This window comes from Kribbella sp. CWNU-51, from assembly GCF_054073265.1.
Map to the genome: position 1 here is coordinate 1 of NZ_JBSXMZ010000002.1, position 57,449 is coordinate 57,449.

A 57,449-nucleotide genomic window follows, 5' to 3' on the forward strand; every position below is an offset into this window, starting at 1 on the left:
GACAGGACTCAAACAGTCCAGGAGGTATCAGTGCTCACCCACCAGCGGCTACCAGCCACCGAGTCTGTCACCAACCGACCCGATAACACCCATTAGGAGGTAGTGCCCCTCCGCCGCCCGTGGACCGGCCCGCTCAGGCTCACGATCCACCGGGCCGCCCGACTACGTCCTGTCGTTAAGGACCACTTCGGTGCGTTGTGTGCCGGCACCGGGAAAATTCCTGTAGTGGTGGGAAAAGTCGCGGCCGCCGGGCTCTGGACTGATGAAAACCGTTTTCATATACTCGGGGAATGACGGCCGCCCAAGCGAAGACTCCGTTGTCCCTGCTCGCCGGGCTCTCCACGACGCTCCGCGAGCCGGTGCTCGACGCCATGACGGACGCGAGCACAGTGACCGTGGTCGTGGAGCAGGACGAGCTACTCGGGCGGGGTGTGCTGACGTGGCGAGTGCAGGATGCGTCCGGTCCGATGGACGCCGGCGAGTTCGCGGTCGGCGACGACTGCGGCGCCTGCCAGCTGATCGAGTCGCTGGTGCCGCTGCTCGAGACCCTGGTCGCGAGCCGGCATTGGGATCACGTCGTACTGGCGGCTCCCCCGGCGATGGAGGCACGGCCGCTCGTGACCGCGCTGGTGACGGCACTGCCCGAGCTCGTGGTCGACACGGTCACCTGTGTGGTCGACGCAGTACTGCTGGTCGAGCAACTGTCCGGTGACGAATTGCTGGCCGAGCGAGGACTCGCGCTGGGTATGCCGGACCGGCGCAACGTCGCCGAGCTGACCGCACGACAGATCGAGTACGCCGACGTCTGCGTACTCGCGAACGCTCATCGCGGCGCGGCACCCGAGCGGCTCCACAACCTGCTGCTGCATCTGAACCCGCGCACCACGGTCGTCGCCGCCAACCACGAGGGTGCGCCGACCGGACCGGTGGCGCGGACTGGGCTGTTCGACTTCGACGCGGCCGAGGCATGGGCCGGCGAGCTCGCGTCATCGGATCGGGTCCAGCCCAGTGGAGACGGTGTGACGACGGTGCTGTGGAGGTCGACCCGGCCACTGCATCCGGCGCGGCTGAACGACGCACTCGAGGACATCGTGGACGGCGTGGTCCGGAGCCGCGGCGTGGTCTGGCTGGCGAACCGGCCGACGCAGCGGGTCCGCTGGGAGTCGGCCGGGTACAGCGCGTCGCTCGGCATGCTCGGCGAGTGGTCCGAGAGCGAGCACCTCGCGGAATGCACGGTCGTCGCGACCGGGATGGGACTCGATCCGGCCCGCCTGCAGTCGATTCTCGACGCGTGCCTGCTGACCGAGTCCGAGCTCGCCGGCCTGGACTGGCAGGACCTCGACGACCCGTTCGCCGGAGTGCTCTAGCTGAGCAGCGGCAGCCGGTCCGCGTGCGGGCCGAGCATGTCCACGTCGTCCTCGTCGAGCGGCAGCCGGCCGGTTGCCTTCAGGACGTACGTCGTGGTGTCCCAGCCGATCACGTCCCACGCCGCCGGGCCGAACAGACCGTCCAGCGTCCGGGCCGTCACCTGCAGCGCCTCCGGATCCGGTTCGGGCGCGTCGGGAAGGCCGACGATCAGGTCGAGATGGTGAACCGTTGACTCGAGCACCAAAGTCGCGACGAAGTCCTTCGCGTTCAGCACATGGCCCTGTGTCTCGATCCGATGACCCTTCACGGCCAGTCCGACCGCCGCGGCCCGCACCGCCGCCTCGGACACCTCACGCCAGTCCTGGACCAGCAGGCCAGGCTTCCGGTACGCCGCCGCGACGCCACGGACGAATTTCATATCCGGCTCCGCATCACTCTCGGACCGGGGTGGGAAGTCCTGCCAGTAGGTGACGAAATCCCGATCCGGGTCGGCGGTGGCCGGGCTGGCGAATGCGATCAACGCCCGCTGAGCGTCGTACAGGAGATGGACCAGCAGCGGACCGACCGGCATGCCGGCGCATCTGGTCTCCCGCTGGAAGTCCGCGTCGGTCAAACCCTGCACGGTCTCGGTCAGCCGCCCATAGGTCCGCCCCAGCGTCGCCGCCAGCCCCAACGGCAGTGCCCCTCGCTCGGGTGCCTTCATCCAGGCCCTCCTCGGTCCGTCCTCTCCGAACCTAACCCGCAAAGGCGCCTGTGTGTTCCTAGGACCGAGCAGTGTCCAGGTGGGCGGCAGCGATGCCTTCGAGGTGGTTGAGGTCGGAGGAGACGGTGGCGAAGGAGTAGCCCTGGGCCAGCCGGCGTTTCGCGGAGTCGCCGTCGAAGGTGTGGATGCCGGCCGCGATCCCGGCCTCGGCGGCGGTCCGGGCGATCAGCTCGACCGCCTCCTCGAACGGACCGTCGATCTCCGGGTCACGCGGGAAGCGGGCACCCAGCGCGAGTCCGAGGTCCGACGGCCCGACGTACACGCCGTCCAGGCCGGGGGTCGCGCAGATCTCCGCCACGTTCTTCAGGCCGAGCGGCGTCTCGATCATCGCGAGTACGACGGTCGCCGCGTTGGAGTCGGCCGGGACCGGACCGATGCGCAGCGACGCCCGCGTCGGGCCGAACGAGCGCCCGCCGACCGGCGGATACTTGGCCGCCTGGACGGCCCGGGCCACGTCGTCCGAGGTGTCGATGAGCGGCACGATCACACCGGCCGCACCAGCGTCGAGCGCACGCCCGATCGGAGTCGGGTCGTTCGCCTCGACGCGCACCAGCCCGACGGTCTGGCCCGAGCCGATCGCCGCACCGGCGTCGATCGCGAGCAACCCGGTGAGCAGACCTTGGTACCCGATCAGGCCGTGCTGCCCGTCGAGCACGACATAGTCGTACCCCAGCCGCGCGATCCGCTCGGTCGCCGGCGGCGCATCCAGCGTCACCCAGTAACCAACCAGCTTCTCCCGGCCCCGGATCGTCCTCGCGAAATCGTTTGCGCTCACACACTTCACCCTAGCGGGCCACCGCCGGCAAAACCGTTCGCGTGACCGATCTGTGGACGAAAGGATGAGCGCATGCCGACCACCGAGCACCTGCTGCACGAACTCGTCGCCGCGGCCGGCCTGCCCGAGGTGCGATCGACCAAGCCCTTGCGCGGCCACGGGTTCAACCACGAGATCCTGCGCGCGACCCTCGCCGACTCACGCCAGATCGTTCTCCGTCGCCGCCGGCAGGCATCCCGTCCACTCCCGCACGGCCGAACCCGCTTCCTGTCGGAGCACGCCGTACCGGCACCGGCGCTGCTCGGCGGCAACGAGCACGCAACCCTCTACGAGTACATCCCCGGCGAGATGCTGTCGACCTTGGTCGACGAGGACCGGATGACCGACGACGCCTGGAGGACTGTCGGTACGGCGTTCCGCAGGGTGCACGCGGTGCGTTTCCCCAGCGCGATGACCGGTGACTTCGGTCCGGACGCGCTGGTCCTCAGACCGACCGACCCGGTGAACGACCTGCACCGGTTGCTGGCCGACGCGGAGCCCAGGTTGTCGGCCAATCTCCCGTTCGTGATTCCGCACCTGCGGCGCTTGCATGCGGTGATCGACGAGCACGCCGGGCCGCTGCGCGAGACCCCGACCGCGTTGCTGCACGGCGACGTCTTCCTGGCGAACGTGATCGTCGGCCGGTCACAGACCACCTTGATCGACTGGGACGAGCCTCGCGTCGGCGATCCCGCCCGGGAGATCGCCGACCTCGACGAGCGGATCCACCTGATCAACGGCGGCCGGCTCCCCGACGCGTTCTTCGAGACCTACGGTGCGCGGCCCTCGACCACGGCCGTGCACCGGCTCACCGGGGCCATGAGGTGGTTCGCCCACGGTCCCTTCGCCGGGTGGGACATCGACCCCGGCCTCGACCCGGATCAGCGTGCGCAGGCCATCGCTTGGCGCAATGGTCTGGTCGCCTACCTCGCGGGCATCGGCCAACGGCTGAAGGATTTCTAGACCGGCGGGACGCCGTGGCGGCGGTGGGAGAATGTCCGGTCTTTGGACTGCGCGGCGGCAAGGCGGGCGATCAGCTCGTCGCGGAGGTTCTCCGGCTCGACGATGGCATCGATCACCAGGTCGGCGGCCAGGCGGAGAATGTCGATGTCGGTCTCGTACTCCTCGCGCAGCCGGGACACGTACTCGACCCGTTCGCCCTCGTCGGCGATCTCCTGGATCTTGTTGTAGTACACGGCGTTGATCGCCGCCTCCGGACCCATCACGGCGATCTTCGCGGTCGGCAGTGCGATACACGCGTCCGGCGAGAAGCCGGGTCCACACATCGCGTAGAGCCCCGCGCCGTACGCCTTCCGCACGATCACGGACACCGTCGGCACGGTCGCCTCCGACACCGCGGTGATCATCTTCGCGCCGTGCCGGATGATGCCGGCCCGCTCGACCTCGCTGCCGATCATGAAACCCGGTACGTCGCACAGGTACACGAGCGGCACGTTGAACGCGTCGCACAGCCAGATGAACCGGGCCGCCTTGTCCGCGGAGTCGACGAACAGCACGCCGCCCTTGACGGCCGGCTGGTTCGCCACGATCCCGACCACCTGACCGGCCAGCAGGCCGAACCCGGTGACGAGCTCCGGCGCGTACGCCGGTTTGACCTCGAAGAACGTGTCCGCGTCGAGGAGCGCGTCGATCACGTCGTGGATGTCGAACCCGATGCTCTCCTCGGCCGGCACTAGATCCCGGGTGAAATCGCGCGCCGGCGGGGAGGCGTCGTACGACGGAGGCCGTGACTGCCACGAACCGGGCAGGTAGGAGAAGAACTGCTTGGCGAGGTCGATCGCCTCGCTGTCGTCGGTGGCGAGCAGGTCACCGCAGCCGGAGACAGTGGTGTGCATCCGGGCGCCGCCCATCTCCTCCAGCGTCACCTTCTCGCCGACCACCATCTCGGCCATCCGGGGCGAGCCCAGGTACATCGAGGCGTTGCCGTCGACCATGATCACGATGTCGCAGAACGCCGGGATGTACGCGCCACCCGCGGCGGACGGGCCGAACAGGCAGCAGATCTGCGGGACCTTGCCGGACAGCGCGACCTGGTTGTGGAAGATCCGGCCGGCACCGCGACGGCCGGGGAACAGGTCGACCTGGTCGGTGATCCGCGCGCCGGCCGAGTCGATCAGCCAGAAGATCGGCAGCTCGTCGCGGAGCGCGACCTCGGTAATGCGGACGATCTTCTCCACCGTCCGGGCGCCCCACGAGCCGGCCTTGACGGTCGGGTCGTTCGCGACCAGCAGCGCCGGGCGGCCGTCGACCAGCGCGCGGCCGGTGACCACGCCGTCGGCCGGCAGGCCGGGGTTCAGCGCGTTCGCCAGCTGGGCGTCCTCGACGAAGCTGCCCTCGTCGACGAGCAGTGCGATCCGGTCCCGGACGTACAGCTTGTTCTGACTCGCGAGCTTGGCCGCCGCCTTCTCCGGTGGCCCCAGTGTCGCCTCGCGCGCGACCTTGACCTCTGTCCAGTGATCCCGCGTCATGCAGTCATCATTCCACTGGGAGCCCGAGGCTCCGGGCTATCAGCATGCGCTGGACTTCCGACGTACCCTCGCCGATCTCGAGGATCTTGGCGTCGCGGTAGAACCGGGTGACCGGGTATTCCTCCATGAAGCCGTAGCCGCCGAAGACCTGGGTGGCGATCCGCGTCGCCGTCACCGCGGACTCGGTCGCGTAGAGCTTGGCCACCGACGCGGCCTGCTTGAAGTCGGCCATCGAGGCGCCGGCGTCCTTCAGTGCGGCGGCCCGGTAGACGAGCAGCTCGGCCGCGTCCGCCATCACCTTCAGGTCCGCGATCTGGAAGGCGACGCCCTGCTTGCGCCCGATCGGACCACCGAACGTCTGCCGCTCACCGGCGTACTGGACCGACATCTCCAAGCACGCCCGGATGCATCCGAGCGCGACCGCCGCGATCGCGACCCGCCCGTCGTCCAGCGTCGCGAGGAACTGCGCGAACCCCTTGCCGCGCTTGCCGAGCAGGTTCCCCTCGGGCACCCGGCAGCCGACGAGGGAGAGCGGATGTGTGTCCGAAGCGTGCCAGCCGAGCTTGTCGTACGCCGCCTCGGCCACGAAGCCCGGCGTACCACTCGGGACGATGATCGTGGAGATCTCCGCCTTGCCGTCCGCCTTCTCGCCGGTCCGCGCGGTCACGGTCACGCAGGAGGTGATGCTGGAGCCGGAGTTGGTGATGAACTGCTTCGAGCCGTCGATCACCCACTCGCCGCCGTCGAGGACCGCGCGCGTCTTGGTCGCGCCCGCGTCCGACCCGGACTCCGGCTCGGTCAGCCCGAACCCGGCCAGCTTCTGGCCAGCGACCAGGTCGGGCAGCCAGGTGGCCTTCTGCTCCTCGGTGCCGAAGGTGAGGATCGGGTTGATCCCCAGCCCGACCGCCGCCTCGAGCGTGATGCCCATCGACTGGTCCACCCGGGAGATCTCCTCGATCGCCACGCACAGACTCGTGAAGTCGCCGCCCGCACCGCCGTACTCCTCCGGGGCGGTCAGGCCGAACAGGCCGAGCTTCCCCATCTTCTGCACGACCTCCACCGGGAAGTAGTGCTTGCGGTCCCACTCGGCGGCGTGCGGCGCGATCTCCGCCTCGGCGAAGTCGCGGACGCTGTGGCGGAACTCGCGGTGTTCCTCGGACAGCTCGAACATGAGGCACTCCTTGTGCTTGACGCTTACGTAAACGTAAAGCAACCTGGGGTGTGTGCACAATATCCGGGTGCCCGCTGAGACCTGGTCGATCGCCGAACTGGCCGCCGAGTACGACGTCACGCTGCGGACGATCCGGTTCTACGAGGACCGCGGCCTGCTCACGCCCGAGCGCCGCGGCACCCTGCGCGTCTACCACCCCCGCGACAAGGTCCGCCTCGGCCTGATCCTGCGCGGCAAGCGCCTCGGCTTCTCCCTCGACGAGATCGCCACCATCGTCGACATGTACGACGCCGAACCCGGCGAGGAGGGCCAGCTGGAATACCTCCTCACCCAGATCACCCACCGCCGAGCCGACCTCGAACAACGCCGCCGAGACATCGACGAAACCCTCCGCGAACTCGCCGAAGTAGAAGCCCGCTGTCACGCGGACCTGGACTCCCTCCGGTCAGCCGCCGGAGCAGTGGCAGCCCGGCCGGACGGCGTACCGACCAACGGGTAGTACCCCCGCATCGACCGGCGTGGCGGACGGGTGGCAGGGGAAATCGGGCACCACCACCCGTTCGTCGGTACGGGGCTCATGGCGCCTCCGAACTATGCAGCCTTCCGCCGCCCGAACAGGAAGTAGGCAAGCGGCGCGATGCCGATCGAGTTGACCAGCGTGATGACGAGCGCCCAGCGCACCTTGGAGCCGTTGACGTCCGCAGCCGGCCTGCGCGCGAGGTCAACCAGGGCGGCCACCTTCAACATCCCCTCGACTACCGCACCAATGACGACGAGCCGACGCTGAACCGGGCTCAGATCATCCCACCGCTTCGTACTCACACTGTCACGATGCTCCCCCTCCACCCCGCACGCAACCAGCCTCCCCACAACCACTTCCTGTCGATCTGCACATCCTTGGTTCGTGTAGAGGGCGAGAACACGAACCAAGGAGGCAGTCATGGGTGAGATCACGGTGGTTTGCAGTTTGACGTTGGACGGCGTGATGCAGGCGCCGGGGCGGGCGGATGAGGATGTGCGTGGGGGCTTCGAGTACGGCGGGTGGGGGACGCCGTACAGCGAGGACGCGATGGGGCGCGTGCTGGGGCGGCGGGCCGGGCTTCAGGGCGGGATGCTGCTCGGGCGGCGGACGTACGAGGACTTCGCGGGCTTCTGGCCGAAGCAGGAGGACAACCCCTACACGGACGCGCTGAACAAGCAGCAGAAGTACGTCGTCTCGTCGACGCTGACGGATCCCGAATGGGTCAACACCCACGTGATCGGGCTGGACGACGTCGCGAAGCTGAAGAGCGAGCAGGACCTCATCGTCCTCGGCAGCGGCGAACTGATCCGATCCATCCCGGAGCTGATCGACGTCTACATCCTGTTGATCCACCCGCTTGTCCTCGGCACCGGCCGCCACCTCTTCGGCGACCTCCACCAGCCGCTCACCCTCACCCACTCCGAAACCACCACCACTGGAGTGGTTATCGCCGATTACCGGCCCGGCACCGTACCGAACAACGGGTAGTAGTCAGTGGTCAGCGCACCATCACGCCGTGGCAGCGCATTCGGCCAGGCCGAATCGCCCACCACTACCCGTTCTTCGGTACGCAACGGCCTCGTAGCGGCGAAGGGCCAGGTCGGCCAGGCGGGGATCGGCACCCAGCGGCCGGGTCACGGGACGTCCGGCGGCCAGCCGGCGGACGCGGTCGGCGAAGAAGCCGGGTGCCAGCAGGTACGTCGCGACCGCCACCCGCCCCGGGGTCCGCGACAGGACCGAGGCGAGGCGTTCACCCGCACCGGAGACGTAGCCGACGGAGACCGGGCGGTCGACCCGAGCGGAGAGCAGATCGGCGGTCTCGGAGCAGTCGGCGAGGGCGCGGGGGTCGGAGGAGCCGGCCGCGGCGAGGACCACGTGGTCGACGCGCCCCAGGTTGCCGAGCCGATCGGCGAGGATCTCCGCCAGGACTGGCGATGGTCCGAGGGCCGGGGCCGTGCGGACCCGGCCGGGATGGCGATCCGCCTCGATGGCTACGTCGACGTAGATGTGGTGGCCGCCGGACAGCAACAGCGGCACCACCACGGCTTGGTTGCTGTCGGCAACCACGCGGCGGACCAGGCCCGGCAGCGCGGGGACATCGACGTCGACGAACCCGAGGGAGATTGGGATGCCAGGACTCCGCCGGGCCATCAGCCGGACCAGTTCGCGGACCTCGCGGATGCCCCGCGGGTCCGCCGTTCCGTGAGCCACGGCGATGAGGTCCACGCCAGCCGCCCGCCTGGTCGGGCCGGCGACCAGGTCGACGCCGGAAGCCCGCCTGGTCGAGCCGGTGACCAGGTCGACGCCGGGGGTCCGCCTGGTCGGGCCGGTGATCATGTCGGTACCCCGGCGGGTTCCACGGCGAGCCGGTAGCCGCGCCGCACCACTGTCCGCACCAGCTCGGGCCGGCCGACCGCCGTACGCAAACGGTTGACCGTCACCTCAACCGCATGGACGTCTTCGGCCCCGGGCAGTACGGCGAGCAGCGCCGGCCGCGACACCACATCGCCGCCGGCCGCGACCAAAGCGGCCAGTACGGCGCGGGGACCCGGACCGAGCGGCAACACCACGCCATCCAGCACCGCCGCACCGCCGCGGATCACCAACTGCCCGAACTCCGTCTCGATCGACCGGGCGTTGTCCTCGGTGAGCCGGTCGGTCACGATCCGGATCAGCGCACCCAGCCGGTAGCGGTCCGGCACCAGAGGCTCCAAACCCAGCGCCACAAAGGGTCCAGCGGTCACCGGTCCGACGCAGGCGTTCAGCACTCGACCTGTCCGCAGCGACGAGACCAGGGCGTCGTACTGCCCGGTCAGGGCCGCAGCGTCCAGCATGGCCTGGGCACCCGGCGCAGAGGTGTGCACCACTGCGTCGACGATCCCTGTGCAGACCTGACCGATCATCCGCTCGACAACGGCCGGGTCGGGTGCCGGACCCCAGCGGTACACCTCCAGCCCGCGCACCGACGCCCCGGCCGACCGCAATGCGTCCTGCAGCGACGGGTCCGACAGCCCATGCAGTTGTACGACGATCTTCCGCCCGCTGACCCCCTGATCGCGAAGCCACTCCACCACCTCGGCCGTGGTCTCCGACCGAGCGGACCAGTGTTCGACCAGTCCGGCGGCCCGGATCGCACCCCGGGCCTTCGGACCACGGGCGAGGATGCGCGACTGCTCCAACGTGCCGAGCAGATCCGCAGCCAGCCCGGCGGTGTCAGCGGCCTCGATCCAGCCGCGGAAGCCGACCGCGGTGGTGACGACGACGTCGTCCGGCGGGTTCGCGATCACCCGCCGGGACGCCTCGATCAGCGGGTGGTCGTCGGCGACCGGCACGATCTGCAGCGTCGGTGCGTGCAGCACCTTCGCACCCCGCCGCTCGAACGAGGCGATCAGGTCCTCCGCCCGCCGATGCGCGGTGATCGCGATCGTGCAGCCACTGAGTGGCCCGGGCCTATTCGTCATCAAGGAGCCGCACCATTTCATCCACGACCTCGACCTGGTACACGGGCAACGCCACCGACGGATCGTCGAGGCAGGAGCCGGTGCGCAGATCGAAGACCTGCTTGAACATCGGCGACGCGACCGTCGGCACGTCACCGCGGCTACCGACGATGCCCCGCGACATCACGTTCGCCCCGCTGAACGGATCCTGGTTGCCTATGGCAAACACCTGCCCGTCGTGGGTCCGGAACAACGCGATCTGCACCTCGCCGACCAGCGCGGCGATACCACGCTCCGGCAGCAGAGCGTCGTACCGGCAGATCACCGTGTGGCTCACCGCAGTAACGCTCATCGGCGTACCTCCAATCGGGGGCCGGTCAGCAGGACCGGCTCCAGCTGTCCGCGTTCGGCCGGGGTGGCGGGCCGCGGCTGGTTGCGCTCGACCACGTACCGCAGGTCGGCGTCGGGCTGGTCCGGCGCGTTCACGAACGAGACGAACCGGGCCAGCTTGTCGGGGTCGTTCAGGGTCGCCTGCCATTCGTCGACATACGAGTCGACGTGCCTGGCCATCGCGGCATCCAGACCCGCGGCGATACCCAGGCTGTCGTTCAGTACGACGTCGCGCACGTGATCCAGGCCGCCTTCGAGCTCACGCATCCACACCGCGGTCCGCTGCAGCCGGTCGCCGGTGCGGATGTAGTACATGAGGAAGCGATCGATCGCTCGGAACAGCTCCTCGTCGGTCAGGTCGGACGCGAGCAGCTCCGCGTGCCGGGGTGTCATCCCGCCGTTCCCACCGACGTACAGGTTCCAGCCCTTCTCGGTCGCGATCACGCCGACGTCCTTGCCGCGCGCCTCCGCGCACTCGCGAGCACAGCCAGACACACCGAGCTTGAGCTTGTGCGGCGACCGCAGACCGCGGTAGCGAAGCTCCAGCGCGATTGCCATCCCCACCGAGTCCTGTACGCCGTACCGGCACCAGGTGGACCCGACACACGACTTCACGGTCCGCAGCGCCTTGCCGTACGCGTGACCGGATTCGAAGCCGGCGTCGACCAGCCGCCTCCAGATCGCCGGCAGCTGTTCGATCCGGGCACCGAACAGGTCGACCCGCTGACCACCGGTGATCTTCGTATAGAGGCCGAAGTCGCGGGCGACCTCGCCGATCGTGATCAGGCCCTCCGGGGTGATCTCGCCGCCGGGGATCCGCGGGACGACGGAGTACGTGCCGTCCTTCTGCATGTTGGCCATCACGTGGTCGTTGGTGTCCTGCAGCGTCGCCCGCTCGCCGTCGAGGACGTGCCCGGCCGGGTCCAGGCTGGCCAGGATCGACGCGACCACCGGCTTGCAGATGTCGCAGCCCCGGCCGGCCCCATGTCGCTCGACGATCTCGCTGAACGTGCGCAGTTCCGTCACCCGGACCACGTCGAACAACTCGGCCCGCGACAGCGCGAAGTGCTCGCACAACGCCTTGCTGACCTCGACACCGGCCTTGGTGAGCTCGGTGTTGAGCAGGTTCTTCACGATCGGCAGGCACGACCCGCAACTGGTCCCGGCCCGCGTCTTGCCACACACCGACTTGATGTCGCTGCAGCCTTCATCACGTACGGCGCAACGGATCGTGCCCGCGGACACGTTGTTGCACGAACACACCGGCGCGTCGTCCGGCAGCTCGAGCTGGACGGGACCGGCACCTTCCGGCAACAGGAACGCGGCCGGATCCGCGCCGAGCTCCCGACCCACCATCGGGCGAAGTCCGGAGTACGCCGACGCGTCGCCGACCAGGATCCCGCCGAGCAACGTGCGCGCGTCGTCGGACAGCACGAGCTTCTTGTAGACGCCGGCCACCGGGTCGGCGTACACGATGTCCAGCGCGCCTTCGGTCGCGCCGAACGCGTCACCGAAGCTCGCCACGTCGACGCCAAGGAGCTTCAGCTTGGTCGAGGTGTCGGCACCCGGGAAGGTCGCCTGGCCGCCCAGCAGCCGGTCGGCGACGATCTCGGCCATCGTGTAGCCGGGGGCAACCAATCCCCAGACGCGGCCTTCGATACAAGCGACTTCGCCGATCGCCCAGACCCCGGGGACCGACGTCCGGCACGCCTCGTCGACCACGACGCCGCCGCGCTCGCCGATGTCGAGACCGGCGGCCCGGCCGAGTTCGTCGCGCGGGCGGACGCCGGTCGCGAAGACGACCACGTCGGCCGGGAGATCGGGGCCTTCGGCAACGGCCATCGCGCGGGCCGCACCGTGCGAGGTGAGCTTGACCCGCGTCGTCTGCGTCGAGGTCATCACGTCGACGTCGAGCCCGCCGATCAGCCGGGCGAGTGCGCTGCCGCCGCCCTCGTCGACCTGCAACGGCATCAGGCGGGGCGCGAACTCGACGACCTTGGTCGCGGCGCCGAGAGCCCGGAGCGCGCCGGCTGCTTCCAGGCCGAGCAGACCGCCACCGACGACCACACCGTGGACGTCCTTACCTTCGTCCTTGAGCCGCTCGACGTACACCCGCAGTGCGGCGACGTCGTCGACAGTCCGGTAGACGAAGCAACCCTGCGCATCGCTGTTCTTCACCGGCGGCACGAAGGCCGACGAACCAGTCGCCAGGACCAGTTCGTCGTACCCGATCTGCTCGCCCCGCGCGGTCGTCACGGTCTTGGCCGCGCTGTCGAACGAGGCGACCTGCACTCCCTTGCGCAACGTGACGGCCGGGTCGTCCCACAGTTCCGGGTCGCCGAGGGAGAGGTCGTGCGGGTCGCGGCCGGAGAAGTAGCTGGTCAGCGCCACCCGGTCGTACGGGAGCCGCGGCTCCTCAGCCAGCACCGTGATGCGGTACGTGATCTCGCTGTCGCGGGAACGCAGTGCCTCCACGAGCCGGTGTGCGACCATGCCACCGCCTACCATCACAACGTGCCGGGCCTTGTTCAGCTCTGCCATCGTCGCCCTCCTGCTCGGGACTGGTTCGGTCTCGCCGCGACGGAAGCGGTCGAGCAGATCGCCGACGGCGCCGGTGCAACTCCCGCACCCGGTCGTCGCCCGCGTCGTGGCGGCGATGCCGGCGACACTGTCGGCACCCCCACGCCAGGCCGCCTCGATCGCGGCGCGGGTGACGCCGTTGCACCTGCACACGGTCGCCACCTTCTTCTTCGGTACGACGGGTTCGGCCAGCAACCCGTCCGCGGCCACAGGCGTCCGCCGATCCGCCAGCAACACCAACTCCGCGGCCACCTCCGGCGCACCCACCACCACGGCCGACCGGACGATCCCGTCCCGCAGGACGGCTCGCACATACCGCGTGCCGTCCTCCAGCCGCACCACCTCGCCGGCCTCGTCCTTGTTGCCGAGGGCAAGCACGTCGAGTCCACCCGCAGTGAGCCGGACGACGTCGAAGGCCGGCACGCTCGGACCGGTGCCGCCGGAGAATCCCGGCGCGCCGCCGTCCCGCCCGCCGCTCAGCCGCGTCGCGAGCACCTCCGCGTGCGACCACGCCGACGCGACAGTCCCGGTCAGTCGCCCGTCGACCTCGGCACAGTCCCCGATCGCGTGTACCCGTGGGTCGTCGGGGCTGGTCAGCGTCCGGTCGACCACGATCCCGGTCCGCACGGTCAGCCCGGTCGCCAGCTCGGTCCGCGGCTTCACCCCGCACGCGACGACCAGCAACTCGCCGAACACCTGCCGTCCGTTCCGCAGGTTGAGCGCCCGGAACCGCCCATCGCGATCATCTGTCCCGGCGAGGCTCGTGTTGAGCAGCACCTCGACGTCCAACTCCCGCACCGCTCGCGTCACCCGGCGACCGGCCGAGAGCCGAATGCTCTTGTCCAGCAGGGCTTCGCCGTCATGCACCAACGTGACCGCGACACCCCGCTCCCGCAGCGCACAAGCAGTCTCGATGCCCAGCACACCACCGCCGAGCACCACCGCCCGCCGCGCCCGGCCGGCTGACTCAACCACCGCACGCGCATCTCCCACCGACCGCAACGTGAAGATGCCGGCCGCCTCGACCAGCTCGGGCGGCATCACCGGCGTCGCACCCGTCGCGAAGATCAACCGGTCGTACTCCCACTCACGACCACCGGAATCCACCACCACGCGCCGGCCCCGATCCACGGCGACCGCAGCCACCGGCACCTCGTCCCCGACGATGGGCTCCGCGCGGCCGGCGACGTACTCGGTCAACCGAGTGCGGTTGTACGACGGCTCATCGCCGAGGACGGTCACGTCGTCCGTCGGCAGCAGCTCGGCCAGCCGCCGACCCGACATCCCACCGCCGATGATCACCACCCGCTCGGTCATGCGGACACCCCCGTCACCGGAAGGGCGGCGGCAGCGACTTCGACGGCACACGCTTTGAACTCGGGCATCCCGGAGACGGGGTCGAGCGCATCGTTGGTGAGCTCGTTGACCGCGCCGGCACCACCGAAGTGGAACGGCACGAAGACCGTGTCTGGCCGGACGTCGGCCGTCACCCGCGCCGGGAGCACCATTGACCCGCGATCCGTTCGCAACCGGACCGGACGCCCGTCCGCGATCCCCAGCTGTGCAGCCACGCGCGGATGGATCTCCGCGAACACCTCCGGCTCCGCCTCGGCCAACTCCGGCACCCGGCGCGTCTGCGCCCCACTTTGGTAGTGCTGCAACAACCGTCCAGTCACCAGGTACATCGGCGCCGTCGCGTTCAGGTCGTCGGCAACCGGCCGGTGATCCACCGGTACGACGTGCGCACGGCCATCCGGTGTGGCGAAGCCGTCCGCGAACAACCGCGGCGTACCCGGATGCCCCTCGAAGGGGACCGGCCAGAACAGCGCCTCCCCCGCGTCGATCCGCTCCCACGTGATCCCCGAGTAGTCCGCCTTCCCACCCTTGCTGGCCAGCCGCAGCTCGTCGAACACCTCACTCGGATCGGTCGAGAACGCCGCACTACAACCAAGCCGCGACGCCAAGCCGGCAAACACAGCGAGGTCGCTCCGCACCTCACCAGGCGGTGCGACAGCCGCCCGCCGGCGCAGCACCCGCCCTTCGAGGGACGTCATCGTCCCCTCTTCCTCAGCCCACTGCGTGACCGGAAAGACGACATCCGCCAGCAAGGCAGTCTCAGACGGTACGACGTCCGCCACCACCAGCAGGTCGAGAGCTGAGAGCCGCTCGCGCAAGGAGGCCAACCGTGGCGCCGACACCAGCAGGTTGCTCCCGTGGACGAGCAGTGCCTTCGGGCCACCCGTCCTACCAAGGGCATTGATGAGTTCGACCGCGCTCTTTCCGGGCCCGGGGAGTTCGGACGGATCCACACCCCACACACCGGCCACGTCCGCACGAGCCGCCGGATCGGCGATGCTGCGGTATCCGGGAAGTTGATCCGCCTTCTGACCGTGCTCCCGGCCGCCCTGACCGTTCCCCTGACCAGTGATGCAGCCGTAGCCACTGCCCAGCCGTCCGGGCAGTCCGAGAGCCAGTGCGAGGTTGATGCAGGCCGTCACGGTGTCGGTGCCCTTGCTGTGTTGCTCGGCACCACGACCGGTCAGGATGAACGCTCCAGCACCACCGTGCACCGGTGCGGCCGCCGCCAGCACCCGAGCAGCCCGGCGGATGGTTGCCGCCGGCACTCCGGTCACCCGCTCCGCCCGCTCGGGCCACCAGGCCGCGGTCGAGCGGAACAACACCTCCGCGTCGTCGACCCGCTCGTTCAGGTACGCCGTGTCCGCCAGACCTTCCTGCAGTACGACGTGAGTCAGCGCGAGCATGAGCGCGAGATCCGACCCCGGAGTCGCCTGCAGGTGGATCCCGGCACCGTCCTCGGTCAGGCCGGCCGTCGCCGAGCGACGCGGGTCGACGACCAGAAGCCCACCCGCGTCCCTGGCGCCCTGCAGATGCGCGACCGCCGGCGGCATCGTCTCGGCGATGTTGCTGCCGACCAGCAGGACGGCACCAGCACCGCCCAGATCGGCCAGCGGGAACGGCAGCCCACGGTCGATGCCGAAGGCCCGGTTGGTCGCAGCCGCGGCGGACGACATGCAGAACCGGCCGTTGTAGTCCACGTTCGCGGTCTTCAGCGCAACCCGGGCGAACTTGCCCAGCGCGTAGGCCTTCTCGTTGGTGAGACCACCACCACCGAACACAGCGACCGAGTCACTGCCATGATCGCGCTGCAGCGATCGGATGCGCTCGGCAACGAAGTCCAGCGCCGCGTCCCAGCTCGTCTCCACCAAGTTGCCCGCCGCGTCGCGCACCAGTGGCACGGTGAGCCGGTCCGGCACCGTGAGTACGTCGGGAGCCGTCCATCCCTTGCGGCACAACCCGCCCCGGTTGGTCGGGAAGTCTTGTGGCCGCACCTCCACTGCACCCGGCCGGTCGACCGGGTGCAGCGTGGTGGCGCACTGCAGAGCGCAGTACGGGCAATGAGTGGGGACGCCCTTCACACGCGCTCCCGGCTGAGCGGGCCACCCTTGCGCAGGTAGCAGAAGTACGTGACGGCCACGCAGAGGACGTAGAAGCCGCAGAAGACGTACAGCGCCGGGACCAGGGAGCCGAAGTGACTCGTCGACATCGCGAACCCCCGCGGGACCAGGAAGCCGCCGTACGCGCCGACCGCGGAGGCGATCCCGATGCAGGCCGCCGCCTCCCGCCGGGCCCGGCCCTGATCGCCCGGTGTGGTCAGCCGGAACACCGCCGGGATCATCCGGTACGTCGATCCGTTCGCCGCCCCACTGGCGACGAAGAGGACCAGGAAGCTGGTCAGGAATGCCGCGAAGCTGCCCGCGTTCAGCGAGACGATCGCGGCCAGGATGCCCAGGCCCATCACCACGAACGAGCAGACCGTCACCCAGGCGCCGCCGACCCGGTCCGACAGCTTGCCGCCGAACGGCCGTGCGACCGAGCCGACCAACGCGCCGAGGAACGCGATGTGCGCCACCGTGATCTCGGGGAACGTGGTCTTGATCAGCAGCGGGAACGCCGCCCCGAACCCGATGAACGAGCCGAACGTGCCGATGTAGAGGAACGAGATGATCCAGGTGTGCGGCCGCTTCGCCGCCGCGACCGAGGTCCGGAACGACGAGGTCGCGACGGACAGGTTGGCCATCACCTTCCAGGCGAGGAACGCGGCCAGCAGGACCAGCGGGATCCACATCAGGCCGGCCCGGTTCAGCGACAGCCCGGCGCCGGCGACGATCACGATCGGCACCAGCAGCTGGACCACGGCGACACCGAGGTTGCCGCCGGCCGCGTTGATGCCGAGCGCGAAGCCCTTCTCCTTCTCCGGGTAGAAGAACGAGATGTTCGTCATGCTGCTGGCGAAGTTGCCGCCGCCGACACCGGCGGTGGCCGCGACCAGCGCCATCACCCAGAACGGTGTTTCCGGCCTGGTCGTGAAGTAGGCCAGCCCGCTGGTCGGGATCAGCAGCAACAGCGCGGAGACGACGGTCCAGTTCCGCCCACCGAACCTCGGTACGGCGAATGTGTAGGGCAGCCGCAATGTCGCGCCGACCAGGCTGGGCAGCGCGACCAGCCAGAAGAGCTGGTTCGTGTCGTAGCCGAAGCCGGCCTTGGGCATCGAGACCACGACGATGCTCCACAGTTGCCAAACGGAGAAGCCGAGGAACTCGGCAAAGATGGACGGCCACAGGTTGCGCCGCGCCACCGCGCGGCCCTTCGCGGCCCAGAAGCCGGCGTCCTCCGGGTCCCAGACATCGATCCAGCGCCCGCGCCGCGGCACCTCGACGGTGCCCACCGCACCGGTCTGGTCGCGTAGAGTGACGACCTCCGGTCGTGTCTCGAGCGTCATCGTGCGTCTCCGATCATCCGACCTGTTCGATTAGGCCAGGACGCTATGACCGGGGTGTTTCCACGTAGTCATCTTGTTGTTACGCCGCCGAAACGGCTCCCGCACACCCGGCGCCGGGTGGTGAGAGAAGAAGGATCCGGCCTGGGTACTGTGCCGGTGACCGACAGGCGGAGGGGACAGCGTGCGACAAGACATGAGCCGGGCCCGATGGAAGTGGCGGGCGGCCATCGCCGCCGTGCTGATCGGCTGGCTGGTGCTCGGGGCTCTGGGCGGGCCGACGGTGGGCAAGCTCAGTGAGGTCCAGGAGAACGACAACGCCAACTTCCTGCCGAAGCAGGCCGAGTCGACGTTGGTCGCGAACGAATCTGCCAAGTTCGTGGACTCCAAGGCCCTGCCGTACTTCGTCCTGATCGTGCGCGACTCCGGCATTACGCCGGAAGATCTGGCCAACGCCAACGCGTTCCTCGCCAAGGTCCCGACGATGGAACTCGGCGGCGGCAAGACCATCGGCGACTACCTCGCCGCGCCGGCCAGGACCGTGATCCCGTCGGGGGACAAGAAGGCCCTCCTACTCACCGTCGAGCTGGACGGCGAACGTGCCGACGAGGTGGTCAAGCCGGGCGAGACCGTGCTGTTCGCGGTCGCCGACACGATGCGCACCAGCATCAAACAAGACCTCACACCCACTGGTCTGACGGTCTACGTCACCGGTCCGGGCGGCGTCTTCGCGGACTTCGTCGTGGCGTTCAGCGGGATCGACGGGATCCTGCTCGGGGTCGCGCTCGCGGTCGTCTTCGTCATCCTGCTGATCGTCTACCGGAGCCCGATCCTGCCCATCGCGGTCCTGCTGACCGCCGTCTTCGGGCTCGCCCTGGCCGCACTCGTCGTCTATCCACTGGCGAAGCACGGCGTACTGGAACTGAACGGGCAGAGTCAGGGCATCCTGTTCATCCTCGTCGTCGGCGCCGCGACCGACTACTCGCTGCTGCTCGTCTCGCGCTACAAGGAAGAGTTGCACGACTACGAGAGCAAGTACGAGGCGATGCGGGTCGCCTGGCGCGCGGCGATCGAGCCGATCGCGGCCAGCGCGGCGACGGTCATCCTCGGTCTGCTCTGCCTGCTGCTGTCCCAGCTCGGCAGCACCAAGGGCCTCGGCCCGGTCGGCGCGATCGGCATCGCCGGCGCGCTGATCGCCGCGATGACCTTCCTGCCCGCGATCCTGCTCGCCTTCGGCCGGCGGATCTTCTGGCCGTCGATCCCGCGCCTCGACCACGTGCACGCCCGCGACCAGGTCGGTGGCCGCAAGCTGTGGGGCCGCATCTCCGGCCTGGTCGGGCGCCGCGCGCGCCGGGTCTGGGTGATCAGCGCGCTGGCGCTGCTGGCCTGCGCCGCGTTCCTGCCGACGTTCAAGGCGAGCGGCATTTCACAGGAGGACCTGTTCCTCGACAAGGTCGAATCCGTCACCGGCCAGCAAGTGCTCGCCCAGCACTTCGACGCCGGCGCCGGTACGCCGGTCCAGATCCTGACCCCGGCCGCCCAGGCGGACCAGGTGGTGCAGACCGCATCGAAGGTCGACGGCGTCGGTACGGCGTCCGCCTCGGCGGCACCCGGCGTACCGCCGAAGGTTGTCGACGGCAAGGTTCTGGTCCAGGCCACGCTGAAGGTGCCGGCCGACTCACCCGCGGCGACCAAGGTGGTCCAGCATCTGCGGACCGAGCTGGACCACGTCAGCCCCGACATCCTGGTCGGCGGCAACACGGCGATCAACCTCGACGTCCTCGACGCCAGCAAGCGGGACCTGCGGGTGATCATCCCGGCCATCCTGGCGCTCATCTTCGTCGTACTGACGCTGTTGCTGAGATCGCTCGTGGCAGCCGTCCTGCTGGTGGTCGCGAACGTGCTGTCCTTCGGCGCGACCGTCGGGGTGAGCGCGCTGGTGTTCAACCACGTGTTCAAGTTCCCGGGCGCGGATCCGAACATCCCGCTCTACGCGTTCGTCTTCCTGGTGGCCCTGGGCATCGACTACTCGATCTTCCTGATGACCAGGGTGCGGGAGGAATCCAAGGAACAGGGCACCAGACCGGGCATCCTGGTCGGCCTCGCGGTCACCGGCGGCGTGATCACCTCAGCCGGCGTCGTCCTCGCGGCCACCTTCTCCGCCCTCGCCGTCCTCCCCATCCTCTTCCTCGTCCAGATCGCCTTCATGGTCGCCTTCGGCGTCCTCCTGGACACCACCGTCGTCCGCTCCCTCCTCGTCCCGTCTCTCGCGTACGACGTCGGCCCACGCGTCTGGTGGCCAAGCACCTTGAAAAACCAAGAATGACCCGGGGCGCTTCGTCAGGAAGCCGCCCAACGACGGCGGGCTGAGACAAGAACCGGTGGGTCGAGACGAGGACGGCTGTCCTGTCGTTTCCGTGGGTGCCCCAGGGCTCAACCCCAACCCAGCCGACACCACTGCACCAGCCCCGGCCGCCCGACTGCCCCACCCGGCCGCCCGACTGCCCCACCCGGCTGCCTGGCTGCCCCGCCTCGCTGCCCCGCGCGGCTGGCTTGGTCGGTCACTTTGTGCACCAGATCCGTACGGCCCGGCCCTCCGCGCACGGATCTGGTGCACAGAGTCGATCTCTGCTGCGGCCGAACCCGGTTCGGCCAGGTGCCGGGCTCTCGATTCCGCGGTGCCGGCACACTCACCAAGCAGACGCGGTCCTGCCCGGTCACGCCCCGATCCGGTCCACCGTCCGAGGGCCGTTTGGCGGGCGGGGGCGCGGACACCAGGTCGGGGCTTGGGACAACTCATGACCTGTCCCAGGCCCCGACACCTTGTCCCAGCTCCCTACGCCGGCCCGAAATCCCGGCCCCCCGTACGCCGCCGCCCACCAGTTGCCGACGACCCGATCCCTGATGGCCACCGGCGCCGGCTGGGGGCGGCTATCCTTCCGCCCGGGTTGGTCCACCACTCGGGCGTCGCGGCGGCGGCTCGTGCTTGATCGGTGCGAAAAGCCGGGCGGGGCCGAGACCCACGGTTGCGACAGGAGAGTCGGCACAACTTGTCTCAACCCACCACGACCTGTCCCGGGTACGGCGGATGTGGGTCACCTTCCGTGGTGACGCTCTCCCCCTTCTCGTGCGCTTTGTAGCCTTTGGTTCATGGAGACGTTCGAGGGGACGATTGTGGTGAATGACGGGGGTGGGGCCTGGGTGGAGGTGCCCGGGGAGGTGGTTGCCGCGCTCGGGGGTGGTGGGCGGATTCCGGTGCAGGCGACGTTCGACGGGATCGCGTATCGGGGGTCGATCGCGTCGATGGGTGGGCGTATGGCGCTGGGGATCTTGAAGAGTATTCGGGGTGAGTTGAGGAAGGGGGCCGGTGATCCGGTCACTGTGACCTTGGTGCGGGACGCGGCCGAGCGGACGGTGGAGGTGCCGGCGGATCTCGCCGCGGCGCTGCAGGAGGCCGGGTTGCGGAAGGCGTTCGATGCGCTCAGCTACAGCCACCGGCGGGAGCACGTGAACGCGATCAACGACGCCAAGAGGCCGGAGACCCGGGTACGGCGGATCAGCAAAGCACTCGAGATGCTCAAGTCTTCTTGAGCTCGGGCCTTCTTGAGCTCAGGCCTTCTTGAGTGATGCGAGCTCGGTGCGGTTGGCGACGCCGAGTTTCGCGTACACGTGTGCGAGGTGTGTCTTCACGGTGCCCCGGCTGATGAACAACCGCTCACCGATCTCCGGGTTGCTCAGCCCTTCCACCGCGAGCGCGACCACCTGTTCCTCGGTCGGCGTCAAACTCGCCCACCCGCTCGACGGCCGGCCCCTCGCTCCCCTGGTACGACGCGCATACGCAACAGCCTCGTCCAGCGACAGCGGCAGCTCGTCAACGCTCTGCGGCGCTGCTCGGTCAGCCTGCGCGGCCTGACGATCCGATGCGGACCGCTCGGCTGGCGTGGGTCGATCGGCCAGCGCGGGCAGACCAGCCGGCGCGGGCAGACCGGCCGGCGCGGGCAGACCGGCCGGCGCGGGCAGACCGGCCGGCGCGGGCAGACCGGGCGGCGTGGGCTGACCGGCTGGGGCTGTGTAGCCGAGGGTGGTGCGGGCGGTGGCGGCTGCGGTTGCGAGGCGGGTTGCGTCGGCGGAGCGGTTGGTGTGGTTTGCCAGCAGGGCGAGGGATTCGAGGCTGTCGACCAGTTGTGTGCGCAGACCGTGGTCGAGTCGTGTGGTGAGCGACTCGTGCAGGAGGTCGGCGGCCTTGTCGGGCTGGTCGGTGATCACGCATCGGCCCAGTTGGTCGAGCGCGTCGGCCAGGATCTTCGGCAGGCCGTACTCCCGGGCAAGGCTCACCCCACGCTCCGCGGCCTCGATCGCCTCCGCCGTGTGTCCGCCCGCCTGCAGCGCGGCGGCGTACGTCGGGAGGAGCATCGCCGGCACATACGTCTGCGCCATCGGGCTGTCCGGATCCACAATGGGCCGCATCCACTCGACAGCGGCGTCATGGTTGCCTTTCCACAGTGACAGCACGCCCATCACCTGACCGAGGTTCGGGACCACTGCCGCGTCGGCCAGATCGAGGAGCGGCTGCATCAACGTGTACGCCTCGTCAAGCCGTCCCGATCGAGCCAGCAACGTCGCCAACTGACCGCGGGCCGTCCCGACACGATGGAAGTCGGCCAGCGGCTCGGCCGTTGCGAGGGCCTGTCCGGCCACCTCGATCGCCTGCCGCAGCTCGCCTGTCGACGCAAGACTCTCGGACCGTACCAGCAGCACCGTGGTCGCGATACCGCGCTCACCGCGGGCGAGCAGGCCCGGCGTGACGACCTCGAGCATCGGACGCAGCTCGTCGTGCCGGTCCCACAGCGCCAGCAACACGCACTGGAGCGCGAGGTTCGCGTCGCGAGCGGTGTCGTCGCCGATCCCCTCGGCGAGGCGACGTCCTTCCTCGGTCAGGTCCCAGGCCTCCTGGAATTCGGTGAAGAACTTGCCGACCGCAACCAGAGCGAGCAGCAACGACCGCAGCCGATCGGCACCGAGCTCAGCGGCCAACTCGAGCCCCCGGCCGGCCGCGTCGTACCCGAACGGATCGACGGTGTCGGCGACGGACGCGTACCCGTACAGCAAACGGGCCTGCAGCAACGACTTCTCGTCCGGCGCGGAGTCGATCGCGCGCCGGAGGATCCCGATCCCCTCGGAGCCCGTCGCCTGCAGGTTCCACATCCAGGGCAACGCGGCGGCCAGCCGGCGGCCGCGTTCAGTGTCGCTTCGGGACAGTCCGTGGTCCAGTGCCGCGCGGTAGTTCTCCCGATCGGGCTCGATCAGCGCTTGCCACTTGTCCCGATCGGTGTCCAGCAGCGGCTCTGCCGCCTCGGCCGCGGCGAGGTAATGATCGAGCTGCAGGTCACGGACGGCGTCCTCCTCATCCGCCTCCCGCAGCCGCGCACCGGCGTACTCGCGGATCGTCTCGAGCAGCCGGTAGCGTCCGGCCTCGGCCACAACAAGCGATTTGTCGACAAGCCGCCCGAAGATCTCCAGTACGCCGTCCCGTCCGCACACGGCCCGCGCTGCGTCCAGAGTGAACCCGCCGGCGAACACGGCCAGCCGGCGGAACACCAGCGGCTCGTCCGGATCGAGCAGCTCGTGACTCCAGTCGATCGACGCGGCCAGCGTCTGCTGCCGGGCCGCGACACCACGGACGTTCTTCGTCAGCAGGCCGAACCGGTCGTCCAGGCCGGACTCGATCTGCTCCGGCGTCAGCGTGCGTCCCCAGGCCGCGGCCAGTTCCAGCGCCAGCGGCATCCCGTCCAGGCGGACGCAGATCGACCGGATCGCCTGCTCCGACTCCGGAAACTCGGATCCGGCGCGTTCCACGAAGAGTGTCCGCGCCTCGTCCGGCGCGAGGGCGGGCACGCGCCAGACCGCCTCGCCTGGGATGTCCAGCGGCTCGCGGCTCGTCGCGAGTACGGAGATCTCGGGACACGCGGTCTGCAGCGCGACCACGAACTCCGCGATGGCGTCGATGATCTGCTCGCAGTTGTCCAGGCAGATCAGGGCTTGCTTGATCCGCAACTGACCGATCAGCAGGCGGGTGCGATCGCCGGCCTTGACCAGTACGCCGGCAGCGGTCGCGACCGCCTCCGGGATCTGCTTGCCCTCAGTGACCGCGGCGAGGTCGACCCACCAGACGCCATCCGGCCAGCGATCCGCCAACTGCGCCGCGGATTGAGCGGCCAGCCGGGTCTTGCCGCTGCCGCCTGGGCCAGTCAGCGTCACGAGGCGGTTCCCCGACAGCTGCGTCCGCAGTGCGGCCAGTTGGGTCTGCCGACCGACGAAGCTGGTGAACATCACCGGCAGGTTGTTCGGCACCCGATCCAGCGAGCGCAGCGGCCCGGTCGTCTCCGTGAGCTCGAAGATCCGCTCCGGCGACCCGAGATCCTTCAGCCGGTGAACGCCGAGATCGGTGACGTCGGGCAGGCCGGCCGCGGCGGTTGCGGTCAGCAACGTCTGCCCGGGATTCGCGATCTCCAGCAGTTGCTCGGCATGCCTGACCGCCGCACCTGTCGCCGAGCCCGTGTGTACGGCGATCCGCAGCAACTCGGCCGCCGGCGCGCCGGATGCAGCCGCGCGCAACGTCCGCGCTGCGGAGACCGCGGTCGCCGGGTCATCGAAGACCACGATCGGCTCGGCGGCGTCACGCCGTACCAGCTTCTCCCCGTGCAGTTCGTCGACCAGCCCGGCTAGCCGGACGTAGGAAGGCGCACTCGCGGCACCGGCGTACGACGCGACTACCACCGTCACCCCATCCATGTCCGGCAGTCTGCCATTTAGCTGTGTCGGGTCGCCTGTGTCGGCACTCTTCGTTAACCTCCGCAGAAAGGGGGCCGAGGAAGTGAGGAGCCGATGGCAGACATCACGACCACTGACCACGGAAAGTTCGCACTGCCCACCAAGAACCTGCCCGCGCCGCAGGTCCGCGACCTCCCCGAACCGCCCACCAAGACCTGGAAGATCGTCGGCCCCGGTATGGTCGGCGCCGGAGTCGGGCTGGCCTCGGGTGAGTTCATCCTCTGGCCGTACATCTCCAGTCAGGTCGGACTGGTGTTCCTCTGGGGCGCCGTCGTCGGCGTGGTGATCCAGTGGTTCCTGAACATGGAGATCGAGCGGTACACGCTGGCCACTGGTGAGACAGCGTTGACCGGCTTCAACCGGTACGGCAAGCACTGGGGCCTGTTCTTCGCGATCATGACGTACTTCGCGAACATGTGGCCCGGCTGGGCGACCAGTTCAGCGGCGATGCTGACTTATCTGTTCGGCGCCGGCGACCCGCGCTGGATCGCGATCGGCATCCTGCTGGTGATCGGCGTGATCCTGACCTTCGCGCCGGTCGTCTACGTGATGCTCGAGCGGCTGATCGCGGTGAAGATCGCCGCCGTCGCGCTGCTCGTCGTCCTGGCGCTGGTCTTCGCCATCCGCGGCAAGACGTACAGCGCGCTCGGCGACGCGGTCACCCACCCGCAGTTCCCGGTCGACCAGCTCGGGTTCGCGCTGGTGATGGGCGCGATCGCGTACGCCGGTGCCGGCGGCGGCCAGAATCTCGTGCAGAGCAACTGGATCCGGGACAAGGGTTTCGGGATGGGGCAGCACGTGCCCCGGCTGACGTCGCCGGTCACCGGTGAGACCGAGGCCGACCCGACCGCGAACGGTTACACCTTCACCCCCGACGAGGAGAACATGGCCCGCTGGCGGCGCTGGTGGAAGTTCGCCAACATCGAGCAGGCCGCGACGTTCGTGGCGATCACCGTGCTGACGATCGTGTTCACCTCGATGCTCGCGCACGCGACGCTGTTCGGTAACCCCGGCGTCAAGAACAACATCAGCTTCCTGAAGATCGAGGGCACGACCCTGCAGTCCCTGGTCGGCGGCTGGTTCGGCTACCTGTTCTGGGCGATCGGCGCGTTCGCGCTGTTCGCGGCCGCGGCCGGGATCGTCGACTACACGTCCCGGCTGGCCTCGGACATGATCAAGTCCCGCTACCTGCGCGAATCGAAGGTGACCGAGTCCAAGCTGTACTTCTGGCTGGTCTGGGGACTGGTTGCCTTCGGCATCCTCGTGCTACTGGCCGGTCTGGACCAGCCGCTGGTGCTGCTGGTGATCTCCGCGTGCACCGCCGGCACGATGATGTTCGTGTACTCCGGCCTGCTCTGGTGGATGAATTCCCGGGCCCTGCCGAAGGCGATTCGAATCACGACCTGGCGCACCGCCGTGCTCTGGTTCTCGTTCCTGGCCTTCGGCTTCCTGGCCGTTTTCACTGTGATCGACCAACTCAAGAAGCTGTAACCGGTCCGGCCCGGGGTATCGCCATACCCCGGGCCTGCCGGCTCATCCAGCCAGGAAGTCCGTGACCGCCTGCTCGGCCGCGGTACGCCGTTCCACCGTGACGCCACTGCTGTCCCGGACCTTCCGGTACAGCTCCACGGACGCGTTCAACGCCCGCAGGCAGTCGTCCCGATCCGCGGTCGCGACAGTCGCGCGCAACTCCGGGACCAGCTCCGGCGCCAGCGTCTCCAACCGCCGTACGCCGGAAGGCTTCGACGTCCGGCCCAGGGTCGCGAGCGGCGCGATCGCGGCCGAGCGGATCGCGCCCAGCGCCTCCACCGCCTCGAAGAGTTCACCGCGGGCGATCCTCACCGCTGTGTAATGCACCCACACCCAGAACCGGTCCTCGATCCACTGCGGATCGACCTGCGGCCAGCTCGGCTGCGATGTGCCGTAAGCACGATCGACCGTGTCGTCCCGCTTCCACAGCACGACACCGTCCTCGACGCGATCCCGCAGGTCGTCCGGCGTGACGAACTTCAGATCGACATGCACAAGCGGCGGCCCGTACAACGCGATCAGCAGCCGCGGCTCGCCCACATGCTCACCGGTGAAGCTCGCCAGCAACGGTCCCAGCCGGCCGGCGAACACCCGCGCCTCGGCCAGGCATTCCTTCTGCTTGTCCGGCGCGCACACGAGCACCAGATCCAGATCCGAATACTCGTCGCTGGTTCCAGTCGCGATCGACCCACCGGCGATCACCGCCGACATCCGGCTGTCACCAGCGGCCGCGGCCACCACCGCATCGGCGATCTCACGCAGATGCTCAGGAATTCGATGCATGGCTACTCCTCTTCAGTGGCTGATCAGCAGGATCAGGCGGACGACGAACGACAGCGCGAGTACGGCGACACACGCGATCCGCCACGGCGTCGTACTCCGCCGCAACGGCAGGAACAGCGACAGCACCAACGGCAGCGCCGCGATGGCTTCCCACGTGTTCGAGATGTCGAGCGCGTGGTCGATCCGCCGGCCGCACTCAGGGTCGTCGAACAGACAGTCGTCGCTCACACCGCCGTAATGCTTGAGTTCCACGGCACCGAGGATCACGTTGGCGATGACGACCGCGAACGCCGTCACCCGCCACACCCGGTCCTTGGTGCGTACGTCGTCCTCCGTCAGCACAGCCGTCCTCCTCGTCGGTGGTCAGCAGGCCAACATCCCACAGACGCAGCGGAGCAGGCGACCGAATTTCCTCAACGCGTCTTCTTACGACCGAACGACCACACCGCCCCACCGAGGGGCGTAGAACGGCACCGTGGACCGGCAGTCGGCGATCGGCGCGGGGTGATCGGACCAGCTCCACAGCCAGCCGATGCGGTCGATCCTGCCGTCTTTCAGGGCAAAGGACACCGGCTGGCCGACTCGGGACGGATCGGTCGACCTGGTCACCACGCCCGTCGTCATCGCCACCGGGCCGCCGGTGGCCAGGCAGGTGAGCTGTCCTTCGACCTCCGTCGACGACGTACCACGCTCGGTGAACCGGAAGTGGCCCTGGACCTGCGTCGGGTTCCCGCCTGCCGGCACGTGAGCCGCCAGCTCGAACCGCAGCATTCCGGTTCGCGATGCGTCCGGGCCACCGAGTACGGCGGCAACCGTCGTACCGCCGTCCGCGGCAGCCTGCATCGCCACCGTCGCCCCGGCTCGGGCAGCCTCCGACGGATGCCGTACGCCGTGCACCCGGAACCCACCTTCCGTCAGCACGAAGTTCGGCGCGGCGCCCTGAAGCGGATCCACCGGCGCACCGAAGAATCCCCACATCCAGCCGATCCGGTCCTGCCGGCCACCGTCGTACACGGTGAAACCCACCGGCTTCCCGACCATCTCCAGCGGTAAGCCGGGATGGTCGGCTGCATCGATCACGCCGGTCACCATCGCGACCTCGTCGACCGCCACCAGACTGGAGATCCGCCCTCGAAAGTCCGCCAGCAGCCGCCCGTCCGGCTTGCGGTGGACAACGTGAAAGCTCCCGGACGGTTTCGACGGCTCAGTCGCCGTTGCGTCGATCTCGAACCGCACCGGATCACCGTCGAACGGCTTCCACTCCGGTCCGAGCCGCCCGCCGCCGGCCCCGGACACGCTCATCACCGGCGCCGCATCATTGCCTGCGGCAACCGATGGGGACAGGCCGATTCCGGCCAGCACCGCGACGGCCAAGGCCCCTAGCAGCAGTCGCCCACCCATGTGCAGTCCTCCTCGATCGGGCCCGCCGGTCGCGGACCAACCGAGTCGACGCTTCCATCGCGGCTGCGACGGCACATCCCTCACGAGAGCGAACGCGCTCCCTCCGCCGAGGGAGTCAGCGGCGAGGGCCGTAGGCCTCGGGGGCTCCGTTCGCGGTGGTGAAGAGGGAGTAGACGGAGGTGGTCGCGGTGAGGAAGAGGCGGTTGCGTTTGGCGCCGCCCCAGGTGAGGTTGGAGACAGTCTCGGGGACGAGAAGCTTGCCGAGCAGCGTGCCGTCGGGGTGGTAGATGTGTACGCCGTCGGCAGCGGAAGCCCAGATGCGGCCCTCGGTGTCGAGCCGGATGCCGTCGAAGATCCCGTTGCCGCATTCGGCGAACAGCTCGCCACCGGACAACTTGTCGCCGTCGACGGTGAAGACGCGGAGCGTCCCCTCCTCCGAGTCGGCGATGTAGAGCAACGATTCGTCGAGCGAGAACGCCAGGCCGTTCGGCCGGTTGAAGTCGTCGGCGACCCGGGTCAGCACCCCGTCCGGCGAGATCCGGTAGACATGGCAACCACCCGTTTCGATCGCGCCCTTGTACCCCTCGTAGTCACTGTCGATCCCGTACGCCGGATCCGTGAACCAGACCGAGCCGTCGCGCTTGACCACCACGTCGTTCGGGCTGTTCAGCCGCTTGCCGTCGTACTCCGAAGCCAGCACGGTGACCGCGCCGTGGTGCTCGGTCCGGCTCACCCGGCGGTTGCCGTGCTCGCAGCTGACCAGGCGGCCCTCGGTGTCGCGCGTGTGCCCGTTCGTGTTCCCGGCCGGCTGCCGGAAGACCGAGACCTGGTACGACGTCTCGTCCCAGCGCAGGATGCGGTCGTTCGGGATGTCGCTCCAGAGCAGATAGCGGCCGGCCGGCGAATACACGGGACCTTCCACCCACCGGCCGCCGGTCCACAGGCGCTCGAGCAGGCTGTCCCCGCGGATCCCGGCGAACCGATCGTCCAGCGCCTCCCAGACGGCCGGTGCGGTCCCTGCCAACGGTTCGAGAATGCCCGTCATCACCACTCCTCGCGAACTCGGCTGCACGTCATCGACGAGCCTATGCGGTTCCGGCGTGAGCCGCCCCCGACCGCCCGTCGGTTGGACCACCCGCTGCGCTGATCAGCTGCCTGTTGCGTTGAGCAACCACGACCAGACCGACGTGGTGGCGGTGATGAACAGGCGGTTCCTCTTCGGGCCGCCGAAGGTCAGGTTGGACACGACGTCCGGCAGCAGGAGCTTGCCGATCAGCGTGCCGTCCGGGTCGAAGCAGTGCACGCCTTCGTGCGTCGCCGCCCAGACCCGGCCGGCGCTGTCCAGCCGGATCCCGTCGAACATGCCCGCCTCACACGGCGCGAACACCTCGCCCCCGGTCAGCTTCTCGCCGTCCACGTCGAACCGGCGGATGTGCTTGCCAGGGGTGTCGACGACGTACAACTGGTCCTCGTCAAGGGAGAAGGCGAGGCCGTTCGGGCGGATGAAGTCGTCCGCGACCACCGTCAACGCGCCGTCCGGGGCGATCCGGTAGACGTGGCAACCGTCGATCTCCTGCTCGGCCGCGTGGCCCTCGTAGTTCGAGGTGATGCCGTACGGCGGGTCGGTGAACCAGATCGAGCCGTCGCTGCGCACGACCACATCGTTCGGGCTGTTGAGGCGGCGGCCGTCCAGGTGTGACGCGAGCACCGTGCGGCTCCCGTCGTACTCGGTCCGGATGATGCTGCGGTCGCCTTGGGAGCAGCTGATCAGGCGGCCAGTGCGGTCGATCGTGTTGCCGTTGATATTGCCGGACGGCTCGCGGAAGACGCTCACCTGACCGGAGACCTCGTCCCAGCGGAGCAGCCGGTCGTTGGGGATGTCGCTGAAGATCAGGCAGCGCCAGGCCGGTGCGTACGCCGGCCCTTCCAGCCAGCGACCGCCGTCGTACAGGCACTCGACGTACTCGTCGCCGGCCACGGTGAACCGGTCGTCGAGCTTCACCAGCTCGGCCCGGATCCGCGGCGGGGTGGGTGTGAGAGTGATGGGCATATTCAGAACCATATCCTGTTAAACTCGCTCTGAACAGGATGAGATTCGGAGAGAGCGATAAATGACCATAGATGATCTGGATCGCAAGCTCCTCACCGCCTTGCAGGACGACGCCGGGCAGTCGTACGCCGCGTTGGGCCAGGCCGTCGGCCTAGCAGCGGGCTCGGCGCACGAGCGGGTGCGCAAGCTGAAGGCGGCCGGCGTGATCCGGCGGACCACGGTCGAGGTGGACCCGGCCGCTCTCGGTCAGGGCGTGCTGGCCTTCGTCCTACTCGACGCGAGCGCCTGGATGGGCGACGAGCCGACGCTGCACGCTCTTCGTGCGATTCCGGCGGTCCAGGAGGCGCACATCATCGCCGGGCCGGCATCCGTCCTGGTGAAGGTGCGGACGGCGACCACCGAGGACCTGCAGGCGACCCTGCGCGCGTTGCACCAGATCGACGGCGTCACCAGCACGCAGACGATCGTCGTCCTCGAGTCGTACTTCGAGCGCCCGCCCGCCGTGATGTGAGGAACGCCCTGTCTCCTTCAAGGGCTGGTTCACCCTAGACTCAGGCCAGCCGAAGGGAGTCAGCTGTGTCCGACAGCAAGCAGATCACCAAGGTGCTGGTCGCCAACCGGGGCGAGATCGCCGTCCGGGTCGTCCGGGCCGCCGCCGACGCGGGCCTGGCCAGTGTCGCCGTGTACGCCGACCAGGACCGGGACGCGCTGTTCGTCCGGCTCGCCGACGAGGCGTACTCCCTCGACGGGTCCACACCGGCCGACTCCTACCTGAACATCGCCAAGATCCTCGACGTCGCGGCCCGCTCGGGTGCGGACGCCGTACATCCCGGCTACGGCTTCCTGGCCGAGAACGCCGACTTCGCCCAGGCCGTCCTCGACGCCGGGCTGATCTGGATCGGCCCGCCGCCGTCGGCGATCGACTCGCTCGGCGACAAGGTGAAGGCGCGGCACATCGCCGACAAGGTCGGCGCCCCGCAGGTCCCCGGTACGCCGGACCCGGTCGCCGACGCCTCGGAGGTGATCGCGTTCGCCGAGGAATACGGTCTGCCGATCGCGATCAAGGCGGCGTACGGCGGTGGCGGCCGCGGGATGAAGGTCGCCCGCACGCTGGAGGAGGTGCCGGAGCTGTTCGAGTCGGCGACGCGTGAGGCCGTCAGCGCGTTCGGACGCGGCGAGTGCTTCGTCGAGCGCTACCTGGACAAGCCGCGCCACGTCGAGACCCAGTGCCTGGCCGATGCCCACGGCAACGTTGTGGTGGTGTCGACCCGGGACTGCTCGCTGCAGCGCCGGTACCAGAAGCTGGTCGAGGAGGCTCCTGCTCCGTTCTTGTCGTCCGAGCAGGTGGAGACTTTGTACTCGGCGTCGAAGGCGATCCTGCGGGAGGCCGGGTACGTCGGGGCCGGCACGTGTGAGTTCCTGGTCGGGCAGGACGGGCTGATCTCATTCCTCGAGGTGAACACCCGGCTGCAGGTCGAGCACCCGGTCTCCGAGGAGGTCACCGGGCTGGACCTGGTCCGCGAGATGTTCCGGATCGCCAACGGCGAGGAGCTCGGGTACGACGATCCCGTCGTGTCGGGGCATTCGATCGAGTTCCGGATCAACGCGGAGGACGGCGGGCGAGGATTCCTGCCCGCGCCGGGCACCCTGACCCGCTGGCACGCGCCGTCCGGTCCCGGCGTACGGCTCGACGGCGGCTACGACCAGGGCGAGACCGTGCCCGGCGCCTTCGACTCCTTGGTGGCCAAGCTGATCGTCACCGGTCGCGACCGGACCCAGGCGGTGGAACGGTCCCGCCGGGCCCTGCGCGAGTTCGTCGTCGAGGGCATGCCGACGGTCATCCCGTTCCACGCGGCCGTCGTGTCGGACCCCGCCTTCGTGGGCACCGACGGCTTCAAGGTCCACACCCGCTGGATCGAAACCGAGTACGACAACCAACTCACGCCGTACGAAGGCCCGACCGCCGAGGCCGAAGAGACCGGCGAACGCGAGCGGGTCACCGTCGAGGTCGGCGGCAAACGCCTCGAGGTCGTCCTGCCCGCCGGCCTCGGCGCCAGTGCCGCACCCGCCGCCGGCAAGAAGAAGCCGGCCCGCCGAGCCGGCAGCTCCGGTAAGGGCGCCACCGCCTCCGGCGACTCCCTCACCTCGCCGATGCAAGGCACCATCGTCAAGATCGCCGTCGAAGAAGGCGCCACCGTGGCCGAAGGCGACCTCATCGTTGTCCTCGAAGCCATGAAAATGGAACAACCCCTCAACGCCCACAAATCCGGCACCATCACCGGCCTGACCGCCGAAGTAGGCGCGACGGTCTCCGCCGGCGCCACCCTCTGCGAAATCAAGGACTAACCGCCGGCGCTGAGGCGGGTCTGGAAGCCGTCGAGGATGGTTTGCAGGCCGAAGTCGAACGTGTTGTCGGGCTCGGCGGCGTACTGGGTTGCGGCTGTGGTGTTGAGGCGGGCGCGGACGTACGGAAACTGGGCGGCGACCTCGCGGGACCTGGCCATGAATTCCTGGATGGTCTGCTCGGGATCGTGGCCGCCGCGGCTCAGGCGGCGGTTGAGTGATACCTCTGCGGCGGTGCCCAGCGCACTGCCGATCACGAAGATGAGGACCGTGGCCGCAGCACGGTCCGCGTCAGCAGGGGCGAACCCTGCCTGCTCATAGAGCGCGAGACTGTGGTCGTCGTACCGGAATTTCCCTGGCCCCGACAACAGATGACTCCCGAACGCTTGCCCGAGCCACGGATGCCGAGTGAGCATCCCATGCAATCCGACCGCCATCGCCGTGGCCGCTTCACGCCAGTCACCGGCCTCGAGGTCCGGCAACTCGATCTCCGCCCAGATCGCGTCCCCCGCCAACTGCACCAGCTCGTCCTTGGTCTTGATATGCCAGTAGATCGCCGTCGCGGCAGTGCCCAGCCGCTGCCCGAGCGCCCGCATGTTCAGCCCGTCGAGCCCTTCGCTGTCGAGCAGTTCGATAGCAGCCGTCACGATCTGCTCCACCGTCAACGTGTCCCTAGGCATACCCCCACCATATTTGAACAAAGTTCAGCCACGGGACACCGCCACTTGCGACGGCACGTCCAGCGACAGGCCGGCGCAACATAGAAACCCCACGGTTATGATGCTTGCCCGAGGCAACGTCCTTCAGGTTGTCCACAAGGGCTGCAGGTTGTGGATAGCCGACGATGCGTTGTGGATGAGCAGAATCCCTTGAAAACAAGGGGTTCCGGGTTTGGGAACTGTCGGTGGCTGTGTCTAGAGTTGACGGCATGGAACTCCTGGGTGCGCGGCCGGTGTGGTCGATGAGCGGCAGCGAAAAGCTCGCGGCTCTCGACGCCCTCGAGGCCGACCTCGCCCGCCGGCAGACCTACCGCCTCCACCTCATCGCGAGCCTCGACCACGACGGCTACGCCCAGGAGATCGGCGCCCACGACACCACCCAGCTCCTCGCGTTCCGCTACCGCCTCGACCGTCCCCAAGCCCGCCGCGACGTCCGCCTCGCCCAAACCCTCTCGAAATACGCCGCCGTGTCGGCCGCCCTCCCCGCCACCGGCCACCCCGGCGCGCCGGGCAACGACCCGCCGGCAGATTCACCCGACACCCCGACCGACGCTCCGCACGAGCCGGAGCCGGACGAGGCGGACCAGGCGGGCGCGGCGGAGGGGTTCTTGCGCCCGGCCCAGGCCGAGGCGATCGTGACCGCGCTCGAGAAAGTCCCCGACACTGTCCCGGTCGAGGACCTCGACGTGGCCGAACGCGAACTCCTCGCCCTGGCCCGCCACCTGTCCCCGGCCGAACTACGCAAGGCCGGCCAACGCGTCCGCGACATCCTCGACACCGACGGCCCCGAACCCGACGAACACCACGCCTACGCCCGCGAATCGCTGACCCTGACCGGAACCGACCGGGGCGTGAAGTTCCGCGGCTACCTGGCCAACGAAAACGCCGAACTCCTCCGCTCCCTGATCCACGCCGGCGCCCGCCCCCACCGCACCCACACCGGCGACCTCGACCCCCGCCCCCGCGACAAACGCCAAGCCGACGCCCTCACCACCGCCCTCACCCTCGCCGCCACCGCCTACGACACCACCACCACAGCCCGTCCAACTGATGCCGCCACGGCCGGAGCCACTACAGCGGGCGCCGGTGCGCCGGGTGCGGCCGATGCCCGCACGGCCGGTGCCGGTACGGCGGACGTGGATGGGGCGGGCGGGGTCGGTGGGGCTGGGCGGATTCCGGGGTTTGGTGCGAAGGCGAACATCACCGTGACCATCGACCTGCAGGACCTGAAGTCCGCGGCCGCGGATGCGATCGGCGATGTGGTGTACGGCGACGGACTGTCCGCGGCCACCATCCGGCGACTCGCCTGCGACGCCAAGATCATCCCGCTGGTGCTCGGGTCGAAGTCGGAGCCGCTGGACGTCGGGCGGGCCGAGCGGCTGGTCACCGGCGCGATGCGCCGCGCCCTGAACGCCCGCGACACAGGCTGCGTCGTCTGCGGCGCCCCACCCGTGCAGTGCGACGCCCACCACCTACAGTCCTGGATCGACGGCGGCGCCACCGCCGTACACAACCTGTGCCTGCTCTGCCGCCGCCATCACGTCGACCTCCACCACGGCGAGTGGACCATCACCATCACCGACGGCGAGGTCCACGTCGCCCGCCCCGCCTGGGCCGACCCGCCACCCCAACACACCACCCGACCAGCCCGGCAACCCGACCCCTGCCGACCACGGCACCAGCCCGCCCAACAGCCACCGCCACAGCCACCGCCGCCGCCACCGCCACCGCCGCCGCCCACCGGACCAAGCACGACCGGTGCATCCCGCATGAGCTCACCGCACAACGGACACGACCCGTCCGGATCACCTCATACGGGCTCACCGCACCTGGGAGACAACCCATCCGCTGAGTCCCGCTCGCCCTCAACGCCCGAGCCGGGCGCGCCGACACCCCGACCACCCGAGCCGGGCGCGACGACACCCCGACCGCCTGAGCCGGGTGCGACGACGCCGCCTGAGCCGGGTGCGACGGCATCACCAATGCCCAGGCCAGAACGCGGCACGCCATCGCCACCATCTTCGTCCGGCCCGGAGCCCGGCGTGGCATCACCATCGCTGCCCGAGCCCGCGGACGGCACGGCATCACTCGGCGAGTCTGGCGGGCCGACTCCGGTCACGCTGGTTGCCGCTTCGGATGCAGCCGGTTCCGCGAGTCGCCGTACGGCAACCGGTGCGGAAGTCCTTCGGCGGCTGCTGGCGGCCAAGGGCGAGAGCGCCGAACCACTCGCGGGCTTGCCACTTCGCGAGGCGGCGAACCTCGCCATCTGGGGCGAGCCCTCCACTCCGCCTGCCCAGCCTTTGACCACGGAGAACCACACATCCGATCGCGATCAACCCCTCGCGCCGTCCGACGATCAGTTATCCGAACCGCTGCACGGACTCCGCGACGATCGATCGGCCGACGAACGCCGCGAGGCCGTGACTGCCTCCGAACCTGCGCGCTGGCTCGGCGCTCGACCGAAAACGACGGCGTCGGTTGACGCTCCGTCTGGTGCTGACTCCGCGCTTGAACGGCGACCGGCCTGAAATCGCCCTCGCTGTCAGGTCAAGGCCACCCCGCCGCTGAGGTCGTCCGTGCTGGACACGCCGACCATCCCCTTGGGCCACGGCCAGCCCGTGCTGTCAGGTCGAGGCAGTACCGCGGTTGACTCGCCGGTGCTGGACGCGGCGACCAGCCAGTTCGGCTGTGATCAGGTAGGACAGAGGCTGTGCACGGCGGGTTCGTCGGGCCCGGGATGCGGTACGGCGGTCCGCCTGGCGATCTCCTGGTTGGACGCGCGGAACAGTGCGATCCTCCTCCGGAGCCGCGGGTACGGCGATCTGCACGAGGCAGTCGGGTCGCCGTCGATGTACGAACGGCGGATCCATGTGACCGCGGCTCGGCCGGCCGGCGGACGGCGGCCCGGGGCTCGGCCGGTCGGCGGCTTGCGGCGCAGTGGCGATCGGTCGAGGTCACTGCGCTGCCGACGTCGCCGGTGCTGGGCGCGGCGACCACTAGTCGGGGCCGTGGTCAGGCCGCGTTGCCGGGTCGAGCGACTCCGTCGATGCGGTCGTCAGCGGTGGACTGAGCGGCCGGCAGTTGGGGTCAGGTGGGCTGGAGGGTGCCTATCAGGGACTCGATGTGGGTGCGGATTTGGTCGCGGATCTGGCGTACGGCGGGGAGGGGTTGGCCGGCCGGGTCAGGGAGTTCCCAGTCCTCGTAGCGTTTGCCTGGGTAGAAGGGGCAGGCGTCGCCGCAGCCCATGGTGATGACCACGTCGCTGGACTGGACGGCTTCGGTCGAGAGTCGTTGCGGGACGGCGGCGGTGATGTCGATGCCGACCTCTTGCATCGCCTGGATGGCAACGGGATTGAGCTGATCGGCGGGTTCGGATCCGGCGGACAGGACGGAGACCGTGTCGCCGGCCAGGTGGCGTAGCCAGCCGGCGGCCATCTGGGAGCGGCCGGCGTTGTGGATGCAGACGAACAGGACGGTGGGCTTGTTCACGAGGTAGCTCCTGCAGGTCTCAGTGCGCGGTCGCCGGTACGGCGAGAAGAGTCGAGATCCACTGGATCCGTTCGGGCACGGGCCAGTAGTAGACCCACGTGCCGCGGCGTTCACAGTCGACCAGGCCGGCCTCGCGCAACACCTTGAGGTGATGGGAGATGGTCGGCCCACTGACGTCGAACTGCGGTGTCAGCTCACACACGCAGACCTCACCGTCGGCGGACGTGATCATCGACAGCAAGCGCAGCCGGATCGGGTCGGCGAGGGCTTTGAAGACCGCGGCGCCCTCGACCGCTCCGCCCGAATCGAGGGCCGCGTCGGAGATCGGCGTACAGCACGTACCGCCGGAGGCCGGCATCAGCGTGATCTCCTGTTTCGACATGTTTCTATCTTGACTGCTGTCTAATCAAGAGGCAAGGTGGACATCGCTGATTAGATGAACTTCAAGATAAGGAGTGGATCGTGAGCGAGCCAACAGCAGCCCCGATCGTGGTCATCGGCGCCGGTCCGGTCGGGCTGGCCGCGGCGGCGCAGCTGGCCGAGCGCGGCCTGGACTTCGTCGTGCTCGAGTCAGGGCCGAGCGTGGCCGCGGCGATCGAGGAATGGCGGCACGTGAAGCTCTTCAGCCCGTGGCGCTATGACCTCGACAGCGCGGCCCGGCGCCTGCTGGAAAGTGCTGGGTGGACCGAACCCGACCTCGGCTCGCTGCCGACCGGCGGCGAGCTGATCGACGCCTATCTCGAGCCGTTGACCAAGACTCCGCAACTCAACGACCGGATCCGGTACGGCGCTCAGGTCGCAGCGGTGACGAGGATCGGCTTCGACCGGATCCGCACGGCCGGGCGCGAGGCCGCGCCGTTCCTGATCCGCCTCGCCGACGACACCGAGCTGCTCGCCTCGGCCGTGATCGATGCCGCCGGCAACTGGCGCACACCGAATGTCCTCGGCGGTTCCGGCATCCCGGCACGCGGCGAGACCACCACGGACGGCATCGCGCACGCGCTGCCCGACGTACTCGGCGCCGACCGGGATCGCTATGCAGGTCGTCGTACGGCGATCGTCGGCGCCGGCCACTCGGCCGCGACCACGCTGCTCGACCTCGGCGTACTCGCTCAGGACGCGCCCGGCACGGAGATCGTCTGGGTCGTCCGTGGCACCGACCAGGCTCGCACCTACGGCGGCGGTGAAGCCGACGAGCTCCCCGCACGCGGCGCGCTCGGCTCCCGGCTCAAGAAGCTCGTGCAGTCCGGCCAGGTGGAGCTCGTCAGTTCGTTCCGGATCGAGGCCATCGGCCGCACCGCCGGCGGACGCGTCGAGCTGACCTCCGGCGAACGGACCGTCGTCGCCGACACCGTTGTGAACTCCACCGGATTCCGCCCCGACCACGAGATGGTGTCCGAACTGCGCCTCGACCTCGACCCGATCCTCGGCTCCACCCGCGCACTCGCCCCGCTGATCGACCCGAACAAGCACTCCTGCGGCACGGTCCCACCGCACGGCGTCGACGAACTCGCTCACCCCGAGCCCGGGTACTACGCCATCGGCGCGAAGTCCTACGGCCGCGCACCGACGTTCCTGCTCGCCACCGGCTACGAACAGGCCCGATCCGTGGTGGCCGCGCTGGCCGGAGACTGGACCGGCGCCCGCGACGTCCAGCTCAACCTGCCGGAGACGGGCGTCTGCTCGTCCAACCTCGCGTACGGCGACAGCGCCGGCGAGACCGGCGGTTGCTGCGGCCCCACACCCGTCGCACCGCCGACCGGTCGTCAACTCCTGACCATCACCGACAGCACCCCCTCGGCCTGCTGAACCTCTTGAACAAAGTGCAGGAAATACTTGCACAGTGTTCAATTAGCGGACTACGCTCCTCCTGTACTTAGTTCAAGTCCGTGAGGAGTGAGGGATATGGTGCAGGACGAGCTGGCTCGATTCGTGGAGAAGACGGCTGCGGAGTTCGGCATCCCTGGGGTCGCGGTCGGGGTGCTGGTGGACGGCCAGGAGATGGTGGCCTCCCACGGTGTGACGAGTGTCGACAACCCGCAGCCGGTGGATGGGGACACCTTGTTCCACATCGCGTCGGTGACGAAGACGTTCACCGCGACGGCGCTGATGCGCCTGGTCTCGCAGGGCAAGGTCGAGCTGGACGCGCCGGTACGGCGATATATCCCGGAGCTGAACCTGATGGACGAGGATGTGGCCGCGCGGATCACGGTGCTCAACCTGCTCAACCACACTGCCGGCCTCGACTGGAACCTGATCGACCCCGGCGACGGTGATCAGTCGCTAGCCGCGTTCGTGGGGAAGCTGGCCGCGCTGCCGATCATCGCGGCTCCTGGCAGCAGGGCGTCGTACAGCCAAGCCGGGTACAACCTGGCCGGCCGGATCATAGAGAACGTCACCGGGACGCCGTACGAGAAGGCGATCTCCGAGTTGCTGCTCGAGCCGCTGGAGTTGTCGAACACGGTGTTCGACCTGGATGACGTGATCAGCAGGAAGTTTGCCGTCGGCCACAACCCGGACGAGACCGGCGCGCAGCGGCCCGCCGTACTGTGGAAGGCGAACCGGGCCGGGGAACGCGGCAACAACCCCGGCGGCGGCGCGGTCTCGACGGTCAACGACCTGTTGCGGTGGGCAAGGTTCCACCTGGGCACGGGCGACGGACTGCTGCCGACCGGCACCCTGCACGGGATGCGCAACGAGACGATCGAGCTGCGGGCCAGCACGATGGGCGACGGCCTCGGCATCTGCTGGTTCCGGCGTGAGATCGACGGGGTGCTGACGATCGGGCACGGTGGTTCGGGCAACGGGCAGTACGCCGAGCTCCTCGTCGTACCCGAGCGGGACTTCGCCGTCGTGTCGTTCACCAACGCCGGCCCGGACGGGTACAGCTTCAATCAGGCGGTGGTGCGCTGGGCGCTGGAGAACTTCCTCGGCCTGGTCGAGCGCGAGCCCGAGCCGATCCCGTACGACGAGGCGCGGGCGCGCGAGGCGGCCGGGCGGTACGAGATCGACGCGATGAACCTGGACATCGCCACCGACGGCACCCAGGTGACTCTCGCAGTCGAGATCAAGCCCGAACTCCGCGAGGCGTCGGATGTCGAGATGCCGCCGGATCTCCCGGCCGCGTCGATCGGTTTCCTGCCCGACGACGAGTACATCGTCACCGCCGGCGGCCTGGCCGGCCAGCGCGGGTACTTCAGCCGCACCCCGGCCGGCACCATCACCGGCATCGACCTGGCCGGCCGCCTCTTCACCCGCACAACCGACCAGCCGCTTCGGCATCGGCCGGCTGGACGTGGAATTGACAGACAGTTCTCAGGTTGAGGCTGTAGGTTCCCTGCAGGCATCTCGGTGAGGAGGGTACTGCATGTCCAAGAAGACCCATCAGCATCAGCTGGCGCAGCGCAAGGCCAAGCGGCAGGCCGAGCGGGAAGCTGAGCGGCGACGGCAGCGGCGAAACCTGGGGGTCACCATCACGGCGATCGCCGCGGTGGTAGTGGTCGTGGTCGGGGTCTTCGTGGTGATCGGGACCGGCGGCAGCAGCAATACTCCGGCGGCCGCGCCGACCGAGTTGCCCTCGTCGGCCGGGCCGGACAACAAGGCGACGAACATCCCGACCGCGCTCGCGGCGCCGCTGAAGCGGCCGACGCCGTTGCCGGCCCAGGTGAGCTGCGCGTACAAGAAGAGCGCCGAGCCGGCCAGCAAGCCGGTGAACCCGCCGGCCGACGGCAAGACCAAGGCGTCGGGCACGTCGAAGGTCAGCCTGAACACGTCGATCGGCGACCTGCAGCTCACGCTGGACAGCGCGCTGGCGCCGTGCACGGTGAAGAACTTCCTGAGCCTGGTCGGGCAGAAGTTCTTCGACAACACCAAGTGCCACCGGCTCACGGTCGGCGAAGGCCTCCAGGTCCTGCAGTGTGGCGACCCGACCGGCACCGGTGGTGGCGGTCCGGGCTACAGCTTCGCGGACGAGGTCTTCCCGACGCTGAAGTACGGTCGCGGTGTGCTCGCGATGGCGAACTCCGGGGCGAACACGAATGGCAGTCAGTTCTTCATCGTGTACGGCGATGCGTCCGGACTCGGCCCGCAGTACACGGCCTTCGGCACCGTCGATGAGGCCGGCCTCAAACTGATCGACAAGGTTGCGAAGACGGGCGTCACCCCGCAGAACGGTCCCACCGATGGAACCCCCATCACTCCGGTGGAGATCAAGACGGCAACCGCCGCAGCCTGACAAACAACAACAACCGCGCCGCCCGTCCCCTGCGAGGACGGGCGGCGCGGTGCATTTCCGGAGGCACCTCAATCGTTGCTGAGGTCGTGGGGTGACCCGCCCGGGCTGGTCAGGCGAGGAGGCTGTATTTGGAGCGGGGCCAGGACAGGAGGGCGTGGACTTGGGTGATGCCGGCTTGCTGGAGGAGTTCGACCGAGCCGTCCTTGAAGTGGTACAGGTTCGTGGCCGGGTCGCGGGTGGTGTTCCAGTTGTCGTCGGCGTACGCCTGCATTGCCTTCCGGTAGCGCGGGTCCGGCGCCACCGAGTCGAGGATCAGCAGGTTCTTGAACCAGATCGAGTTGAAGGCCGCACCCTGCTTGGCCAGCATCTCCTGCGTGCTGTAGAACGCCAGCGACGCCTTCGCGACGGACTTGGCGTCCGCCAGGTACTGCCGGTTGCCGGTCGCCTTGAAGAGCAGCACGCCCGCACCGAGCATCACGCCCTGGTTGTAGCTCCACTGCGTCTTCTCGACGTTGCCGGCCAGGTCGATGTGGTCCCAGTACAAGCCGTTCGGCGCCAGCATGCAGTCCTGCGCCCACTTGTACATCGTCTGAGCCCACGTCAGGTACGACCGGTCCCGCGTCAGCAGGTACAGATGCGCACCGAGCTCAGCACCCGGCCCGTTCGACACCGTGTTGCGGTCCTGGCTCCACGGCGCCTGGGTCCAGTACACGCCACCCGCACAGGGGTGCGACGGATCCGTGTCCCACCCGTGCACGACGAGCGTGAAGATGTCCTTGGCCCGAGCCAGCGCAGCGCGGTCACCAGTCCGCTTGTATCGCTGGATCAGGTTCAGTCCGATCCACTCGTTGTCGTCGTAGAACTTGTCCCCACCCTGACCCAGCGGCGGGCGGACATACGAGTCGTAGCCCGTCGGCGTCGTACCGGCGTTCCAGTACGGCTCGTACGCCGCGATCCGCCGGTCGGCCTCCTCGGACGCCTTCCGCCCGGCGCCCGGCACACCCGCCAGGTCCTCAGCGGCGATCGCCGCCTGCGAGTACGGCCAGACATACGAGTACGGGTTGGTCTGTGTGTTCGGGTACTCCTCGAGCAACAGTCCGTTGCCCGCGTCGAAGTACTTGTTGATCGCGTCGTACGACGCCTGCGCACGAGCCGCCGGATTCGTCCCGGCGTCGGCCGCGGTCATGGTCAGCGACCCGAGGACGGCGACCGCGAGCACCCCGGCCGCGATCCGAGTTGATATACCCATTTTCCTGCGCATCGACTGTGATCCTCCTGGGCGGTGGTGATTGACATCGATGTCACGTTCTAACCGGCCCAGGGATGCGGCGTCAATGGCTCAGCGTTCGCCGTCCCCGAAGGCAGCAGTTGGCATATCAAGAGGGGAACGCGATCCAGTCGGACCGCAGATGCAGCCGGATACGGACCTGATCGGCGGTCAGCACCCGGCGTCCCTTCGACCCGACCGCCTCGACGGTGAGGGCCCGGCCGCCCGACGGGCCGACGCCGGTCCGCTTCAGCACCCGCAGGCTCCGGATCGCCCCCACGTCGAAGACCGCCTGCATCTCCGCCGCCGTCCGGGTCACCGTCCAGGTCACGTTGGGATTCCCGTTGTTCGGGTACGCGTCCCAGCCGTCGGCCTTCATGACCTGGTACGGCACCTCACCGGCCGCCGTCGCCCCGCCGTTCGACGAGGAGAACTCGGCGATGATCGGCTTCCCCTTGTACAACCTGATCTGCCCCGCGGTCGCCGCGACGGCCGTATTCGTCGACGCCTTCTCCGAGTCGTACCCGCCGTACACCTGGCATGATGTGGTGTCGCACAGGTCGTACGCCTTCCGCGCGGCCCGGCTCCGGTGGAACACCGAATAGGTGCGTGCGGCAACGGCCTGCGCCTGCAGTGCGGCCGGACGCCAACTGGACAAGGCTTCTCGCGGTACGACGCCACGCAGGTAGTAGTCGAGCGACACGACATTCACCGTGTCGAGGTGTGCACCGGAGACGTCGATGGCCCGGAGCGCGCCGCGATACCGGCGTACCGCTCCACTCGGCAGGATCAACCCGGTCACGGCGGCACCCTCGAACTGCGTCATGCCGGTGAACGTCTTCCACAGCGTCCATTTCCGGGACTTCGCGTCGAACGAGCTGACCTTGGTGCCGTGATCGCCGTACGGATCGATCGACCACTGGTTCCGGGTCGATGCCACCGGCAACGTGTACACCTTGCCGGTGGCAAACGAGCGCACGCTCAGCCGATTGACGGCGCCGACCCGGACGCCGTCGGTGGTGTCGGCGCTGATCCGGACTCGGATGCTGCCGGTTGCCTTGCCGGTCGTCGTCCCCGGATAGTAGAAGTCGAGGATCTGCCGGACCGATTTCCCGGCGATGGCCGCGCCCTGGGCGCCGTACTGCGACATCCCGCGGCCGTGCCCGAATCCACGACCGCTGATGGTCGTGCCGGCAGCAGCGGCCTTCGGCTCGACCGGGCTCGCCTGCGCGCTCGCGCTGATCAGGGCGGAGGACAGGACGACGGCGGCGATCGCACGCTTCTTCATGACGCTCTCCCATACTGGACGTAGACCTTGCGCTGGGGTTGGTTGTAGATGAGCCAGCCGCGCTGGAACTTCTGCTTCAGGCCGCCCTGCACCGCGTACAGGTCGGTGACCGGCAGCCCGAGGCGTGCGCTGCCGGCGCCGAGCCGCCGATACCGTGTCCGGAACACGCCGGCCGTGGAATGCGTGCCGCTGGCAACGGAAGAGAAGACGTCGCGGGTGGCGAAGTACGTCGCCCAGCCGGTCCTCGTCCGGTGCTCACCCCAGAACGGCTGACCCAGATACCTGAAGCCGATCCCCCGCGCGTACCGGTAGATCGGGGTCGAGACGCTGCCGCCGATCAACGTGTTGATTCGTTGCCTCAGCCAACCGAGTTTGCTGTAGAGCTGCTGGCCCGGGCACGCGGTCGCCTTGGTGTCGCGGTGCCCGGAGACGGTCTGCAGCCGACTACCGTCGAGCGTGATCGTTGCATGAGGCGACCGATAGTTCGCGTCCAGCTTCCAGGCGATCACGCGGGCCGTCATCTCCAGCATCGCGGCCGGTGGCGCGGTCTTCTCGAAGTTGCCGATCACCGCGACACCGAAGGAGTTCGAGTTGAACGCAGCAGTGTGCGCACCGAGCACCGGCAGTTGAGCACCGCCGTACCGGCCCTCGAAGGCGCGGCCGAAACGGTCGACCAGGAAGTTGTAGCCGAGGTCGCACCAGCCGCGGCTCTTCACGTGGTACGTGTACATCGCCCGCACCATCGCCGGGACCTGCGTCCGCGTGTAGTCGTTCCGATCGGCGGTGTGGTGCACGAACGCGGCCTGCACGGTGGCCGTGTACTTCGGTCGCGCGCAGGCCGCGCCGTTGTGACTGCGCAGCCGCTCGTCGGCACCCCATCGCTTCCGGCTCACCATGGCCGGCATCGGGTACGGCGCCCTGCTCGCCTCGGGCTCGATCACACCGGACGCCTGGGGCTCGTCGGCGTCGGTGGCGAGTACGCCGGGCTGGATCAGGATCACCTTGGCGTCGCTGACCGTCGTACCGCTGCTGATCACGGCACTCGCCTGCACACCGGTCGCATCGCCGACCCACAGCGGGTCGGTGCCGGCGCGCTCGATTCCTTCGGGAGTCGATGGATCGGGGCCGTGGTCGTCCTCGACCTGGAGTGGCTGCCAGTCGGTCCAGGAGCCGTCGCGCCGGACGCGGACCTTCGCCGACACCCGCTGCGTGCCCTCCGGCCACGTGCTCTGTGACCAGGTGATGGCGACCATGGAGAACGGCTTCGTTTCGGCCTGGATCGAAGGCCCGTCGAGCGGGAGTTCCTCGTACGACGGCTGCGCCGGGGGCGACTGTGGTGGCGGGGCGGGGAGGACCAGGGTGAGGCCCGTCGCCGCGAGGGTGAGAAGTCGGGAGGTCTTGCCCATGGAACAGCCTTCCGGCGGGGATACGACGGTTCGCAGGGCGGCGCTCATCGATTATGCGCGCTCGGTGATCGCTTTCCCGGCATTGCGTCACCCTGCGTGGCGAGAAAGCCTTGCGGAGTTGGATAGGCTCTCCGTAAAGCCATTGAGAGAGGCCCGACATGGACTTCATCCTGATCATCGCCATCGTGGTGATCGCGGTGCTGGCATATCGCTCGTACCGTCGGACCCAGCTGCAGTCCCGCAAGCAGCACGAGATCACCGCCGGCGAACTCGAGTCGGTAAAGCGCACCGCCGACGAGGACATCACCCGGTTCGGCGAGGAACTGCAGGACCTCGACCTGGAAATGGTCGGCAAGGACCTCGGCGACGGAGCGCGGCAGGACTACCAGCGCGCGCTGGACTCCTACGAGTCCGCCAAGCAGGCGGTCGGTCAGGTCACCCAGGCCGACCAGATCAAACACGTGATCGAGATCCTCGAGGACGGCCGGTACGCCGCGACCTGTGTGCGCGCCCGGGTGGCCGGCGAGCCGCTCCCGCAGCGTCGCCCGTCCTGCTTCTTCAACCCGCAGCACGGCCCGTCCGTGGCCGACGTGATGTGGGCGCCGCCGGGTGGCGCGCCGCGTGAGGTACCGGCCTGTGCGGCCGACGCCGAGCGGGTCCGCGCCGGCGCCGAGCCGGACGTCCGCAAGGTCATGGTCGGCCCGCAGCGGGTGCCGTACTGGGAGGCCGGTCCGGCCTATTCGCCGTACGCGCAGGGCATGTTCGGGGGCATCGGTGGTATCGCGACCGGCCTGTTCCTCGGTACGGCGCTCGGCGGCATGTTCGCCGGTGGCGGCTACGGCGACTACGCGGCCGGCTATGAAGCCGGCCAGGCCGACGGCGGCGATGGCGGCGGTGACGGTGACGGTGGCGGTGATGGTGGCGGCGACGGCGGGGGCGACTTCAACATGGGCGACGGCGGCGGCGACTCCGGCGGCTGGGACTTCGGCGGCGGAGATTTCGGCGGCGGAGATTTCGGCGGCGGCGACTTCTGACCTGAAACCCCTGAGCCCCGGTGACCCAACGGTCACCGGGGCTCAGTCTTTCATCGGCCACGGCCGAAGAGCCGGTCAGCAGTGCAAGGCTTGCACGGTGACGGGAAGGACTGTGTCCGAGCCCGGGCGCAGGACCACATCGACCGATGCCGGCCGGAAGTCCGGCGCAGCCACCACGACCCGTGCCTTGACTGCCCCACCACGCACCCAGACGGCGTAGCGGCCGTCCATCCCGCTGGTCAACGCCCAGGAATCCATCCGCCGGTCGATCGCGACGGTTGCTCCAGGCAACGGTGTCGCCTCACCGGTGCAGGACCGGCCGGTCACGGTGCCGGAGAGCCGGGCCCAGTTCGCCGGCGCCCGCGCGGTCAGCGTGACGTCGACCGAGGGACCGGCGTACGGCGTGTCGTCGCGGACCGACAGCGCGGACCGGTAGATCCCTGGCTGGGAGAGCGCCGCGGAGTCCGCCGTCAGCATGATGGTCGCGCTTGCCTTCGGGGCCAGCGTGCCGCTGCCGGCCGATTCCGTCAGCCACGCCGCGTCGGTGCCGTCCTCGGCGCACTGGTCGTAGCCAGGCAGAACCTCGGAATAGGGGACCTGGCGAGCGTCGTGGAGTCCGCCGACGCGGTACAGCCCACAGGCCGCAGCGCCGCGATAGAGGGCGTTGGTGGTGTTGGGCAACGCCGTCCAGTGGTCGGTTCGGGGCGAGTACGCGAAGGCCTCGTTGGTCAGCACAGTCGAGTCCACAGCGACGCCACCGGTGACCGTCAGCACTCCGTTGGCAACCGTGTAGCTGCTCGCCCACAGATCGAGCGGCAGGTCCGCGACCCGTGTCCAGGCATTCGTTCCCGGGTCGTAGACGTAGCTGTGGGCGGTGCTCTGCGGCCCGGTGCCGGAACTGTCCATGCCCAGACCGCCGGCGCAGTACACCTTGCCGTCGATGCCGCCGCACGACGGCCAGGAGATCGGCTCGGGGTACGGCGCCACTGTGTCGAACTTGTTGTGAGCCACGTCGTACGCCAACACGTCGGTCGTAGAGCTCTGGCACTCGCCGGCACACCCACCGACCGAGTACACCTTGCCGTCGAGGACCGCCGAGCCGACCGCACCCCACGGCTTGGGGTTGGCGGCACCGGTGCTCCAGCGGTCGGCCGCCGGGTCGTAGATCAGCGTCGCCGCGGCCGCGAGATCCTGCGGCCCCCATCCGCCGACCACATACAGCTTGCCGTCAACGAAGCCGGAGGCCGGCTTGCGACGCGACTCCGGCATGTCCGCGAACCGCCGCCACTGCAGCGTCGACGGGTCGTACACGTACGACGCCGCGACGACCTGACCGGCGGCGAGTCCGCCGACCGAGTACACCAGACCGTCCTGGCTGGCGACGGCGTTGTCGCTCACGGCCACGGGATAGTTGGCCGCGGGCAGCCACGACCCGGCCACCGACTGCTCCGGGGCCACCTGAGCACTGCCACGGGTTGCGGCACCACCGAGGGTGTGGCCGGGCTCGGGGTGGATCGGTTCACGGCGGACCGGCGTACTGGCTGTCGTCCGGCCGAATCCCGCCGTACGGCCCGCTCCTTGCAGCTCGAAGCCGCGCTGGACATCGGCCAGCGTGTACGACGCCGGCGCGGTGCCCTCGTTGGTGATGGTGACCTCGGCCTGGGCCGACTTGCCGAGTTGGACCGTCACGTCGACCGCGGACTCGCGCACGGTGAGCAGTCCCGCCGGCAGCGAGAAGTTCAGCGGCTTGGCCCAGTCGGTCTGGACGGTGACCGCCTTCTTCTGCTGCTGGTAGCCGTGCATCATGGCGGCGACCTTCTCGGCGCTCGCCGGTGCGAACAACCAGTAGAACCCATCCGCCAGGGCGGGATCGTCCGGCGTCGTGACGGTCGTCGCGGTCTGCCCGGAGCGCGTGAGGGCCGCCCCGTTGACCGGCTGCTTGGTGTTCGCGTCGGTGACAAGGCCTTCCACCAGCCCACCGCGCACCTTGTTGCACTGAGCGTCGTACCCAAGTGCCTTGCAGGTCTGGGTATCGATCGGTACGGCGACGTCCTGCACCAGGTCGTCGGTCAGCTTCACGTCCACGGTGGTCGTGGTGTAGCCGCCGTACACGGGCGCGACCGTCAGCTTGTGGGTCGTCCCAACGGGCAGGTCGATCGTGTAGCGCCCGGTGGCCGGCTTGGTGAACCACACCCCGGCCGCACCCTCGATCGTCAGCTTGGCGTAGAGCGGCCAGCCGTGACCCGAGCCGTCACGGACCAGCCCGCTCAGGGTCGCCCGCGGAGTGACAGCGAGCTGGAGATCATTCGTGATCGTGGTCTGCTTCTCGACCTGGACCGCGAAGACCTGGGTGTCGTAGCCGAAACCCTGCGCGGTCACGTCATGGTCGCCCGCGTCGAGATACAGCTCGTACCGGCCCCTGGCGTCGGTCGTCACGACGTTGCTGCCGGGAGCGCTGAGGCTGATGCCGGCGATCGGCTTCCCGCCGCTGTCGGTGACCGTGCCGGTGAGGAGGCCGGCATCCGGGCGTGGTGAGCCGGCGACCGCTGCGGCAACGTCCAGCATCCCTTCGCCGTAGACGTTGTTGTCAGCCGCCGTACCGCCGCAACTGGTGTCATCGTGGTCGTGCGCGGTCCGGTCGAGGACGGCGCGGGTCGCGGCGACGTCGCCGATCAGGGCCGGTGCGGCCGACCAGAGCAGCGCGACGGCACCGCTGAGGTGCGGTGCGGCCATCGACGTACCGCTGTAGTAGGCATACCGATCGCCGGGAACGCTGGACAGGATCATCTGACCCGGCGCGACGATGTCGGGCTTGATCCCCTCGACCGCAGGGTTGCCGCGCGAGGAGTAGCTCGCCACCGCACCCTTGTCGTCCACCGCGCCGACCGCGTATGCCTCCGGGTAGTCACCGGGCGAGCCGACCGTGGAACAGGCCGGACCGTTGTTGCCCGCGGAGTACGTCGTGAAGATCCCGGCGGCGACCCATTGCCGGACCCACTCCTCGAACCACGGGTCGCTGGCCGGACTGGACCAGGAGTTGTTGATGATGTTCGGCCGCTTCGACGGGTCGGGATCGGAGCCGTCCAGCTTGGTCGGCGCCAGCATCCACTGCGCGCTCAGGGCCAGCGTGAGATCGTCGCATCCGTCCGTCGCGCAGCCCTTGGCCGAGATCCAGCGGGCGCCAGGAGCGACTCCGACCTGATGACCGGCGTGGTCGTCGCCGACCATGGTGCCGATGGTGTGCGTCCCGTGCCCGACGTTGTCGCACGGCGCGTCGGTGCCGCACACGTGTCCCGGGTCGTACCAGTTGTAATCGTGGTTGAAGGTGCCATCGCCGTTGGCTCCGCGGTAGGACGAGACCAGCGCAGGGTGGTCGTACTGCGCACCGGAATCGATGCTCCCCACCACGACGCCCTGGCCGGTCGCGTGGTAGCGGCTCCACACTTGGTCGGCATGGATGGCCGAGACACCCCACCCGACACCGGCGGTGACCGCGGCCTTCGGCTCGACCTGCGGCTCCGGGAGCGCGTACGTCGTCGGCGTCCGCAGGGACAGCACCTTCGGATCGGCGGCGAGCTTGGCCGCGAGCTCCCTACTGCCGTTGCGGACGTAGATCGAGTTGTCGATGTAGAGCGGGACGTAGTCGGTCTTCGCGGCCCGCAGCAGCTTGGTCGCGCCGGCCTGATCATCATCGGCCTTGGCGCGCAACGCGGAGACGACGGCCTTGCCGCGCTCGGTCCAGTCGGCGACCCGGGCCGCGGAGGTCAGCTCGGGCTGCCGCTCGAACCGGACCCAGAAGTCCGAGCGGCCGTCCGCGAGCCTGACCGCGAGCTTCGGCTCGAGCTTGTCCGGCTGCTCGGCGCGAGCGGTCGGGACGTTGACCGCGGACACGGCCAGCAGGGCCGGCGACAACACCCCGATCAGGATGCTGCGAAGGCGTCGCCCAAGCGGCGAGGAGTTGGGCACGGGTCCTCCAGGGAACTGGGCGTAGCGTGATCCTCGCCAGCCGCCGGCCCCGGCGACAAGGCACTTCACTGGCCTGAATCCGCCATGTCGCCTCCCTGCCATGTTGCTCCCGGCAACAACTGGGCAACGGCTGGGCCGGCAAACGAAGCCCCGGTGACCGTCGCGCGGTCACCGGGGCTCACGTTGTGCTCCCGCTGTCTCAGCCGCCGTTCAGAGCTGGGCTCCGACGCTCATGGTGCAGGCGGCGCGATTGGTTGGTGTCACTCACCGAACAACGGTGCGTTCCCGTCAGCGGTGTTCAGGAAGTCGACCGGATCGTTGAAGGTGCCCGGCACCTTGCCGAGCCCGTTGATGACGGTCGCGGTCCCGTTGGCGTGGCCGACGGCGTACAGGTACGCCGAGCCGGTGTCCGTGTCGATCGCGGTCAGCAGCGTGCTCTGGGCGCCGCACTTCTCCGCGACCAGGTAGTCGAAGGCCTGCCAGGTCGACGCCCGGACGACCTTCATGACCGGCTTCTGCGCGGTGTTCACGGGGATCTGCAGGGTGTAGAGGCCGCCCGCGCGGGTCGTGACCAGGAAGGTGTCGTAGGTCGTCGTCTCGCTGATCAGCGCCATCGTCTTCACGCCGGCGTACCCGGAGTACTGCGTGGTCTTCTGGTCCTCGGTACGGAAGAGGACTCCGTCCCCGCGCAGCCGGTACTGGGCGCCCCGAACCGTCGCACCCCAGTAGAACGACTGCTCGATCGCGAGGTAGCCGTCGTAGCCGCCGCCGATCCTCGTCAGACCGCTGGTCGGCTCCCCGCCGGCCGCGTGGCCGTACGACGCCGCGTACAGAGTCGAGTTCAGCACGACGTCCCCGGAGGTTTCGTCGTCGCCCGCGACACCGACCGTCGTGGTCCAGGTCGAACTGATCTTCGCGATACCGGGGGTGAAGAGATGCCGGACGGTCGTACGCTTCGCGGTGATCGGGCTGGTCGCCGTGATCTCGGTGTTCGCGATGTCGCCCCCGCTGGTGATGGAGCCGACGTTCATAGTGCAGGCCGCGGTCGCCGACGTGCCGGCCGCGTGGGCCGGGACCGTTGCCAGGGTCCCCAGCAGCGCGGCGGTCGCCGCGATGACGGAGGCTCGTTTCAGGTTCATCAAGAGGTTCCTCTCCGGAAGTGTTCTCGAGCAGCTTGATACGGCGTTGACCGGAAAAGTTGCGAGTGGTGGACGATTCGCCCGGGGCGAGAGCCTTCGCCGGACACGTCCCGGCCCGGTCGGGACGTCACTCGCCGAACAACGGCGTGGCGTCGACGTCGGCGTAGCGGGCGTAGACCGGGTCCTTGAAGGTGCCGGGGACCTTGCCCAGGGATTTGATCACGGTCGTGGAGCCGTTCGCGTGGCTGACGGCGTACGCGTAGGCCGCGCCGGAGTCCTTGTCGATCGCCGTGAGCACCGTGCTCTGAAAGCCGCACTTCTCCGCGACGAGGGACTCGAAGCCCTGCCAGGTCGACGTACGGACCTGCTTGACCACCGGCTTCCCGTCCCCGTCGCCGGGATGTGGATCGTGTAGAGGGCGCCGCCGCGGGTGGTCGCGAGGAAGGCGTCGTACGTCCTGGTCTGGCTGACCAGCGCCATCGTCTTCACCGAGGCGAACCCGGGGTACGAGCTGACGGTGCGCCAGCCGTTCGTCCATCGGACCAGGACGCCGTCGTTCCGCCCGTAGCGCGCTGCATACCCACCTAGATGCGGCCTCCGGCGCCACGGTTACCGCTATCTGATCCTGCTGATGGAGCGCTTTGTGGAACTAAATCGTCACTGGGCGCACATTTTTTTCCACAAATCGCCCTGCCCTGAAGGCACGAGCCGTCCTGGAGCAACTTTTGGCTCGCGGGCCTGATCCGCGCCGACCCTGATCCGCGTCCGGCCTGATCCCGGCCGTGGCTGCCGGACCTGCGCGCCGTACCGGGCCTTGCCGGGCCTGGGCGGCGCGGCCTACGGTCGGGAGCGTGCATGAGCTCGCCATCACGGAGAGCATTGTCGATGCGATCGTCGAGAAGATCGGCGACGGACCGGTCGCCGCCGTCCGGCTGGAGATCGGCCGGCTGTCCGGGGTGGTGACGGACTCGATCCGGTTCTGCTTCGGAATCGTGGCCGACGGCACCGGGCTGGCGGGCGCCCGGCTGGACATCGACGAGCCGCCGGGCCGGGCGTACTGTCGGGACTGCCGGCGGGAGTTCGTGCTCGACGATCCGATCATGCTGTGCGACTGCGGCAGTGCCGATCTCGAGATCCTGGCCGGCCGCGAGCTCCGGATCGTTTCGGTGGAGGTGCGTTGACGTGTGCAGCACCTGTGGATGTGGGGGCGAGGACGCTACTATCCGCGTCACGCTGGTAGATGGCCCGGAACCGGTGCACGCGCACGCCCATCCGCACGACCACGCCCACCCGCACGATCAGGACCACCCGCACGAGCACCCCCATGACCACCAGCACCCGCATGAGCACGAGACCAGGACAGTGCTGCTCGAGCAGGACATCCTGGCGAAGAACGATCTGCTCGCCGCGGCCAACCGGCACCGGCTGACCGAGCACGCCGTCACCGCGATCAACCTGATGAGCTCACCGGGCTCCGGCAAGACGACCCTGCTGGAGCGCACCGTCCGCGACCTCGCCGGTCGCCGCGAGACCCTCGTCATCGAGGGCGACCAGGAGACCTGGCTGGACGCCGAGCGGATCCGCGCGACCGGCAGCAGGGTGGTGCAGATCAACACCGGCGCCGGTTGTCACCTGGACGCGGAGATGCTCGACCGGGGCCTGCTCGAGCTCGCCCCGCCCGACGGTTCGCTGGTCTTCGTCGAGAACGTCGGCAACCTGGTCTGCCCAGCCCTGTTCGACCTCGGCGAGTCGGCCCGGGTGGTGATCATCTCGGTCACCGAGGGCGCGGACAAACCGGCGAAGTACCCGTACATGTTCCGCACCGCCGATCTCGTCCTGCTGAACAAGATCGACCTGCTCCCGTACGTCGACTTCGACGTCGACCTGTGTCTGGACCTGATCCGGCGGCTGCAGCCGGACGTCGAGCTGCTCCCCATTTCCGCGACCCGCGGCGACGGCCTCGACGCCTGGCACAGCTGGCTAGCAGCTCGCTAACAGATCCTCGGCAACTGCTCCCCGATCGGTGTGTCGACCACCCGAGTCGCACCGAAGGCTGTCTTCGTCACGACCATCCCCGGATGCGCCTCCACGCACTCGCCGATCACCGCCGCGTCCGCACCCAGCGGATCCGCCCGCATCGCCGCGAGTACGGCGTCCGCGTCGTCCCGGGCCACGATCGCGAGCAGTTTGCCCTCGTTCGCGACGTACAGCGGATCCAGTCCGAGGAACGCGCAGGCGTTGGCGACCGTCTCCGGCACCGGCAGCGCGCTCTCGACCAGCTCGATGCCGACCCCGGCCGCCTTGGCGATCTCGTTCAGGGAGGTCGCCACGCCTCCCCGGGTCGGATCGCGCAGCACGTGCAGGTCGGTGCAGACGGCAAGCATCGCCGCCACCAGCCCGTTCAGCGGGGCGCAGTCGCTGACCACCTCGGTGCCGAACGAGATCCCCTCGCGCACGCTCATGATCGCGATCCCGTGCACCCCGATCTGGCCGCTGACGATGACCACATCCCCCGGAGCGGCTCGCTGCGGCCGGATGTCCACGCCGGCCGGTACCAGCCCGACTCCGGCGGTGTTGATGTAGACACCATCGCCATGACCCGCGTCGACCACCTTGGTGTCGCCGGTCGCGATCGTGACGCCCGCCCGGCGCGCGGCGGCCCCGAGGTCCGTCGCGATCCGGCCGACCACCGTCAGCTCGACGCCCTCCTCGAGGATGAAACCGCAGGACAGGTACGCCGCCTGCGCGCCACTCATCGCGAGGTCGTTGACCGTGCCGTTGACGGCGAGGTCCCCGATGCTGCCGCCCGGGAAGAACAACGGCTGCACGACGAACGAGTCGGTCGAGAACGCCAACCGGGCCTCGCCGAGCGTGAACACGGCAGAGTCCGTCAGCCCCCCGAGCACCGGATTCGTGAACGCGGGCAGGAAGAGATGCTCGACCAACTCGCCCGACATCTGTCCGCCGCCCCCGTGGCCCATCACGACCGCAGGGTGATCGCGTAACGGCAGCGGACAGGTCCATCCGTCGAAGTCCGGCGGATGGGGCATCGCGGGATCCGGCAACATCACCTGTTCAGCCACCGGTCGTCACCACCTCTGCAGGCATCTCCAGCCGGCGGTAGAGGTAGTACGCCGCACACGCGCCCTCACTCGACACCATCGTCGCGCCGAGCGGGTTGCGTGGTGTGCAGAGCGTCCCGAACGCCGAGCACTCGTGCGGCTTGATCAGCCCTTGCAAGACTTCACCACTGCGGCACACCGTCGACTCCTGCGTGGTGATGTCGCGCACCTGGAAGCGGTACTCGGCGTCGTACTCGCGGTACCGCTCGGACAACCGCCAGCCGCTCTGCGGGATCATCCCGATCCCCCGCCAGGCCCGGTCGGTGGTCTCGAACACGTCGGCCAGCATCGCCTTCGCGGCCGGGTTGCCCTCGTCGCGTACTGCGCGCCGGTACGCGTTCTCGACCACGTGCTCGCCCTTCTCGAGCTGGCTGACCGTGCGCAGGATCCCGGCCAGGATGTCCAGCGGCTCGAACCCGGTGACCACGATCGGTACGCCGTACCTGTCCGCGAGCTCGGGGTATTCCGTCGTACCCATCACGCTGCAGACGTGGCCGGCGGCGAGGAAACCCTGGACCCGGCAGCTGGGCGACTGCATGATCGCCTCGATCGCCGGCGGCACCCGGACGTGCGAGACGAGCAGGCTGAAGTTCGGGATACCGAGCTTCTTGGCCTGGTAGACGGTCATCGCGTTCGGCGGCGCGGTGGTCTCGAAGCCGATGCCGAAGAAGACCACCTGCTTGTCCGGGTGCTGCTGGGCCAGCCGGAGCGCGTCGAGCGGCGAGTAGACCACCCGGACGTCACCGCCCTGGCTCTTGATCCGGAACAGGTCGCGCCCGCTGCCGGGCACCCGCAGCATGTCGCCGAACGAGCAGAAGATCACGCCCGGCTGGGAGGCGATCTCGAGCGCCTTGTCGATGATCTCCAGCGGGGTGACGCAGACCGGGCAGCCCGGGCCGTGGATCATCTCGACGCCGTCCGGCAGCAACTGGTCGATGCCGTGCCGGACGATCGTGTGCGTCTGGCCGCCGCAGACCTCCATCATCGCCCACGGCTTCGTCGCCGTGGCGTGGATCTGGTCGACCAGCTTCCTGGCCAGGACCGGATCGCTGAACTCGTCGAGGTACTTCATCGCGGCACCTCCCCCATCTCGTCGGCGCGCTGCCACTCGGTCCCGGGCGGGCGGCGCTCGCCGGCCTGCCGCGCCGCCAGTCCCCACTGGTCGCCGAACTCCTCCTCCAGCGCGCCGAGCTTGCGGTACAGCTCGAGCGACTGCATCGCGGATTCCTCGTCCAGGCGCTGCAACGCGAAGCCGACGTGGACGATGGTGTACTCACCCACCTCCAGATCGGGCAGGTACTCCAGGCAGACGTCCTTCAGCACACCGCCGAAGTCCACCCGGCCCATCCGGGTACCGTCCTCCTCCCGGATCTCCACGACCTTCCCCGGTACGGCTAGACACATGATGTCCCCTCCCTGCGGGCGCGGGCCGCGACCGCCAGCTGTCCCAGCGCGAGTCCGGCGTCCGTCGGGGGCACCCGGCGGTGGCGCAGGACGGTGAAACCGGCCGCGGTCAGTGCCGCGGTAGTTGCCGATAGCAACACTCGGTTGACGAACACACCGCCGGACAGGGCGACGGTGGACAGTCCTCGGGCGGCGCGGGCCCGCTCGGCCAGCGTCACCATCAGTTCGGCCAGCGCCCGGTGGAAGCGGGCGCCCACGACACCCGGCGCCACCCCGGCCAGCACATCCCGGACAACACCGGCCAGCACCGGCGCCGGATCGATCTCCTCCCCCGCGATCGCGAACTCGTACGCACCGAGCCCCCGATCGGTCGAGGTCAGTCCCTCCAGCTCGATCGCGGCCTGCGCCTCGTACCCGGCCCGGTGACACACCCCGGCCAGCGACGAGACCGCATCGAACAACCTGCCCATGCTGGACGTCGGCGCACACGCGATGTCCTTGGTCAGCTGGGCGTCGAGCAACTCCAGCTCCGGCCCGCCGCAGGCGCGCATCGACGGCAGACGCGGATCCCAGGGCAGCCCGGCGGCGCGCAGATGCGACAACGCCATCCGGCACGGATTGCGAACCCCCGCGTCGCCGCCCGGTAGCGGCACGTACTTGAGGTGTGCGTCCCGGACGAATCCGTCATAGTCGGCCAGCAGTACTTCGCCACCCCAGACCGCACCGTCGTCCCCGAACCCGGTCCCGTCGAAGGCGAACCCGATGACCTTGCCAAAGTGGCGGTGTTCAGCCATCACCGACGCGAGGTGCGCGTGATGGTGCTGGACCCCGATCACCTCTCGACCGGCCGCATTCAGGTGTGCCCAGTGCCGGGACCGGTACGACGGATGCTTGTCCGTCACGAACACCTCGGGCCGGACCCCGGTCAGTTGCTCGAGGTGCCGCTCAGCCCGTTCGAAGGCCTCGAGCGTGGCCAGGTCGTCCATGTCCCCGACGTGCGCCGAGAGCCAGGCGTACTGCCCATCGCCGAGACAGAACGTGTTCTTCAGATCTCCACCGACCGCCAGCGCGGGCCGGACCGGGACCGGCAGATCGATCGGGAACGGCGCATACCCGCGGGACCGCCGGACCGGCAGCTCGGTCCTGTCCACGATCCGTACGACGGAGTCGTCGCACGGCACGTGGATCGGGCGATCGTGACCGAGCCAGGCGTCGGCCAGGCCGGCCAGTCGGGTCTCGGCCTCCTCGTCGTCCGTGACAATCGGCTCACCGGACAGGTTGCCGCTGGTCATCACCAGCACACACGGGCCGGGCTGGTCGAACAGCAGCTGGTGCAACGGGGTGTACGGCAGCATTACGCCGAGATCGGGGTTGCCGGGGGCAACGGCTTCGGCGACGGCCGCACCGGGCCGGCGCCGCAGCAGCACGATCGGGTGCCGGATGCCGGTGAGCAGTTCCTCCTCCGCGTCGTCGACCAAGGCGATCCGCCGGGCCGCGTCGAGATCGGCGGCCATCACGGCGAACGGCTTGTCACCACGGTCCTTACGCTTCCGCAGCGTGGTCACCACTGCCTGGTCACCGGCGTCGCAGACCAGGTGGTAACCGCCG

47 protein-coding genes (1 of these 47 running past the window's edge) are annotated in these 57,449 nt (G+C 69.0%); 17 read left to right on the plus strand and 30 right to left on the minus strand.

The features are described 5' to 3' along the window. The first annotated feature begins 290 nt into the window (after positions 1-290). Positions 291-1,367, plus strand: a complete 1,077-nt coding sequence (locus ACXC9Q_RS00055; protein WP_457054378.1) for a GTP-binding protein — start codon at positions 291-293, stop codon at positions 1,365-1,367. On the opposite strand, the gene ACXC9Q_RS00060 is transcribed toward ACXC9Q_RS00055, so the two are convergent. Beyond that, positions 1,364-2,071: a maleylpyruvate isomerase N-terminal domain-containing protein gene (locus ACXC9Q_RS00060; protein WP_457054379.1), complete on the minus strand. Its 708-nt coding sequence runs from the start codon at positions 2,069-2,071 to the stop codon at positions 1,364-1,366. The two genes, ACXC9Q_RS00055 and ACXC9Q_RS00060, sit on opposite strands and share 4 nt — an antisense overlap. A 58-nt stretch (positions 2,072-2,129) precedes the next feature. Further along, positions 2,130-2,906 (minus strand): HpcH/HpaI aldolase family protein, encoded by a 777-nt coding sequence (locus tag ACXC9Q_RS00065; protein ID WP_457054380.1) that lies wholly within the window; start codon positions 2,904-2,906, stop codon positions 2,130-2,132. A gap of 72 nt (positions 2,907-2,978) precedes the next feature. Here ACXC9Q_RS00065 and ACXC9Q_RS00070 point away from each other — a divergent pair, with 72 nt between their 5' ends. Further along, on the plus strand, positions 2,979-3,908 hold the full coding sequence (locus ACXC9Q_RS00070) for an aminoglycoside phosphotransferase family protein (RefSeq protein WP_457054381.1): 930 nt from the start codon (positions 2,979-2,981) through the stop codon (positions 3,906-3,908). Here the strand turns inward: ACXC9Q_RS00070 and ACXC9Q_RS00075 are convergent. Both ACXC9Q_RS00075 and ACXC9Q_RS00080 read right to left on the minus strand, forming a co-directional pair. Beyond that, positions 3,905-5,434, minus strand: a complete 1,530-nt coding sequence (locus ACXC9Q_RS00075; protein WP_457054382.1) for an acyl-CoA carboxylase subunit beta — start codon at positions 5,432-5,434, stop codon at positions 3,905-3,907. The genes ACXC9Q_RS00070 and ACXC9Q_RS00075 overlap by 4 nt on opposite strands. A 7-nt stretch (positions 5,435-5,441) precedes the next feature. Continuing rightward, on the minus strand, positions 5,442-6,605 hold the full coding sequence (locus ACXC9Q_RS00080) for an acyl-CoA dehydrogenase family protein (RefSeq protein ID WP_457054383.1): 1,164 nt from the start codon (positions 6,603-6,605) through the stop codon (positions 5,442-5,444). A gap of 67 nt (positions 6,606-6,672) precedes the next feature. Between ACXC9Q_RS00080 and ACXC9Q_RS00085 the strand changes: the two genes are divergently transcribed. Next, on the plus strand, positions 6,673-7,104 hold the full coding sequence (locus ACXC9Q_RS00085) for a MerR family transcriptional regulator (protein ID WP_457054384.1): 432 nt from the start codon (positions 6,673-6,675) through the stop codon (positions 7,102-7,104). A 92-nt stretch (positions 7,105-7,196) separates the two neighbouring features. Here ACXC9Q_RS00085 and ACXC9Q_RS00090 read toward each other — a convergent pair whose 3' ends face one another. Then, complete coding sequence (locus ACXC9Q_RS00090) at positions 7,197-7,427, minus strand: DUF5652 family protein (RefSeq protein WP_457054385.1); 231 nt, start codon at positions 7,425-7,427, stop codon at positions 7,197-7,199. A 118-nt stretch (positions 7,428-7,545) separates the two neighbouring features. On the opposite strand from ACXC9Q_RS00090, the gene ACXC9Q_RS00095 reads away from it, so the two are divergent. Continuing rightward, the gene (locus ACXC9Q_RS00095) at positions 7,546-8,115 is read left to right on the plus strand and encodes a dihydrofolate reductase family protein (RefSeq protein WP_457054386.1); all 570 of its coding nucleotides are present in this window, start codon (positions 7,546-7,548) and stop codon (positions 8,113-8,115) included. Positions 8,116-8,136: 21 nt separating this feature from the next. Here the strand turns inward: ACXC9Q_RS00095 and ACXC9Q_RS00100 are convergent, their stop codons facing one another. The 6 genes from ACXC9Q_RS00100 to ACXC9Q_RS00125 are packed head-to-tail and all read right to left on the minus strand — an operon-like array spanning position 8,137 to position 17,838. Beyond that, the gene (locus tag ACXC9Q_RS00100; RefSeq protein WP_457054387.1) at positions 8,137-8,964 is read right to left on the minus strand and encodes a sirohydrochlorin chelatase; all 828 of its coding nucleotides are present in this window, start codon (positions 8,962-8,964) and stop codon (positions 8,137-8,139) included. Next, positions 8,961-10,088: a uroporphyrinogen-III synthase gene (locus ACXC9Q_RS00105; protein ID WP_457054388.1), complete on the minus strand. Its 1,128-nt coding sequence runs from the start codon at positions 10,086-10,088 to the stop codon at positions 8,961-8,963. The genes ACXC9Q_RS00100 and ACXC9Q_RS00105 overlap by 4 nt, the downstream gene beginning before the upstream one ends. Further along, a complete protein-coding gene (gene nirD / locus ACXC9Q_RS00110) occupies positions 10,078-10,419 on the minus strand; it encodes a nitrite reductase small subunit NirD (protein WP_457054389.1) in 342 nt (113 codons plus the stop codon). Before nirD ends, ACXC9Q_RS00105 begins: the two co-directional genes overlap by 11 nt. Further along, positions 10,416-14,354: a nitrite reductase large subunit NirB gene (nirB, locus tag ACXC9Q_RS00115; protein WP_457054390.1), complete on the minus strand. Its 3,939-nt coding sequence runs from the start codon at positions 14,352-14,354 to the stop codon at positions 10,416-10,418. Before nirB ends, nirD begins: the two co-directional genes overlap by 4 nt. Further along, the gene (locus ACXC9Q_RS00120; RefSeq protein ID WP_457054391.1) at positions 14,351-16,474 is read right to left on the minus strand and encodes a molybdopterin oxidoreductase family protein; all 2,124 of its coding nucleotides are present in this window, start codon (positions 16,472-16,474) and stop codon (positions 14,351-14,353) included. The genes nirB and ACXC9Q_RS00120 overlap by 4 nt, the downstream gene beginning before the upstream one ends. Continuing rightward, the gene (locus ACXC9Q_RS00125) at positions 16,471-17,838 is read right to left on the minus strand and encodes an MFS transporter (protein ID WP_457054392.1); all 1,368 of its coding nucleotides are present in this window, start codon (positions 17,836-17,838) and stop codon (positions 16,471-16,473) included. The genes ACXC9Q_RS00120 and ACXC9Q_RS00125 overlap by 4 nt, the downstream gene beginning before the upstream one ends. A 193-nt stretch (positions 17,839-18,031) precedes the next feature. Here ACXC9Q_RS00125 and ACXC9Q_RS00130 point away from each other — a divergent pair, with 193 nt between their 5' ends. Together ACXC9Q_RS00130 and ACXC9Q_RS00135 are read left to right on the plus strand one after the other, a co-directional pair. Further along, a complete protein-coding gene (locus ACXC9Q_RS00130) occupies positions 18,032-20,161 on the plus strand; it encodes an MMPL family transporter (protein ID WP_457054393.1) in 2,130 nt (709 codons plus the stop codon). An 824-nt stretch (positions 20,162-20,985) separates the two neighbouring features. Beyond that, positions 20,986-21,426 (plus strand): YdeI/OmpD-associated family protein, encoded by a 441-nt coding sequence (locus tag ACXC9Q_RS00135; protein WP_457054394.1) that lies wholly within the window; start codon positions 20,986-20,988, stop codon positions 21,424-21,426. Positions 21,427-21,444: 18 nt separating this feature from the next. Here the strand turns inward: ACXC9Q_RS00135 and ACXC9Q_RS00140 are convergent, their stop codons facing one another. Then, positions 21,445-24,627, minus strand: coding sequence for a helix-turn-helix transcriptional regulator (locus ACXC9Q_RS00140; protein WP_457054395.1), 3,183 nt, complete (start codon positions 24,625-24,627; stop codon positions 21,445-21,447). Positions 24,628-24,720: 93 nt separating this feature from the next. Between ACXC9Q_RS00140 and ACXC9Q_RS00145 the strand changes: the two genes are divergently transcribed. Next, on the plus strand, positions 24,721-26,157 hold the full coding sequence (locus tag ACXC9Q_RS00145; RefSeq protein ID WP_457054396.1) for an Nramp family divalent metal transporter: 1,437 nt from the start codon (positions 24,721-24,723) through the stop codon (positions 26,155-26,157). A gap of 42 nt (positions 26,158-26,199) precedes the next feature. Here the strand turns inward: ACXC9Q_RS00145 and ACXC9Q_RS00150 are convergent, their stop codons facing one another. The 5 genes from ACXC9Q_RS00150 to ACXC9Q_RS00170 form a co-directional block, all read right to left on the minus strand. Continuing rightward, positions 26,200-26,979 carry a hypothetical protein gene (locus ACXC9Q_RS00150; RefSeq protein WP_457054397.1) on the minus strand — a complete coding sequence of 260 codons (780 nt, stop codon included), beginning with the start codon at positions 26,977-26,979 and terminating at the stop codon, positions 26,200-26,202. 12 nt (positions 26,980-26,991) lie between these two features. Beyond that, a complete protein-coding gene (locus tag ACXC9Q_RS00155; RefSeq protein WP_457054398.1) occupies positions 26,992-27,321 on the minus strand; it encodes a hypothetical protein in 330 nt (109 codons plus the stop codon). Between the two features lie 84 nt (positions 27,322-27,405). Further along, positions 27,406-28,380 carry a hypothetical protein gene (locus ACXC9Q_RS00160; protein ID WP_457054399.1) on the minus strand — a complete coding sequence of 325 codons (975 nt, stop codon included), beginning with the start codon at positions 28,378-28,380 and terminating at the stop codon, positions 27,406-27,408. Between the two features lie 115 nt (positions 28,381-28,495). Further along, entirely contained in the window at positions 28,496-29,425 is a 930-nt protein-coding gene (locus ACXC9Q_RS00165; protein ID WP_329484533.1) for an SMP-30/gluconolactonase/LRE family protein, read from the minus strand. Positions 29,426-29,527: 102 nt separating this feature from the next. Beyond that, positions 29,528-30,430 (minus strand): SMP-30/gluconolactonase/LRE family protein, encoded by a 903-nt coding sequence (locus tag ACXC9Q_RS00170; RefSeq protein WP_457054400.1) that lies wholly within the window; start codon positions 30,428-30,430, stop codon positions 29,528-29,530. A gap of 61 nt (positions 30,431-30,491) precedes the next feature. Between ACXC9Q_RS00170 and ACXC9Q_RS00175 the strand changes: the two genes are divergently transcribed. Then, a complete protein-coding gene (locus tag ACXC9Q_RS00175) occupies positions 30,492-30,941 on the plus strand; it encodes an Lrp/AsnC family transcriptional regulator (protein ID WP_457054401.1) in 450 nt (149 codons plus the stop codon). A 65-nt stretch (positions 30,942-31,006) separates the two neighbouring features. Next, positions 31,007-32,776, plus strand: a complete 1,770-nt coding sequence (locus ACXC9Q_RS00180; RefSeq protein WP_457054402.1) for an acetyl/propionyl/methylcrotonyl-CoA carboxylase subunit alpha — start codon at positions 31,007-31,009, stop codon at positions 32,774-32,776. On the opposite strand, the gene ACXC9Q_RS00185 is transcribed toward ACXC9Q_RS00180, so the two are convergent. Beyond that, positions 32,773-33,453, minus strand: coding sequence for a TetR/AcrR family transcriptional regulator (locus ACXC9Q_RS00185; RefSeq protein ID WP_457054403.1), 681 nt, complete (start codon positions 33,451-33,453; stop codon positions 32,773-32,775). The two genes, ACXC9Q_RS00180 and ACXC9Q_RS00185, sit on opposite strands and share 4 nt — an antisense overlap. Before the next feature lie 248 nt (positions 33,454-33,701). Here ACXC9Q_RS00185 and ACXC9Q_RS00190 point away from each other — a divergent pair, with 248 nt between their 5' ends. Continuing rightward, a complete protein-coding gene (locus ACXC9Q_RS00190; protein ID WP_457054404.1) occupies positions 33,702-36,020 on the plus strand; it encodes a DUF222 domain-containing protein in 2,319 nt (772 codons plus the stop codon). Positions 36,021-36,579: 559 nt separating this feature from the next. On the opposite strand, the gene ACXC9Q_RS00195 is transcribed toward ACXC9Q_RS00190, so the two are convergent. Both ACXC9Q_RS00195 and ACXC9Q_RS00200 read right to left on the minus strand, forming a co-directional pair. Then, positions 36,580-36,981, minus strand: a complete 402-nt coding sequence (locus ACXC9Q_RS00195) for an arsenate reductase ArsC (RefSeq protein WP_457054405.1) — start codon at positions 36,979-36,981, stop codon at positions 36,580-36,582. Between the two features lie 19 nt (positions 36,982-37,000). Further along, on the minus strand, positions 37,001-37,363 hold the full coding sequence (locus ACXC9Q_RS00200) for an ArsR/SmtB family transcription factor (RefSeq protein WP_457054406.1): 363 nt from the start codon (positions 37,361-37,363) through the stop codon (positions 37,001-37,003). 80 nt (positions 37,364-37,443) lie between these two features. On the opposite strand from ACXC9Q_RS00200, the gene ACXC9Q_RS00205 reads away from it, so the two are divergent. The 3 genes from ACXC9Q_RS00205 to ACXC9Q_RS00215 all read left to right on the plus strand — a co-directional run bounded on the left by ACXC9Q_RS00205 (position 37,444) and on the right by ACXC9Q_RS00215 (position 41,215). After that, positions 37,444-38,790: an FAD-dependent oxidoreductase gene (locus ACXC9Q_RS00205; RefSeq protein WP_457054407.1), complete on the plus strand. Its 1,347-nt coding sequence runs from the start codon at positions 37,444-37,446 to the stop codon at positions 38,788-38,790. Positions 38,791-38,886: 96 nt separating this feature from the next. Then, complete coding sequence (locus tag ACXC9Q_RS00210) at positions 38,887-40,305, plus strand: serine hydrolase domain-containing protein (RefSeq protein WP_457054408.1); 1,419 nt, start codon at positions 38,887-38,889, stop codon at positions 40,303-40,305. A gap of 43 nt (positions 40,306-40,348) precedes the next feature. Continuing rightward, positions 40,349-41,215 carry a peptidylprolyl isomerase gene (locus tag ACXC9Q_RS00215; RefSeq protein ID WP_457054409.1) on the plus strand — a complete coding sequence of 289 codons (867 nt, stop codon included), beginning with the start codon at positions 40,349-40,351 and terminating at the stop codon, positions 41,213-41,215. Between the two features lie 109 nt (positions 41,216-41,324). Here ACXC9Q_RS00215 and ACXC9Q_RS00220 read toward each other — a convergent pair whose 3' ends face one another. The 3 genes from ACXC9Q_RS00220 to ACXC9Q_RS00230 form a co-directional block, all read right to left on the minus strand. After that, the gene (locus tag ACXC9Q_RS00220) at positions 41,325-42,464 is read right to left on the minus strand and encodes a glycoside hydrolase family 76 protein (protein ID WP_457054410.1); all 1,140 of its coding nucleotides are present in this window, start codon (positions 42,462-42,464) and stop codon (positions 41,325-41,327) included. 127 nt (positions 42,465-42,591) lie between these two features. Further along, positions 42,592-43,770, minus strand: a complete 1,179-nt coding sequence (locus tag ACXC9Q_RS00225) for a SpoIID/LytB domain-containing protein (protein ID WP_457054411.1) — start codon at positions 43,768-43,770, stop codon at positions 42,592-42,594. Further along, the gene (locus ACXC9Q_RS00230; protein ID WP_457054412.1) at positions 43,767-45,176 is read right to left on the minus strand and encodes an N-acetylmuramoyl-L-alanine amidase; all 1,410 of its coding nucleotides are present in this window, start codon (positions 45,174-45,176) and stop codon (positions 43,767-43,769) included. Before ACXC9Q_RS00230 ends, ACXC9Q_RS00225 begins: the two co-directional genes overlap by 4 nt. Positions 45,177-45,334: 158 nt before the next feature. Here ACXC9Q_RS00230 and ACXC9Q_RS00235 point away from each other — a divergent pair, with 158 nt between their 5' ends. Continuing rightward, a complete protein-coding gene (locus ACXC9Q_RS00235; protein WP_457054413.1) occupies positions 45,335-46,210 on the plus strand; it encodes a hypothetical protein in 876 nt (291 codons plus the stop codon). Between the two features lie 75 nt (positions 46,211-46,285). Here the strand turns inward: ACXC9Q_RS00235 and ACXC9Q_RS00240 are convergent, their stop codons facing one another. The 3 genes from ACXC9Q_RS00240 to ACXC9Q_RS00250 all read right to left on the minus strand — a co-directional run bounded on the left by ACXC9Q_RS00240 (position 46,286) and on the right by ACXC9Q_RS00250 (position 51,691). Next, a complete protein-coding gene (locus ACXC9Q_RS00240) occupies positions 46,286-50,176 on the minus strand; it encodes a S8 family serine peptidase (RefSeq protein ID WP_457054414.1) in 3,891 nt (1,296 codons plus the stop codon). A 260-nt stretch (positions 50,177-50,436) separates the two neighbouring features. Continuing rightward, positions 50,437-51,315 (minus strand): hypothetical protein, encoded by an 879-nt coding sequence (locus tag ACXC9Q_RS00245; protein ID WP_457054415.1) that lies wholly within the window; start codon positions 51,313-51,315, stop codon positions 50,437-50,439. 127 nt (positions 51,316-51,442) lie between these two features. After that, a complete protein-coding gene (locus ACXC9Q_RS00250) occupies positions 51,443-51,691 on the minus strand; it encodes a hypothetical protein (RefSeq protein ID WP_457054416.1) in 249 nt (82 codons plus the stop codon). A 54-nt stretch (positions 51,692-51,745) separates the two neighbouring features. Between ACXC9Q_RS00250 and ACXC9Q_RS00255 the strand changes: the two genes are divergently transcribed. The 3 genes from ACXC9Q_RS00255 to hypB all read left to right on the plus strand — a co-directional run bounded on the left by ACXC9Q_RS00255 (position 51,746) and on the right by hypB (position 53,310). Beyond that, a complete protein-coding gene (locus tag ACXC9Q_RS00255; RefSeq protein WP_457054417.1) occupies positions 51,746-51,883 on the plus strand; it encodes a hypothetical protein in 138 nt (45 codons plus the stop codon). Between the two features lie 283 nt (positions 51,884-52,166). Next, positions 52,167-52,496 carry a hydrogenase maturation nickel metallochaperone HypA/HybF gene (locus ACXC9Q_RS00260; RefSeq protein WP_457054418.1) on the plus strand — a complete coding sequence of 110 codons (330 nt, stop codon included), beginning with the start codon at positions 52,167-52,169 and terminating at the stop codon, positions 52,494-52,496. A gap of 73 nt (positions 52,497-52,569) precedes the next feature. Further along, a complete protein-coding gene (gene hypB / locus ACXC9Q_RS00265) occupies positions 52,570-53,310 on the plus strand; it encodes a hydrogenase nickel incorporation protein HypB (protein WP_457054419.1) in 741 nt (246 codons plus the stop codon). Here the strand turns inward: hypB and hypE are convergent. The 4 genes in view from hypE to hypF are tightly spaced (each overlapping or abutting the next) and all read right to left on the minus strand, a layout consistent with a single transcriptional unit that may run on beyond the window. Then, complete coding sequence (hypE, locus tag ACXC9Q_RS00270; RefSeq protein WP_457054420.1) at positions 53,307-54,398, minus strand: hydrogenase expression/formation protein HypE; 1,092 nt, start codon at positions 54,396-54,398, stop codon at positions 53,307-53,309. The genes hypB and hypE overlap by 4 nt on opposite strands. Further along, positions 54,391-55,509 (minus strand): hydrogenase formation protein HypD, encoded by a 1,119-nt coding sequence (gene hypD, locus ACXC9Q_RS00275; RefSeq protein WP_457054421.1) that lies wholly within the window; start codon positions 55,507-55,509, stop codon positions 54,391-54,393. The genes hypE and hypD overlap by 8 nt, the downstream gene beginning before the upstream one ends. Beyond that, positions 55,506-55,841 (minus strand): HypC/HybG/HupF family hydrogenase formation chaperone, encoded by a 336-nt coding sequence (locus ACXC9Q_RS00280; protein ID WP_457054422.1) that lies wholly within the window; start codon positions 55,839-55,841, stop codon positions 55,506-55,508. The genes hypD and ACXC9Q_RS00280 overlap by 4 nt, the downstream gene beginning before the upstream one ends. Then, positions 55,832-57,449 carry the 3' portion of a carbamoyltransferase HypF gene (gene hypF / locus ACXC9Q_RS00285; RefSeq protein ID WP_457054423.1) on the minus strand. It continues 680 nt past the right edge of the window, so 1,618 of the gene's 2,298 nt are visible here — the last part of the coding sequence; its start codon lies off the right edge, out of view; its stop codon occupies positions 55,832-55,834. The genes ACXC9Q_RS00280 and hypF overlap by 10 nt, the downstream gene beginning before the upstream one ends.

Excerpts from the sequence above, each read along its gene's own strand:
- ACXC9Q_RS00245 (WP_457054415.1), bottom strand. The coding sequence starts at position 51,315 with ATGAACCTGAAACGAGCCTCCGTCATCGCGGCGACCGCCGCGCTGCTG.
- ACXC9Q_RS00145 (WP_457054396.1), top strand. The coding sequence starts at position 24,721 with ATGGCAGACATCACGACCACTGACCACGGAAAGTTCGCACTGCCCACC.
- ACXC9Q_RS00210 (WP_457054408.1), top strand. The coding sequence starts at position 38,887 with ATGGTGCAGGACGAGCTGGCTCGATTCGTGGAGAAGACGGCTGCGGAG.
- ACXC9Q_RS00280 (WP_457054422.1), bottom strand. The coding sequence starts at position 55,841 with ATGTGTCTAGCCGTACCGGGGAAGGTCGTGGAGATCCGGGAGGAGGAC.
- ACXC9Q_RS00160 (WP_457054399.1), bottom strand. The coding sequence starts at position 28,380 with ATGGGTGGGCGACTGCTGCTAGGGGCCTTGGCCGTCGCGGTGCTGGCC.
- ACXC9Q_RS00150 (WP_457054397.1), bottom strand. The coding sequence starts at position 26,979 with ATGCATCGAATTCCTGAGCATCTGCGTGAGATCGCCGATGCGGTGGTG.
- ACXC9Q_RS00095 (WP_457054386.1), top strand. The coding sequence starts at position 7,546 with ATGGGTGAGATCACGGTGGTTTGCAGTTTGACGTTGGACGGCGTGATG.
- ACXC9Q_RS00170 (WP_457054400.1), bottom strand. The coding sequence starts at position 30,430 with ATGCCCATCACTCTCACACCCACCCCGCCGCGGATCCGGGCCGAGCTG.
- ACXC9Q_RS00060 (WP_457054379.1), bottom strand. The coding sequence starts at position 2,071 with ATGAAGGCACCCGAGCGAGGGGCACTGCCGTTGGGGCTGGCGGCGACG.
- ACXC9Q_RS00190 (WP_457054404.1), top strand. The coding sequence starts at position 33,702 with ATGGAACTCCTGGGTGCGCGGCCGGTGTGGTCGATGAGCGGCAGCGAA.
- ACXC9Q_RS00185 (WP_457054403.1), bottom strand. The coding sequence starts at position 33,453 with ATGCCTAGGGACACGTTGACGGTGGAGCAGATCGTGACGGCTGCTATC.
- hypD (WP_457054421.1), bottom strand. The coding sequence starts at position 55,509 with ATGAAGTACCTCGACGAGTTCAGCGATCCGGTCCTGGCCAGGAAGCTG.
- nirD (WP_457054389.1), bottom strand. The coding sequence starts at position 10,419 with ATGAGCGTTACTGCGGTGAGCCACACGGTGATCTGCCGGTACGACGCT.
- ACXC9Q_RS00175 (WP_457054401.1), top strand. The coding sequence starts at position 30,492 with ATGACCATAGATGATCTGGATCGCAAGCTCCTCACCGCCTTGCAGGAC.
- ACXC9Q_RS00225 (WP_457054411.1), bottom strand. The coding sequence starts at position 43,770 with ATGAAGAAGCGTGCGATCGCCGCCGTCGTCCTGTCCTCCGCCCTGATC.
- ACXC9Q_RS00070 (WP_457054381.1), top strand. The coding sequence starts at position 2,979 with ATGCCGACCACCGAGCACCTGCTGCACGAACTCGTCGCCGCGGCCGGC.
- ACXC9Q_RS00200 (WP_457054406.1), bottom strand. The coding sequence starts at position 37,363 with ATGTCGAAACAGGAGATCACGCTGATGCCGGCCTCCGGCGGTACGTGC.
- nirB (WP_457054390.1), bottom strand. The coding sequence starts at position 14,354 with ATGACCGAGCGGGTGGTGATCATCGGCGGTGGGATGTCGGGTCGGCGG.
- ACXC9Q_RS00125 (WP_457054392.1), bottom strand. The coding sequence starts at position 17,838 with ATGACGCTCGAGACACGACCGGAGGTCGTCACTCTACGCGACCAGACC.
- ACXC9Q_RS00230 (WP_457054412.1), bottom strand. The coding sequence starts at position 45,176 with ATGGGCAAGACCTCCCGACTTCTCACCCTCGCGGCGACGGGCCTCACC.
- ACXC9Q_RS00235 (WP_457054413.1), top strand. The coding sequence starts at position 45,335 with ATGGACTTCATCCTGATCATCGCCATCGTGGTGATCGCGGTGCTGGCA.
- ACXC9Q_RS00130 (WP_457054393.1), top strand. The coding sequence starts at position 18,032 with ATGAGCCGGGCCCGATGGAAGTGGCGGGCGGCCATCGCCGCCGTGCTG.
- ACXC9Q_RS00135 (WP_457054394.1), top strand. The coding sequence starts at position 20,986 with ATGGAGACGTTCGAGGGGACGATTGTGGTGAATGACGGGGGTGGGGCC.
- ACXC9Q_RS00215 (WP_457054409.1), top strand. The coding sequence starts at position 40,349 with ATGTCCAAGAAGACCCATCAGCATCAGCTGGCGCAGCGCAAGGCCAAG.
- ACXC9Q_RS00105 (WP_457054388.1), bottom strand. The coding sequence starts at position 10,088 with ATGACGAATAGGCCCGGGCCACTCAGTGGCTGCACGATCGCGATCACC.
- ACXC9Q_RS00100 (WP_457054387.1), bottom strand. The coding sequence starts at position 8,964 with ATGATCACCGGCCCGACCAGGCGGACCCCCGGCGTCGACCTGGTCACC.
- ACXC9Q_RS00055 (WP_457054378.1), top strand. The coding sequence starts at position 291 with ATGACGGCCGCCCAAGCGAAGACTCCGTTGTCCCTGCTCGCCGGGCTC.
- ACXC9Q_RS00220 (WP_457054410.1), bottom strand. The coding sequence starts at position 42,464 with ATGGGTATATCAACTCGGATCGCGGCCGGGGTGCTCGCGGTCGCCGTC.
- ACXC9Q_RS00075 (WP_457054382.1), bottom strand. The coding sequence starts at position 5,434 with ATGACGCGGGATCACTGGACAGAGGTCAAGGTCGCGCGCGAGGCGACA.
- ACXC9Q_RS00165 (WP_329484533.1), bottom strand. The coding sequence starts at position 29,425 with ATGACGGGCATTCTCGAACCGTTGGCAGGGACCGCACCGGCCGTCTGG.
- ACXC9Q_RS00140 (WP_457054395.1), bottom strand. The coding sequence starts at position 24,627 with ATGGATGGGGTGACGGTGGTAGTCGCGTCGTACGCCGGTGCCGCGAGT.
- ACXC9Q_RS00080 (WP_457054383.1), bottom strand. The coding sequence starts at position 6,605 with ATGTTCGAGCTGTCCGAGGAACACCGCGAGTTCCGCCACAGCGTCCGC.